64 protein-coding genes and 1 pseudogene (1 of these 65 cut by a window edge) are annotated in these 53177 nt (G+C 62.6%); 24 read left to right on the top strand and 41 right to left on the bottom strand.

What is annotated here, in order from left to right; genetic code table 11:
- The 3 genes from murD to AC3YMN_RS02885 form a co-directional block, all read right to left on the bottom strand.
- A protein-coding gene (gene murD, locus AC3YMN_RS02875; RefSeq protein ID WP_489888858.1) for a UDP-N-acetylmuramoyl-L-alanine--D-glutamate ligase crosses the window boundary here: on the bottom strand, positions 1 to 93 show its beginning. 1203 nt of this gene lie to the left of the window's left edge; only the first 93 of its 1296 coding nucleotides appear in the window; its start codon is at positions 91 to 93; its stop codon lies off the left edge, out of view.
- Positions 83 to 1417, bottom strand: a complete 1335-nt coding sequence (locus AC3YMN_RS02880; protein ID WP_489888859.1) for a MurL-like N-terminal domain-containing — start codon at positions 1415 to 1417, stop codon at positions 83 to 85. The genes murD and AC3YMN_RS02880 overlap by 11 nt, the downstream gene beginning before the upstream one ends.
- An 80-nt stretch (positions 1418 to 1497) precedes the next feature.
- Complete coding sequence (locus tag AC3YMN_RS02885; protein ID WP_489888860.1) at positions 1498 to 2388, bottom strand: metallophosphoesterase family protein; 891 nt, start codon at positions 2386 to 2388, stop codon at positions 1498 to 1500.
- Between the two features lie 108 nt (positions 2389 to 2496).
- On the opposite strand from AC3YMN_RS02885, the gene AC3YMN_RS02890 reads away from it, so the two are divergent.
- The gene (locus tag AC3YMN_RS02890) at positions 2497 to 2973 is read left to right on the top strand and encodes an NUDIX domain-containing protein (RefSeq protein ID WP_489888861.1); all 477 of its coding nucleotides are present in this window, start codon (positions 2497 to 2499) and stop codon (positions 2971 to 2973) included.
- Positions 2974 to 2976: 3 nt separating this feature from the next.
- On the opposite strand, the gene AC3YMN_RS02895 is transcribed toward AC3YMN_RS02890, so the two are convergent.
- Positions 2977 to 3936, bottom strand: coding sequence for a glutathione S-transferase family protein (locus AC3YMN_RS02895; protein ID WP_489888862.1), 960 nt, complete (start codon positions 3934 to 3936; stop codon positions 2977 to 2979).
- 353 nt (positions 3937 to 4289) lie between these two features.
- On the opposite strand from AC3YMN_RS02895, the gene AC3YMN_RS02900 reads away from it, so the two are divergent.
- From AC3YMN_RS02900 to AC3YMN_RS02910, 3 genes are all read left to right on the top strand, one after another.
- On the top strand, positions 4290 to 4832 hold the full coding sequence (locus AC3YMN_RS02900; RefSeq protein ID WP_489888863.1) for a GNAT family N-acetyltransferase: 543 nt from the start codon (positions 4290 to 4292) through the stop codon (positions 4830 to 4832).
- 89 nt (positions 4833 to 4921) lie between these two features.
- Positions 4922 to 5542 (top strand): CoA pyrophosphatase, encoded by a 621-nt coding sequence (locus tag AC3YMN_RS02905; protein ID WP_489888864.1) that lies wholly within the window; start codon positions 4922 to 4924, stop codon positions 5540 to 5542.
- The gene (locus AC3YMN_RS02910; protein WP_489888865.1) at positions 5539 to 6726 is read left to right on the top strand and encodes a CCA tRNA nucleotidyltransferase; all 1188 of its coding nucleotides are present in this window, start codon (positions 5539 to 5541) and stop codon (positions 6724 to 6726) included. Before AC3YMN_RS02905 ends, AC3YMN_RS02910 begins: the two co-directional genes overlap by 4 nt.
- Positions 6727 to 6759: 33 nt before the next feature.
- On the opposite strand, the gene hemF is transcribed toward AC3YMN_RS02910, so the two are convergent.
- Positions 6760 to 7653, bottom strand: coding sequence for an oxygen-dependent coproporphyrinogen oxidase (gene hemF, locus AC3YMN_RS02915; protein WP_489888866.1), 894 nt, complete (start codon positions 7651 to 7653; stop codon positions 6760 to 6762).
- Positions 7650 to 8153, bottom strand: a complete 504-nt coding sequence (locus AC3YMN_RS02920; RefSeq protein ID WP_248305104.1) for a tRNA (cytidine(34)-2'-O)-methyltransferase — start codon at positions 8151 to 8153, stop codon at positions 7650 to 7652. The genes hemF and AC3YMN_RS02920 overlap by 4 nt, the downstream gene beginning before the upstream one ends.
- A gap of 198 nt (positions 8154 to 8351) precedes the next feature.
- Between AC3YMN_RS02920 and petA the strand changes: the two genes are divergently transcribed.
- The 5 genes from petA to AC3YMN_RS02945 all read left to right on the top strand — a co-directional run bounded on the left by petA (position 8352) and on the right by AC3YMN_RS02945 (position 11908).
- Positions 8352 to 8882 (top strand): ubiquinol-cytochrome c reductase iron-sulfur subunit, encoded by a 531-nt coding sequence (gene petA / locus AC3YMN_RS02925; RefSeq protein ID WP_489888867.1) that lies wholly within the window; start codon positions 8352 to 8354, stop codon positions 8880 to 8882.
- A 14-nt stretch (positions 8883 to 8896) separates the two neighbouring features.
- Positions 8897 to 10147: a cytochrome b gene (locus AC3YMN_RS02930; RefSeq protein ID WP_127753737.1), complete on the top strand. Its 1251-nt coding sequence runs from the start codon at positions 8897 to 8899 to the stop codon at positions 10145 to 10147.
- A gap of 17 nt (positions 10148 to 10164) precedes the next feature.
- Positions 10165 to 11016, top strand: coding sequence for a cytochrome c1 (locus AC3YMN_RS02935; RefSeq protein WP_489888868.1), 852 nt, complete (start codon positions 10165 to 10167; stop codon positions 11014 to 11016).
- A 139-nt stretch (positions 11017 to 11155) separates the two neighbouring features.
- Complete coding sequence (locus AC3YMN_RS02940) at positions 11156 to 11350, top strand: hypothetical protein (protein ID WP_489888869.1); 195 nt, start codon at positions 11156 to 11158, stop codon at positions 11348 to 11350.
- Between the two features lie 24 nt (positions 11351 to 11374).
- Positions 11375 to 11908 carry an adenine phosphoribosyltransferase gene (locus tag AC3YMN_RS02945; RefSeq protein ID WP_172123832.1) on the top strand — a complete coding sequence of 178 codons (534 nt, stop codon included), beginning with the start codon at positions 11375 to 11377 and terminating at the stop codon, positions 11906 to 11908.
- Here the strand turns inward: AC3YMN_RS02945 and AC3YMN_RS02950 are convergent, their stop codons facing one another.
- The 7 genes from AC3YMN_RS02950 to ychF all read right to left on the bottom strand — a co-directional run bounded on the left by AC3YMN_RS02950 (position 11909) and on the right by ychF (position 16657).
- The gene (locus AC3YMN_RS02950) at positions 11909 to 12307 is read right to left on the bottom strand and encodes a GFA family protein (protein WP_489888870.1); all 399 of its coding nucleotides are present in this window, start codon (positions 12305 to 12307) and stop codon (positions 11909 to 11911) included.
- 67 nt (positions 12308 to 12374) lie between these two features.
- On the bottom strand, positions 12375 to 12767 hold the full coding sequence (locus AC3YMN_RS02955) for a VOC family protein (protein WP_489888871.1): 393 nt from the start codon (positions 12765 to 12767) through the stop codon (positions 12375 to 12377).
- Positions 12768 to 12859: 92 nt separating this feature from the next.
- Positions 12860 to 13879 (bottom strand): TerC family protein, encoded by a 1020-nt coding sequence (locus tag AC3YMN_RS02960; RefSeq protein WP_127753731.1) that lies wholly within the window; start codon positions 13877 to 13879, stop codon positions 12860 to 12862.
- 145 nt (positions 13880 to 14024) lie between these two features.
- The gene (locus tag AC3YMN_RS02965; protein WP_489888872.1) at positions 14025 to 14369 is read right to left on the bottom strand and encodes a hypothetical protein; all 345 of its coding nucleotides are present in this window, start codon (positions 14367 to 14369) and stop codon (positions 14025 to 14027) included.
- A 31-nt stretch (positions 14370 to 14400) separates the two neighbouring features.
- Positions 14401 to 14958, bottom strand: a complete 558-nt coding sequence (locus AC3YMN_RS02970) for a MaoC/PaaZ C-terminal domain-containing protein (RefSeq protein WP_489888873.1) — start codon at positions 14956 to 14958, stop codon at positions 14401 to 14403.
- Positions 14955 to 15434, bottom strand: a complete 480-nt coding sequence (locus AC3YMN_RS02975) for a MaoC/PaaZ C-terminal domain-containing protein (protein WP_489888874.1) — start codon at positions 15432 to 15434, stop codon at positions 14955 to 14957. The genes AC3YMN_RS02970 and AC3YMN_RS02975 overlap by 4 nt, the downstream gene beginning before the upstream one ends.
- Positions 15435 to 15559: 125 nt before the next feature.
- On the bottom strand, positions 15560 to 16657 hold the full coding sequence (ychF, locus tag AC3YMN_RS02980) for a redox-regulated ATPase YchF (protein WP_489888875.1): 1098 nt from the start codon (positions 16655 to 16657) through the stop codon (positions 15560 to 15562).
- Between the two features lie 148 nt (positions 16658 to 16805).
- Here ychF and AC3YMN_RS02985 point away from each other — a divergent pair, with 148 nt between their 5' ends.
- A complete protein-coding gene (locus AC3YMN_RS02985; protein ID WP_489888876.1) occupies positions 16806 to 17498 on the top strand; it encodes an alpha/beta fold hydrolase in 693 nt (230 codons plus the stop codon).
- A gap of 13 nt (positions 17499 to 17511) precedes the next feature.
- Here AC3YMN_RS02985 and pth read toward each other — a convergent pair whose 3' ends face one another.
- The 6 genes from pth to lgt form a co-directional block, all read right to left on the bottom strand.
- Entirely contained in the window at positions 17512 to 18225 is a 714-nt protein-coding gene (gene pth / locus AC3YMN_RS02990; protein ID WP_127753726.1) for an aminoacyl-tRNA hydrolase, read from the bottom strand.
- A 71-nt stretch (positions 18226 to 18296) separates the two neighbouring features.
- Positions 18297 to 18917, bottom strand: coding sequence for a 50S ribosomal protein L25/general stress protein Ctc (locus AC3YMN_RS02995; RefSeq protein WP_489888877.1), 621 nt, complete (start codon positions 18915 to 18917; stop codon positions 18297 to 18299).
- Between the two features lie 299 nt (positions 18918 to 19216).
- Complete coding sequence (locus AC3YMN_RS03000) at positions 19217 to 20149, bottom strand: ribose-phosphate pyrophosphokinase (RefSeq protein WP_489888878.1); 933 nt, start codon at positions 20147 to 20149, stop codon at positions 19217 to 19219.
- Between the two features lie 116 nt (positions 20150 to 20265).
- Positions 20266 to 21033, bottom strand: a complete 768-nt coding sequence (gene pgeF, locus AC3YMN_RS03005; RefSeq protein WP_489888879.1) for a peptidoglycan editing factor PgeF — start codon at positions 21031 to 21033, stop codon at positions 20266 to 20268.
- Complete coding sequence (locus tag AC3YMN_RS03010) at positions 21030 to 22112, bottom strand: class I SAM-dependent methyltransferase (protein WP_489888880.1); 1083 nt, start codon at positions 22110 to 22112, stop codon at positions 21030 to 21032. Before AC3YMN_RS03010 ends, pgeF begins: the two co-directional genes overlap by 4 nt.
- Entirely contained in the window at positions 22102 to 22971 is an 870-nt protein-coding gene (gene lgt, locus AC3YMN_RS03015) for a prolipoprotein diacylglyceryl transferase (RefSeq protein ID WP_489888881.1), read from the bottom strand. The genes AC3YMN_RS03010 and lgt overlap by 11 nt, the downstream gene beginning before the upstream one ends.
- A gap of 51 nt (positions 22972 to 23022) precedes the next feature.
- Here lgt and AC3YMN_RS03020 point away from each other — a divergent pair, with 51 nt between their 5' ends.
- The 3 genes from AC3YMN_RS03020 (at position 23023) to proC (ending at position 24894) form a co-directional block, all read left to right on the top strand.
- Positions 23023 to 23283, top strand: a complete 261-nt coding sequence (locus AC3YMN_RS03020) for an accessory factor UbiK family protein (RefSeq protein WP_172123812.1) — start codon at positions 23023 to 23025, stop codon at positions 23281 to 23283.
- A 289-nt stretch (positions 23284 to 23572) separates the two neighbouring features.
- On the top strand, positions 23573 to 24073 hold the full coding sequence (locus AC3YMN_RS03025) for a type III secretion system chaperone family protein (protein WP_127753720.1): 501 nt from the start codon (positions 23573 to 23575) through the stop codon (positions 24071 to 24073).
- Positions 24070 to 24894 (top strand): pyrroline-5-carboxylate reductase, encoded by an 825-nt coding sequence (gene proC / locus AC3YMN_RS03030; protein WP_489888882.1) that lies wholly within the window; start codon positions 24070 to 24072, stop codon positions 24892 to 24894. Before AC3YMN_RS03025 ends, proC begins: the two co-directional genes overlap by 4 nt.
- A 22-nt stretch (positions 24895 to 24916) precedes the next feature.
- Here proC and AC3YMN_RS03035 read toward each other — a convergent pair whose 3' ends face one another.
- Positions 24917 to 25354: a MarR family winged helix-turn-helix transcriptional regulator gene (locus AC3YMN_RS03035; protein ID WP_489889190.1), complete on the bottom strand. Its 438-nt coding sequence runs from the start codon at positions 25352 to 25354 to the stop codon at positions 24917 to 24919.
- 220 nt (positions 25355 to 25574) lie between these two features.
- Here AC3YMN_RS03035 and AC3YMN_RS03040 point away from each other — a divergent pair, with 220 nt between their 5' ends.
- A complete protein-coding gene (locus tag AC3YMN_RS03040; protein WP_489888883.1) occupies positions 25575 to 26465 on the top strand; it encodes a branched-chain amino acid aminotransferase in 891 nt (296 codons plus the stop codon).
- A 42-nt stretch (positions 26466 to 26507) separates the two neighbouring features.
- On the opposite strand, the gene AC3YMN_RS03045 is transcribed toward AC3YMN_RS03040, so the two are convergent.
- From AC3YMN_RS03045 to AC3YMN_RS03070, 6 genes are all read right to left on the bottom strand, one after another.
- Positions 26508 to 26963: a molybdenum cofactor biosynthesis protein MoaE gene (locus AC3YMN_RS03045; protein ID WP_489888884.1), complete on the bottom strand. Its 456-nt coding sequence runs from the start codon at positions 26961 to 26963 to the stop codon at positions 26508 to 26510.
- Between the two features lies 1 nt (position 26964).
- Complete coding sequence (locus AC3YMN_RS03050; RefSeq protein WP_489888885.1) at positions 26965 to 27216, bottom strand: MoaD/ThiS family protein; 252 nt, start codon at positions 27214 to 27216, stop codon at positions 26965 to 26967.
- Positions 27213 to 27779 (bottom strand): CDP-diacylglycerol--glycerol-3-phosphate 3-phosphatidyltransferase, encoded by a 567-nt coding sequence (gene pgsA, locus AC3YMN_RS03055; protein WP_489888886.1) that lies wholly within the window; start codon positions 27777 to 27779, stop codon positions 27213 to 27215. The genes AC3YMN_RS03050 and pgsA overlap by 4 nt, the downstream gene beginning before the upstream one ends.
- Before the next feature lie 100 nt (positions 27780 to 27879).
- Entirely contained in the window at positions 27880 to 28953 is a 1074-nt protein-coding gene (locus AC3YMN_RS03060) for a 3-deoxy-7-phosphoheptulonate synthase (protein ID WP_489888887.1), read from the bottom strand.
- A 246-nt stretch (positions 28954 to 29199) separates the two neighbouring features.
- The gene (uvrC, locus tag AC3YMN_RS03065; RefSeq protein ID WP_489888888.1) at positions 29200 to 31095 is read right to left on the bottom strand and encodes an excinuclease ABC subunit UvrC; all 1896 of its coding nucleotides are present in this window, start codon (positions 31093 to 31095) and stop codon (positions 29200 to 29202) included.
- The gene (locus AC3YMN_RS03070) at positions 31092 to 31871 is read right to left on the bottom strand and encodes an SDR family oxidoreductase (protein ID WP_489888889.1); all 780 of its coding nucleotides are present in this window, start codon (positions 31869 to 31871) and stop codon (positions 31092 to 31094) included. Before AC3YMN_RS03070 ends, uvrC begins: the two co-directional genes overlap by 4 nt.
- Before the next feature lie 212 nt (positions 31872 to 32083).
- On the opposite strand from AC3YMN_RS03070, the gene AC3YMN_RS03075 reads away from it, so the two are divergent.
- Genes AC3YMN_RS03075 through AC3YMN_RS03085 form a run of 3 tightly spaced genes read left to right on the top strand, consistent with a single transcriptional unit; the run spans position 32084 to position 33463 of the window.
- On the top strand, positions 32084 to 33004 hold the full coding sequence (locus AC3YMN_RS03075; protein WP_164854850.1) for a DMT family transporter: 921 nt from the start codon (positions 32084 to 32086) through the stop codon (positions 33002 to 33004).
- 19 nt (positions 33005 to 33023) lie between these two features.
- On the top strand, positions 33024 to 33293 hold the full coding sequence (locus AC3YMN_RS03080) for a hypothetical protein (protein ID WP_489888890.1): 270 nt from the start codon (positions 33024 to 33026) through the stop codon (positions 33291 to 33293).
- Positions 33281 to 33463 carry a hypothetical protein gene (locus tag AC3YMN_RS03085; RefSeq protein ID WP_489888891.1) on the top strand — a complete coding sequence of 61 codons (183 nt, stop codon included), beginning with the start codon at positions 33281 to 33283 and terminating at the stop codon, positions 33461 to 33463. The genes AC3YMN_RS03080 and AC3YMN_RS03085 overlap by 13 nt, the downstream gene beginning before the upstream one ends.
- Positions 33464 to 33498: 35 nt before the next feature.
- On the opposite strand, the gene AC3YMN_RS03090 is transcribed toward AC3YMN_RS03085, so the two are convergent.
- Positions 33499 to 33954 (bottom strand): SH3 domain-containing protein, encoded by a 456-nt coding sequence (locus tag AC3YMN_RS03090; protein ID WP_489888892.1) that lies wholly within the window; start codon positions 33952 to 33954, stop codon positions 33499 to 33501.
- A gap of 99 nt (positions 33955 to 34053) precedes the next feature.
- Entirely contained in the window at positions 34054 to 34476 is a 423-nt protein-coding gene (locus AC3YMN_RS03095) for a MarR family winged helix-turn-helix transcriptional regulator (protein ID WP_489888893.1), read from the bottom strand.
- A 146-nt stretch (positions 34477 to 34622) separates the two neighbouring features.
- Here AC3YMN_RS03095 and AC3YMN_RS03100 point away from each other — a divergent pair, with 146 nt between their 5' ends.
- The 3 genes from AC3YMN_RS03100 to hemH all read left to right on the top strand — a co-directional run bounded on the left by AC3YMN_RS03100 (position 34623) and on the right by hemH (position 38247).
- Positions 34623 to 35522, top strand: coding sequence for a LysR family transcriptional regulator (locus AC3YMN_RS03100; RefSeq protein ID WP_489888894.1), 900 nt, complete (start codon positions 34623 to 34625; stop codon positions 35520 to 35522).
- Positions 35515 to 37146, top strand: coding sequence for a HoxN/HupN/NixA family nickel/cobalt transporter (locus AC3YMN_RS03105; protein WP_489888895.1), 1632 nt, complete (start codon positions 35515 to 35517; stop codon positions 37144 to 37146). The genes AC3YMN_RS03100 and AC3YMN_RS03105 overlap by 8 nt, the downstream gene beginning before the upstream one ends.
- 78 nt (positions 37147 to 37224) lie before the next feature.
- A complete protein-coding gene (gene hemH / locus AC3YMN_RS03110) occupies positions 37225 to 38247 on the top strand; it encodes a ferrochelatase (RefSeq protein WP_172123784.1) in 1023 nt (340 codons plus the stop codon).
- Positions 38248 to 38269: 22 nt separating this feature from the next.
- Here the strand turns inward: hemH and AC3YMN_RS03115 are convergent, their stop codons facing one another.
- On the bottom strand, positions 38270 to 38776 hold the full coding sequence (locus tag AC3YMN_RS03115) for a pyridoxamine 5'-phosphate oxidase family protein (protein ID WP_489888896.1): 507 nt from the start codon (positions 38774 to 38776) through the stop codon (positions 38270 to 38272).
- 508 nt (positions 38777 to 39284) lie between these two features.
- On the bottom strand, positions 39285 to 39632 hold the full coding sequence (locus AC3YMN_RS03120) for a hypothetical protein (RefSeq protein ID WP_173088057.1): 348 nt from the start codon (positions 39630 to 39632) through the stop codon (positions 39285 to 39287).
- A gap of 187 nt (positions 39633 to 39819) precedes the next feature.
- On the opposite strand from AC3YMN_RS03120, the gene AC3YMN_RS03125 reads away from it, so the two are divergent.
- Both AC3YMN_RS03125 and AC3YMN_RS03130 read left to right on the top strand, forming a co-directional pair.
- A complete protein-coding gene (locus tag AC3YMN_RS03125) occupies positions 39820 to 40512 on the top strand; it encodes a JAB domain-containing protein (protein WP_489888897.1) in 693 nt (230 codons plus the stop codon).
- Positions 40513 to 40675: 163 nt separating this feature from the next.
- Positions 40676 to 41272 (top strand): JAB domain-containing protein, encoded by a 597-nt coding sequence (locus AC3YMN_RS03130; RefSeq protein WP_172123776.1) that lies wholly within the window; start codon positions 40676 to 40678, stop codon positions 41270 to 41272.
- Between the two features lie 21 nt (positions 41273 to 41293).
- Here the strand turns inward: AC3YMN_RS03130 and AC3YMN_RS03135 are convergent, their stop codons facing one another.
- Together AC3YMN_RS03135 and uvrB are read right to left on the bottom strand one after the other, a co-directional pair.
- Positions 41294 to 41626 carry an iron chaperone gene (locus tag AC3YMN_RS03135; protein WP_172123774.1) on the bottom strand — a complete coding sequence of 111 codons (333 nt, stop codon included), beginning with the start codon at positions 41624 to 41626 and terminating at the stop codon, positions 41294 to 41296.
- 676 nt (positions 41627 to 42302) lie between these two features.
- Positions 42303 to 44285 (bottom strand): annotated as a pseudogene (gene uvrB / locus AC3YMN_RS03140) (excinuclease ABC subunit UvrB); the annotation flags it as partial.
- An 861-nt stretch (positions 44286 to 45146) separates the two neighbouring features.
- On the opposite strand from uvrB, the gene AC3YMN_RS03145 reads away from it, so the two are divergent.
- A complete protein-coding gene (locus AC3YMN_RS03145; RefSeq protein ID WP_489888898.1) occupies positions 45147 to 45704 on the top strand; it encodes a DUF1003 domain-containing protein in 558 nt (185 codons plus the stop codon).
- Between the two features lie 349 nt (positions 45705 to 46053).
- Here the strand turns inward: AC3YMN_RS03145 and AC3YMN_RS03150 are convergent, their stop codons facing one another.
- The 9 genes from AC3YMN_RS03150 to AC3YMN_RS03190 form a co-directional block, all read right to left on the bottom strand.
- Positions 46054 to 46635, bottom strand: coding sequence for an SH3 domain-containing protein (locus tag AC3YMN_RS03150; RefSeq protein ID WP_489888899.1), 582 nt, complete (start codon positions 46633 to 46635; stop codon positions 46054 to 46056).
- A 134-nt stretch (positions 46636 to 46769) separates the two neighbouring features.
- Complete coding sequence (locus AC3YMN_RS03155) at positions 46770 to 47441, bottom strand: SH3 domain-containing protein (protein WP_489888900.1); 672 nt, start codon at positions 47439 to 47441, stop codon at positions 46770 to 46772.
- Positions 47442 to 47577: 136 nt separating this feature from the next.
- Positions 47578 to 48216: an SH3 domain-containing protein gene (locus tag AC3YMN_RS03160; protein ID WP_489888901.1), complete on the bottom strand. Its 639-nt coding sequence runs from the start codon at positions 48214 to 48216 to the stop codon at positions 47578 to 47580.
- A gap of 96 nt (positions 48217 to 48312) precedes the next feature.
- On the bottom strand, positions 48313 to 48708 hold the full coding sequence (locus AC3YMN_RS03165) for an acyl-CoA thioesterase (protein WP_489888902.1): 396 nt from the start codon (positions 48706 to 48708) through the stop codon (positions 48313 to 48315).
- Positions 48705 to 49304, bottom strand: coding sequence for a thymidine kinase (locus tag AC3YMN_RS03170; RefSeq protein ID WP_489889191.1), 600 nt, complete (start codon positions 49302 to 49304; stop codon positions 48705 to 48707). The genes AC3YMN_RS03165 and AC3YMN_RS03170 overlap by 4 nt, the downstream gene beginning before the upstream one ends.
- A gap of 112 nt (positions 49305 to 49416) precedes the next feature.
- On the bottom strand, positions 49417 to 50322 hold the full coding sequence (locus AC3YMN_RS03175) for a DMT family transporter (protein ID WP_489888903.1): 906 nt from the start codon (positions 50320 to 50322) through the stop codon (positions 49417 to 49419).
- Positions 50323 to 50451: 129 nt separating this feature from the next.
- Complete coding sequence (locus AC3YMN_RS03180) at positions 50452 to 51312, bottom strand: Spy/CpxP family protein refolding chaperone (RefSeq protein ID WP_489888904.1); 861 nt, start codon at positions 51310 to 51312, stop codon at positions 50452 to 50454.
- A gap of 176 nt (positions 51313 to 51488) precedes the next feature.
- Entirely contained in the window at positions 51489 to 51785 is a 297-nt protein-coding gene (locus AC3YMN_RS03185) for a hypothetical protein (RefSeq protein ID WP_489888905.1), read from the bottom strand.
- 138 nt (positions 51786 to 51923) lie between these two features.
- Complete coding sequence (locus tag AC3YMN_RS03190) at positions 51924 to 52298, bottom strand: winged helix-turn-helix transcriptional regulator (RefSeq protein WP_127753689.1); 375 nt, start codon at positions 52296 to 52298, stop codon at positions 51924 to 51926.
- 188 nt (positions 52299 to 52486) lie between these two features.
- Here AC3YMN_RS03190 and AC3YMN_RS03195 point away from each other — a divergent pair, with 188 nt between their 5' ends.
- Entirely contained in the window at positions 52487 to 53068 is a 582-nt protein-coding gene (locus AC3YMN_RS03195; RefSeq protein WP_489888906.1) for an NADPH-dependent FMN reductase, read from the top strand.
- Positions 53069 to 53177: the final 109 nt, after the last annotated feature.

The raw sequence follows: 53177 nt of genomic DNA on the forward strand, positions 1-53177 counted from the left end.
GGGCAGGTCGGGGTGACGGGCGGCGAGAAAGGCGCGGGTAGAGAGCGCTTCGCGGCCAGCACCGTAGAGCAGCACGGGAGCATCAAACGGCATGGGGGGACACTGCGGCAAGAACCGGGGCGGGGATCAGGTGATCGGGACTGTCGGCCATCAGGTCGTCGAGGGCAGCAGCCAGGGCCGGAGCGCCATACTGGGCTTCGAGATCGGGCTTGAGGCGCGCGACAATGGTGTCGCCTGACCATTCGGGGCGCTGGGCCAACGCGTAAAGGCAGGCGGCAGCTTCCAGAATCTCGCCGACGCATTCCCATGGCTTTTGGCCGGCAAGGCCGGTCAGTTCGCGGAAGGAGGCTTCGTTTTCGCCATTGTCGAGCAGGTTCTGGCCAAAGATGGACAGCAGGCGCGCCTTGTCCATGACCGGGGCGAAGATCAGGAAGACGAAGTGGCATTTGGGGCAGTGGCCGCACCAGAGCGGGCCATCATGGCCGGCCAGCTTGAAGTTCTGGTTGCAGCTGGAAAAGACTCGGTCATAGCGGGTTTCGCGGGCAAAGAGCGCGGCGATGCGCGCTTCCGAATAGGGGCGCAGAAGCGAGAAATATTCGAGTGCGCCACCGGTGGCTTCGGCGAGGATGGTGGCGATGGTGCGCTCGAAGCCGAGCGACTTGGAATATTGGTGATTGGCCTCGCGGCCATCGAAGACCACATTGCCCTCGCTGGCAGAGCGCTCGTTGGACAGGACGATGCGGTTGAAGCCAAAGAGCAGCGCGCAGAGCGAGGCGATCATGGAATTGATGGCAGTCGAGGGGACGTGGCCATTGTAAAAGCCTGGCTCCTTGCCCAGCCGGATCATTTCCTTGTCGAGGATGCGCCGGACATAGATCGGGGGTACGCCGATCTTGTCGACCGAGGTCAGGATGGGGCCCTTGGGGTTGACGGCAAAGGGCGTGAAGGGGATGGCGGCGGCGGACAGGAGTTCGACGCTGACCAGCGAATCCTTGCCGCCCCCGATGGGCAGAAGGGCGCGGTTGGGTAGTTCAAGCTTGCGGTCCGCTGATGTGGTCACGTCATGGGGCGTTGAGACCACGAGCTTGCCGAAGCGCGACAGGTTGTTGCGCGCGTAGAACTCGCCCAGCCCGTTCTCGTAGACATCGAGGACGAAAGCGGTTTCGCTCTGGGTCAGCGCGATGTTGGGCGCGCAGATTTCGAGCGGGGCCTTGAGCTTGAAATAGCTGACGCCGAGGACGATCGCGGTCAGGTCGAGCAGCTTGAGGAAGGCTGGCAAGGTGAGTGCCGCCGGGTCGGTGATGGCGGGGAATTCCAGCACTTCAATGAAGTGGCGGCCATCCAGCCCATAGCTGAAGCGGGCGGTGGCATTGGCGGCATCAAAGATCGGGCGCTCGATAAGGAATTGGGACTGCACGGCCTATCGCATCTCCGTGCCGGCGTGGTCGCCGGCTTTGCCCTGATATAGTTGATTTCTGCCCGATGCGGGAGAGGCGCTTAGTACAGCCGCATCTGCAGGCGCATGACGATGTCGTTGCCCAAGCGCTGGAAGCCAAATTCGCGCATGGTGCAGGACCAGGTATCCCCGTTCTTTTCGATGCGGAAGAGGTTGTAACGTGCCGGATCATCGAGCGTGCCACCCTGGGCGGCGCTGGCGGCGGCAACGCCGACAACGGGCACTTCGCGGCCAACACCGGGGATGGTGTGGATGGAGGAGCGATGGGTGTGACCGTGCAGGATCAGCTCGGCCCCGCATTCGGCGATGACCTGACGGAAGAGGCGATGGCCCTTGAGCCCGAAGGAGGGGTGCTGCAGTTCCTGGCAGGGGGGGTGATGGATCAGCACGGCGCGGTAATAGCCGCCTTCGCCCAGAACCTTGAGAATGCGCGCGAGGCGGCTGGCCTGCTTTTCATCAAAGCGGCCGAGAGCCACGAAGGGGCGGGTCGGCACGGCGCTGGAGCAGGACACCACGGCCAGTTCACCCTGGCGGCGCACAAAGGGATAGATCGCGTCATCGACGGTCTCGCCCTTCATGTAGTCGCCCCAGATTTCCTCGGCGGCTTCGAGGGCGCCCGGAACATAGGCGTCGTGATTGCCCGGGCAAACACAGATCTTTTCCGGGCTGCCCAAGGCTTGCAGCCATTCGCCAGCCCGGGTGATTTCGGATTTCAGCGCCAGATTGGTGAGGTCCCCCGTGACTGCGGTGAAATCGGCATTTTGGCCCTGGAGATGGGCAACAAGGCTGGCCAGCGTGCCGCTGTTGAGCTCGCCATGGCGGCGCAGCTTCCAGTTGAGGTAGCCCGTGAGCCGTTTGCCGACCAGGTCGCGGACGGCAACCTGAGGCATGGGGGACAGGTGAATGTCGGAAATGTGGGCGAGGGTGATCATTGTCGCTGTAATGCCAGAAGCACTGCCGCAAGAAAATGACGAACTCACTCAAGGCACGATTTTGTGGTCGGCAACACTCTGCTAGGCCTAAGTGAACGGAGTGAAGCCATGCAGATGAATCGGTTTCAGCGCATTCGAGCCAAGGTGTTCCTCAACGTCATGGGGCTGACGCACCGCATGACCATCGGGGCGCGGGTGATGCTGGTGGACGGGAACAAGGTGCTGTTGATTCGGCACACCTATGTGCCGGGCTGGCAGTTTCCCGGCGGTGGGGTGAAGCCAGGGGAAACCGCCGAACTGGCCGCGCAGCGCGAACTGGTCGAGGAAACCGGGTATCGCAGCACGGGTCGGCTCGAGCTGTTCGGGCTTTACCACAATACGGGCCCAGTGACGAACCGGGACCATGTGGCATTCTTCGTTGGGCGCGAGTTCGAGCAGGCGTTCGAGTTCAAGCCTAACTACGAGATCGCCGAGGTGGGCTGGTTCGATCGCACGCAACTGCCCGAAAAGGTTACCCCCGCGACCTCGCAGCGCGTCGACGAAGTGTTCGACGGGGCGCCACGCCGCGAGACCTGGGGCTACTGAGCCTTAGCTCAGAAAGGGCAGTTCGGGGCCGATGGGAATGATCCGCGTCGGATTAATGGTGACGTGGCTCCAGTAGTAGTGGGTGCGAATATGGTCGAGGTCGACCGTTTCCTTGACGCCGGGCACCTCGTAGAGCGCCTTGAGATAATGCGAGAGGTTGGGATAATCGGCAATGCGGCGGCGGTTGCACTTGAAGTGGCCGACATATACCGCGTCGAACCGCACCAGCGTGGTAAAGAGACGCCAATCGGCTTCGGTGATGTTCTCGCCGGTGAGGTAAGCGGTCTGGCCGAGCAGGTCCTCCACCCAGTCGAGGGCTGAAAAGAGCTTGACCACGGCTTCGTCATAGGCGGCCTGGGTCGTGGCAAAGCCGGCCTTGTAGACCCCGTTGTTGATGTCGTCATAGATGCGTGGGTTGAGCTCATCGATGCGCTCGCGCAGCTCGGCGGGATAGAAGTCCTCGGTGTTGCCGGTCAGCTCGTTGAAGGCCGAGTTGAACATGCGGATGATCTCGGCACTTTCATTGGACACGATGGTGCCGCGCTGCTTGTCCCAGAGCACCGGCACGGTGACGCGGCCGGTATAATGCGGGTCGGCCTCGGTATAGACCTGCCAGAGCATGTCCTTGCCAAAGAGGGCGTCGCCAGTGGAGCCTTCATCCGTGCGGAAGGTCCAGCCGGTCTCGTCGGGCATTTTGGGGGAAACGACCGAAACCGAGATCAGATCATCGAGCTCCTTGAGGCGCCGGAAGATTAAGGTGCGATGCGCCCAGGGGCAGGCGAGGGACACATAAAGGTGGTAGCGGCCCGCTTCGGCCTTGAAGCCGCCTTCGCCAGAGGGGCCGGGGCTGCCATCGGCGGTGATCCAGTTGCGAAAGCCCGATTGGGAGCGCTCGAACTTTCCGCCGGTCTTCTTGGTATCATACCATTGGTCGGACCATTTTCCGTCGATCAGCTGTCCCATGATGAGGCTCTTTCACGAGTTTGTTGCGCATGCGAGGTAAAGTCCCGCAAGCGTCGGGTTGTTGCAGGATTGAACGGGGAAATAGGGGAGAATGCCCGCCCGGATAAGCAGCCAAATCGGCAACAAATCGTTGTGCAAAAGAAACACGGACCGCTCGCTCTTGTTTTTGCCGGCACCCGGTACGACCTTTTTGTTTACGCAGGGCCATGGTGGTGCTAATGCGGATTTCAGGCGTGGAGGCGCCCAGGATGGTAAAGGTTTTGCTGGCAACACGACGACCCTAGAGGGTTTTTGAGCGGCGCGCTTTTTGTGGCGCCGGGTTTCTGCCTGCTGCTTCCATGTTGGATTTTGCCATGACCATTGCCGCGTCCACAGCCGTTTCGGCTGCTCCTCATGCCGGTGTGCTTTCCGTTCGCCCAGCAACTCCTGCCGATGACGCGTTCATCGATGAGTTGCAGGCCATTGCCTTTGGCCCAGGCCGGTTTGCGCGCACGGCCTTTCGCATCCGCGAGCGCTTTCCGATCGACAAGAGGCTGAGCCTTGTTGCCGAGGTCGATGGCGTGCCGTGCGGTTCGGTGTGGATGACCCCGATCAGCGTGGGCGGCAGCAATGGCTATCTGCTGGGCCCGCTGGCAACGCACCCCAATTTCCGCAAGCGCGGCGCCGGCAAGCTGCTGGCGCTGGAAGTCAGCAAGCGCGCGCTGGCCCGCAACGAGGGCAAATTCGTGCTGCTGGTGGGTGACCAGGATTATTATTGCCCGCTGGGGTGGGTCCCGACCGTGCCTGGTGCCATCCAGTTCCCCGGGCCGGTCGACCCCAACCGCGTGCTGCTGCTGGCCGAAGATCCGGCGCTGGCCAAGTCGCTGAGCGGCGTGATCGGCGCCTTCGGGGCCTGAAGGCTACCCGCACGCTGCTTGCAGAAGGGGCGTGCAGGGGACGGCGCTGTGTCATAGATAGGGGCGATGATTGTTCGCGCCGGTGACGCTTGATTGCAGAACTAGACCTTGATGGGCTGGCAGCACGGCTGCTGGCGCAGCCCCCAGCTTTGCCCGAACGCCACCTGTTGGTGCCCGACTGGGCGCCAACACGGCCGTTCGACCGGGCGCCCGTACCGGCGGCGGTTTTGATCGCGCTGATCAAGCGGCCGGAGGGACATACGGTGCTTTACACCGAGCGCTCGCCCGATTTGCGCTCGCATTCGGGGCAGGTGGCGTTTCCCGGCGGCAAGGTTGACCCCGAAGACGAGGATGTCGCCGCGGCGGCGCTGCGCGAGGCTTATGAGGAAGTGGGGATGGTGCGCAGCGATGCGCAGGTGCTGGGTTTCATGCCCACTTATTTTACCGGTACCAACTACCTCATTACCCCTGTGGTGGCGCTGGTGGAGCCGAGCGGCCCGTTCGTGCCTAATCCGGGGGAAGTGCATTCGGTCTTCGAGGTGCCGCTGAGCCGGGTGCTCGATCCGCAAAGCTATGGCGAGGTCAAGGTGGAGCGGGGTGGAACGGTGCACCGCACCTGGCAGATCGACCATGACGGGCACCGGATCTGGGGCATCACCGCCAATCTGACGCGGCGCTTTCGCGACGTGGTGATGGGGGCAGGGCCATGACGGGGGCAGCCGAAGCGCAGCAGCGCTTGCGCGATGCCGAATGGCGGCAGCGCGCCGAAACCCAGGCAATCTTTGCGGTACTCGATGGCGCGGAGGGACGGACGCGGGCTGTGGGCGGCGTCGTGCGCGACACCATCCTTGGGCGCAGCGATGTCGATATCGACATGGCTACGCAATTGTTGCCCGAGGCCGTGATGCAGCGCGCGCAAGAGGCCGGGATCGCGGCTTACCCGACGGGCATTGCGCATGGCACGGTGACGTTGCGGCTGGGGGAAACGCTGGTCGAGGTCACGACCTTGCGGCGCGATGTGGAAACCGATGGCCGCCATGCGGTGGTGGCGTTCGGGACTGACTGGGCCGAGGATGCGGCCCGGCGCGATTTCACCCTTAATGCGCTTTATGCCTGTGCCGACGGCACGCTGTTCGATCCTTTAGGCGGGTTGGACGATGCGCTCAATCGCAGGGTGCGGTTCATTGGCGATCCGGCACGGCGAATCGCCGAAGACGGCTTGCGGGTTTATCGGTTCTTCCGATTTTCGGCGCGGTTTGCCGGGCAGAGCCTAGATGCCGCAGCCCTTGCGGCCTGTGCCGCGGCGGTTGGTGCGCTCGATCATCTTTCCGCCGAGAGGGTGGGCGGAGAAATGCTGCGGATGCTGGCCTTGCCGCAGATCGCGGCGACCTTGCGGGTGATGGCCGGTATCGGGTTGCTCGACCTAGAGGCGCCGACCCTGGCGGCGCTGGAGCGGTATGAAGAACTCGGTGGGGTGGCGGTGAGTGGGCGGCTGGCGCTGCTGTTGGGAGAGAACAATCCAGAACAGCTGCAGCACAGCTGGCGATTGGCCAATGAAACCGTCCGCGAAGCCGTAGAGGTGCGCGCGGCGGCAAGGCTGCTGTTGCAAGGCCAGTTGAGTGAAGCGCTTTATCGCTTTGAGGCAGGGTGCGGGGAAGGGGTCCTCGTCGCGGCGGCATCGGGTGACTGGAGTGCCGAAGCAACCGTCGAGCTGCAGCGGCGGGTCGAGGAAATCGTCGTGCCGCCCTTGCCCATTGGTGGCGCCGATCTGCTTAAGCTGGGCATGAAGCCAGGCCCGGCATTGGGCCAGGAGCTGGGGCGACTGGAAGCGTTGTGGCTGGCCAGCGATTTTGCGCTGGACCGGCAGGCGCTGCTGGCAGCCGCCCAGGTATGAGCGGAGCCGAGCGCCTGCAGCAGTCCAGATGGGTCAGGGGAAGCGCACTTCGGGCGGCATGGACGACAGAATCGAATTCACATTGCCGCCGGTCTTGAGGCCGAAGGTGGTGCCGCGGTCGTAAAGCAGGTTGAACTCGACATAGCGGCCGCGACGCACCAGCTGCTCATGGCGGTCGGCTTCGGTCCAGGCCTGTTCGAAATTGCGGCGCACCAGACGGGGGTAGATGTCGAGGAAGGCCTCGCCCACGGCCTGGGTGAAGGCGAAGTCGGCTTCCCAGTCACCGGTATTGTGGTGGTCATAGAAAATGCCGCCAACGCCGCGATGCTCGTTACGGTGGGGCAGGAAGAAGTACTCGTCGCACCATTGCTTGAAGCGCTCGTAGTCGACGCCCGGGCGGTTCTCGCAGGCGGCGCGCATGGCGGCGTGGAAATCAACGCTGTCTGGATCGGTCTGGGTGCGCCGGCGGTCGAGCACCGGGGTGAGGTCAGCACCGCCGCCGAACCACTGCTTGCCGGTGACGATCATGCGCGTGTTCATGTGCACGGCCGGCACATGCGGGCTCCAGGGATGCACGATGAGGGAAATGCCCGAACTCCAAAAGCTCGCGCCTTCCTCGGTGCCGGCGATCTGCTTGGCGAAGTCGCCCGAGAAATTGCCGTGTACGGTCGAGATATGCACGCCGGCCTTTTCAAAGACCCGGCCATGAAGCATCGACATTTCGCCGCCACCGCCCGCCGCACGATCCCAAGGCGAACGCTCGAACTGACCGGCGGTCAGATGGGCATGGCTGCCTTGATGTTCACGCTCGATGGCCTCGAACTCGGCGCAAATGCGATCCCGCAGCTGCCGGAACCAGGTGGTGGCGCGGGTTTTCTTGGTCTCGATATCGTCTGGGATATTCATGCTTGGGATATGTACCGTCATTGCAGGCTCGTCCACCCGTCAGTTTGTCGTTTGGCTTCCCCCAGAATAAGCGCTGCCGCGACGGCGACATTGATCGAGCGCAAACCGGGCTGCATCGGAATGCGAATCTTGAGATCCGCGATTTCGGCGACCGCATCAGGTACGCCAGCGCTTTCGCGGCCCATCAGCAGAATGTCGTTCTCTTGGTAGCTCGCAGCATAGGCGGAAGTCGTGGCCTTGGTCGTAAGCAGCACCAAGCGGCGCCCGGCCGATTGCCGCCAGGCATCGAACTGGCTGAACCCGGTATGCTCCACTACGCTGGCGCGATCCACATAGTCGAGCCCCGCACGGGCCAGGTTCTTTGGTGAAAAGGGGAAGCCGGTGGGATGGATGATGTGGATGGTCGTGCCCACGCAGGCGCAGAGCCGGATCAGGGTGCCGGTGTTGTTGGCGATATCGGGTTGATAAAGGGCGAGATCGACCGGCATGAGCTTGATCGTGGCAAGGGAGCGCGCAGGCATAGTCCAATAGCTGGCGAAAGGCGCCGGGTATAGTGTCGCAGCCAGCCTCGTTCATTCCCGCGCGCTCTGGACAAGCGCCGGGGACAGTGCAAAAAGAGCGCACCTGACGGGCCGCTTGAGGGCGGACGGCGGCCGATTCTGCGTAGGTGGGAGCTGGCTGCGCTTGCCGGCCGCGTCGAAGTGTATTGTACGGGGATCGTGACCTTGGCTACGCAAGCTGAACATTCATCCACGCGACGGGATTTCCTGTTTGTGGCAACCGGGGCCGTAGGGGCTGTAGGCGCCGCTGCCGTGGCCTGGCCGCTGATCAATCAGCTGAACCCGGATGCGTCTACGTTGGCGCTGGCCAGCATCGAATTCAACCTTACCGGCATCGAAGAAGGCCAGGCGGTCACCATCATGTGGCGCGGCCTGCCGGTGTTTGTGCGTCATCGCACTCCGGCCGAGATCGAGGAAGCCCGCGCTGTGCCGCTGGCAGACCTCAAGGATCCCGAGACGGACGAGCAGCGCACCCAGGAAGGCCACGAGCAGTGGCTGATCATGATCGCGAACTGCACTCATCTCGGTTGCGTGCCGGTGGGTCAGTCCGGCGACTTCGATGGCTGGTTCTGCCCGTGCCATGGCTCGCACTACGATACGGCCGGACGTATTCGCAAAGGTCCCGCACCAAAGAACCTGGTGCTGCCGCCTTATAATTTCGTCAGCGATACGCTGGTCCAGATCGGTTAGTGGGGGCTTCGCCGATGTCAGAACATTCAACTTACCAGCCGGGTACCGGTGTAGAAAAGTGGCTCGACGAGCGGTTGCCCGTTGTCAGGTTTGCCAAAGAGCACCTGATGGACTTTCCGACGCCCAAGAATCTCAACTATTTCTGGACCTTCGGGGCCATTCTGGCGATCATGCTGGTGGTGCAGATCGTCACCGGCATCATTCTGGCGATGCACTACACCCCAAACATCGCCATGGCATTCAACTCGGTTGAGCATATCCGCCGTGACGTGAATGGCGGGCGCATCATCCAGGCCACCCACGCCGTAGGCGCCTCGATGTTCTTTGCCGCCCTCTACATCCATATGGGCCGCAACCTGTATTTCGGGTCCTACAAGGCTCCGCGCGAGATCCTGTACATCATCGGCGTGCTGATCTTCATCATGGTGATGGCAACGGCCTTCATGGGCTATGTGCTGCCATGGGGCCAGATGAGCTTCTGGGCCGCTACCGTTATCACCAATATCTTTGCGGCGATTCCGATTGTCGGTAACCCGATCCTGGAGCTGCTGCGTGGCGGCTTTGCTGTCGACAATCCGACGCTGAACCGCTTCTTCTCCTTGCATTACCTGCTGCCATTCGTGGTCGCAGCACTCGTGGCGCTCCATATCTGGGCGCTGCACGTGCCCGGCAACAACAACCCGACCGGCGTTGACGTGAAGTCGAGCCGCGATACCGTGCCCTTCCATCCGTACTATACGATGAAGGACCTGTTCGCGGTCGTGGTCTTCGCCATTCCCTTCGCGTGGTTCGTGTTCTTCATTCCCGATATCCTTGGCCACCCCGACAACTATGTCATGGCCAACAGCCAGGTGACGCCGGCGCATATCGTTCCCGAATGGTACTTCCTGCCCTTCTACGCGATCCTGCGCGCCATCGACTTCAACATCCTGTTCATCGACTCGCGTCTTGGCGGCGTCATCTTCTTTGCCGGCTCCATCGTGATCCTGCTGTTCGTGCCGTGGCTCGATCGGTCGCCGGTTCGCTCGGGCACCTTCCGCCCGCTGTTCAAGTGGTTCTACTGGCTGTTCATCATCAACTTCCTGGCTCTGGCCTATCTGGGCGCGGCGCCGGCTGAAGGCATCTATGTGGTGCTCGCCAAGATCACGACGTTCTACTACTTCTTCTACTTCCTTGTTGTTCTGCCCTTCCTGCCGATGTTCGAGAAGCCCCGGCCCTTGCCGACCAGCATCTCGGAAAGCGTACTGGGCAAGGCACTGCCGTGACGGTTGGGATCAGGTCAATGTTCAATATCAAGACACTCATCTCCGCCGCAGCAGTGTCGGCCGCTCTGATCGCAGTCCCGACTGTCGCCCAGGAAGCCGATACCCACGCCACTCCGCATATCGAGCGGCAGGACTGGAGCTTTGCCGGCATTTTCGGCACCTATGACCAGAACCAGCTGCAGCGCGGCTTCCAGGTGTACCGGGAAGTTTGTGCCAACTGCCACAGCGCCAATCTGCTTGCTTTCCGCAATCTGGCCGAGCCCGGTGGCCCGCACTTCTCGGAAGAACAGGTCAAGGCCCTGGCGGCCGAATATGAGGTTGCCGATCCGGCAGCCGAGGGCGGCGTTCGGCCGGCCGTACCAGCAGACCGCTGGCCGGCGCCTTTTGCCTCCGATCAGGAAGCTCGCGACGCCAATGGCGGCTCCGTGCCGCCGGACTTCTCCGTGCTGGCCAAGGCACGTGGCGTCAGCGATCCGTTCCCCACCTGGATCTTCAACTACTTTACCGGTTACGCTGAAGGCGGCCCGGATTATATCCACGCGCTGCTCAACGGCTATGTCGAACCACCTGAAGGCTTCGAGCTACCGGAAGGCAAGTACTACAACGAGTACTTCCCAGGGCACGCCATCGGCATGGCACCGCCCCTGGCGGACGACCAGATCACCTATGAACCCGGTGAAGACGGCCAGACTGTTCCACAGACAGTCGAGCAGTACTCGCAGGATGTGAGTGCGTTCATGATGTGGCTGGCCGAACCTGGCCTTGTGGCGCGCAAGCAGACCGGCTTTGTGGTTCTGCTGTTCCTGTTCGTGTTCGCGGGCCTGCTGTGGTTCACCAAGAACCGCATCTGGAAGAGCGTCGAGCACTGAGTGCTCGCCGCCGAACTGCGTTGAGTTGAAGGGTCCTACGGGACCCTTTTTTCACGCCATGCCCCAGTTCGGGCCTATCCCCTTGTTATTCTCGCGCGAGACCGCATTATGGGTCTCGAATCTTCGCCGAGGAGCCGTCATGTCCGCGATCCGCATTGCTGTTACCGTGGTGAGTGCAGCCGTGGCCGCCAGCCGCCATCCCGTGGTGCGGGCGGGCATGCGGGCGGTGGCCAACAATCCCAAGGCGCGCGATGCAGCCGTGACCGTTACCCGAGGTGCCGCCTACCAGGCCGGAGTGGTGGCACGGATAATCGTTCGGCGCCGGCTGCGCTAAGCTTCCCAATATTGCGAGTGTTTCATGCCGCTTGACCTGCAATCGCTGGTTCGCACCATTCCGGACTACCCCAAGAAGGGGATCCTGTTCCGCGATATCACAACGCTGATCGAGCACCCCGAAGGGTTCAGAGAAAGCATCGAGCGTATTGCTGCGGCCCATCGCGACCTCGGCATTACCCATGTGGCGGGAATAGAGGCGCGCGGCTTTATATTCGGGGCAGGGGTGGCGATCGCGCTCGGCGTGGGTTTCGTGCCGATTCGAAAGCGCGGCAAGCTGCCGGGCCAGACCATCGGCCAGAACTATGTGCTGGAATATGGCGTCGACACGATCGAGATCCACGCCGACGTGCTGACCGACGTGCACAAGGTGCTGCTGGTGGACGACTTGATCGCCACCGGTGGGACGGCCTTGGCGGCTGTGGGGCTGCTGCGGCGCACGGGTGCCATCTGCGACCATGCGGCCTTTGCCATCGACCTGCCCGACCTTGGCGGCGCCGAAAAGCTGCGTCACGAGCAGGTCGAGATTTATTCGCTGATGGCGTTCAGCGGCCACTGACTACCAGTTATTGCGGCCATCCACCTGGGAAACGGGCAGGGAGCTCGGGTCGAAGTCGGGAATCATGCGCAAGTTGACGGTGATGATCCGGTTGGCAGGGATGGCGTCGGTCATGCCGGGCTTGAGCGTGCCGTCAAGGTTGTAGAGTGAGCCCCAGTCCGGGCAGTCGCTGTGCGTGTTGCTGCCGCACGTGGCGCAGAAATGATGCAGGTTCACCCCTTCGCTGGCCGAGTAGACCTGATCGTTAGTCGCGGTGATGCGAACCTCTTCAGGGGCAAAGCTGGCCCAGACGGCGCCCACGCGATTGCACAAGGTGCAATTGCACTCATGGGCTTCGGTGGGGGCTTGCAGCATCTCGATCCGGGTGGAGCCGCAGTGGCAGGTTGCAACAAGTGTCATCGTGGTTCTCCCTGAGGGTTGTGGGAGCAACCTGCCAGAAAGGGATGACAGAGCCTGTCAGCAGTCCTCAGGCGGCAATGGATTCCTGGTTGTCGAGGAGGCAGAACTGGTTGCCCTCGGGGTCGCGCAGAATGGTGCAAGTGGGTAGCACGCGCACAATCTCAGCGCCGGCCTGGGTCAGCTTGTCCACTTCGCTAGGGCGATCTGAGGCGACGATATCGAAGTGAACGCGGTTGTTGTCGGGCCGGCGGCCGTCGATGTTTTGAAAGCAGATGCTGGGTCCGGGGCCGTCGAGCATCACCATCTGGCCGGCTTCGTGAGCCAGGCCCAAAGCGGCCAGGCGGGCAAGTTCCGCCTCGTCCTGTTGGCGCAGTGCATAGCCGTCCAGCAGATTGACCCAGAACTGGGCGAGCTCGGTTGGCTGTTCGCAGTCAAAGACGATCTCGTGGATGGCACCCATGCCCGATCTCCTGTTCCAATTCCCGCATTGCTTAGAAAGGAATTGCGGCAAGACTAGGCAGGGGTGCTCCAAGGGGCGTCACGCGGGGCCGGTTAGGGCTCCAGCTGACCGGTTTTGGGGGCCTCTTCAGCGCTGATATCGGGCTCGTTGCGGGTCTTCCACAAGGAGAAGAGCACGCCACCGGCCAGGATACCAACGGTCACGACCAGCGAGAGCAGGGTGTCGATCTTGATCTCGAGGGGGACGAGGAAGATCTTGATACCCACCAGCACCAGCACGATGGCAAGAGCCGTTTGCAGGTAGCGGAACCGGTTCATGGCGGCAGCCAGGGCGAAGTAGAGCGCGCGCAGGCCAAGGATGGCGAAGATGTTGGAGGTGTAGACGATGAAGGTGTCCTGGGTCACGGCAAAGACCGCCGGCACGGAGTCCACCGCAAAGATCAGATCGACGGCTTCCACCATGATCAGCGCCACCGCCAGCGGGGTCAGGAACATCACCACCTTACCCGTCTTGGGGTCTGGCTCACGCACGGTGAAGGCGCGGCCATGCAGGCGATCGGTGATGCGGAAGTGCTTGCGCAGGAAGCGGAAGATCGGGTTGTGCTCGATATCGGGCGTTTCATCCTGATGCTTGAACATCCGGAAGCCGGTGAAGATCAGGAAGGCGCCGAAGCCGAACAGAATCCAACTAAAGGAGTGCACCAAAGCAGCGCCAAGGCCGATCAGAATGGCGCGGAAGGCGATCACGCCCAGAATGCCCCAGAATAGCACGCGGTGCTGGTAGAGGCGGGGGATGCCAAGGAAACCAAAGATCGTGGCGATGACGAACATGTTGTCCATCGCCAGGCTCTGCTCGATCAAATAGCCGGTGTAGAATTCCAGCCCGGCTTCGGCGCCGCGCGCCCACCAGACCCAGCCGCCAAAGGCCAGAGCAATGGCGACGTAAAAGCCATAAAGCGTCAGGCTTTCGCGCGCCGAAATTTCGTGTTCGTCCTTGTGCAGAATGCCAAGGTCAAACACCAGCAATGCGATAACGACCGTGATAAACGCGGCCCAAAAATAAACGGGGGTACCCAAAAAATCGCCCGAAAGGGCGGCAAGAAGCGATTCCATCGCCGGACCATCTCCATGTGAACATTGGAGCAGCTCCGACATCGCCATAGTGAACTATGACCAGAGGGGCCCGGCGCCGCACAGCAAGAATGCGCAAATGCGGCGAAAAGTTCAACCCGGTGCGGCAGGATGCCGCCCAGTTAATTCAGCGGGGAGCGCAGAGCATGACGACAGCGTCGTTTGTTTCGAGCTGGATCACAGTGCCACGGGTAGGGTCGGGCACGATCCGACCGGCCTGAATGCCGCGCGCTGACTTGAGGCCTCCGTCGTTGAAGCCCACTCCATCCTGGTAGCCGGTGATGCTTCCGGTTCCCGAAGCGGCATCCGCAAGGGCTGTGGAAGCAAAGCCATAGACCGCACCATAGATGGTCAGAATGCCCGCCTTGCCGCCGGTCTCGTCGCGGCAGCTCCAGTTGCCCTCAAAGCTTTGCGCTGAAGCGGGCAGAACCAGCAGGGCGATGAAGGCGTAGGAAAGGGTGATTCGGCGCATGGCGTTAGTGTGAATCGCCTCCGTGCGCTGTTCAACTGCGTCGGGCGATGAGCGGGCCGATGAGCGGGAGGTTGGTGAGTGCCTGCAACAGTTTTTGCCACCAGGGCATCCGGTAATCGCGTAATTTCGAGAAGCCGACCAATTCGGCGCTATAAACAAGATCGCCGTGCTGATTGGTGCCGGTCAGCCGGTTGAACAGCAAGCCCCAACCCGGCAGGGAATTGGAGGGGCGCTTGCCGGTGACGACAAGCTGAAAGCTCACCACATCGTCGGGCCGGACTGGCGTGGGGAAATCCATGCTGTTGACACCGGGGGAGGGGCCGGACACGCCAGGCTCACGGCCAAGGGCGCGCAGGCGTTCTTCCTCGGCAAACAGCGCGTCGACCATCTTGCGGTGACCGACGCTGGCGATGTGCCAGCCGCTGGCAACCAGCCCGCCTAGATAGCTTGCTTGAGCCATTTCTGGATTGGTGTGCACGGGCTGGGGATCATAGAGGCTGGCGAAGCGGACCATGTCTTCGGTCGCAAAGCCATGGGCACCCAGATCGAACACTTCATCGATGACGATGTCTTCAAACCAACGGGTCATACGGACACTCCCGATGCTTGGGTGGGTATCCGCAGGGACAGGCGCATCTGCAGCACCGGCTGGCGCTTCTGATTGCCGACATCAAAGTTTAGAGCCACGATGCCGAGTTCGGGTTGGCTCGGCAGACTCGTCAATTCCGCAATGGTAGCGGTGCCGCCGATATCGTCACCAACCATGACCGGATTTTTCCACTTCAGATCCCGAACGCTGGCGATTCCTGCGGAGTTGGTGGTGGCAAGGAAGCTATCGCCCAGCATGCGCAGGCACAGCGCGCCAGTCTGCCAGCCGCTGGCGGCCAGGCCGCCAAGCAGCGAGGCTTGGGCTGCACTTTCATCGAGGTGAAACGGGAAGGGGTCGAACTCACGGGCAAAGCTCGTGATCATGTCCCGCGTTACGGTGGTGCGACCAAGCTCGATCACTTCGCCGAGCTGCAGATCCTCCCAGAAGCGGGGAGAGGTAATTACCGGTTCGGTCATGCAGTTGCCCCTTACGTCAAGGCGGTTGTGCACGCTTCAGACGTGGCGGGCAAGATGGATGCGAGCGGGGAGGGCAGGCGGACGGGCGAGTGGTACTCGTCCGATCCGGTGCCGTTCAGACGAGGTCAGGTGTTGAACTTGAACAGCATCACGTCGCCGTCCTTGACCACATATTCCTTGCCTTCGTCGCGTGCCTTGCCGGCTTCCTTGGCGGGAACTTCGCCGCCGAGGGTGACGAAGTCGTCGTAGCCAATGGTCTGGGCGCGGATGAAGCCGCGCTCAAAATCGGAGTGGATGACGCCGGCCGCCGCCGGGGCCTTGTCGCCCTTGTGGATGGTCCAGGCGCGCGTTTCCTTGGGGCCGACGGTGAAATAGGTTTGGAGGCCTAACAGGTCATAGGCTTCACGGATCAGCCGGTTGAGGCCGGGCTCGTGCAGGCCGAGCGATTCCAAATATTCGGCCTGTTCCTCATCGGGCAGCTGGGCCAGCTGGCTTTCGATCTCGGCCGAGATGATGACGACGCCCGCGCCATTGGCATGGGCGTAATCCTCGACGGCCTTGCTCATGGCGTTGCCGCTTTCAGCCGAGCTTTCGTCCACATTGCACACATAGAGCACGGGCTTGGAGGTGAGGAGCTGCAGTTCCCCGAACGCCTTTTCTTCCTCGGGGGAGCGCTCGACAAAGCGGGCCGACTTGCCCTCGCGCAGCAGCACCAGCGCGCGGTCGATCAGATCGAGCGTGGTCTTGGCTTCCTTGTCATTGCCCTTGGCCTTCTTCTCAACGCCGGCACGGCGCTTTTCGAGGCTTTCGAGATCGGCCAGCATCAGCTCGGTTTCCACCACTTCGGCATCGGCGAGCGGATCGACCTTGTTGGCGACGTGGATGATGTTGCCGTCTTCAAAGCAGCGCAGCACATAGGCGATGGCGTCGCATTCGCGGATATTGGCCAGGAACTGGTTGCCCAAGCCTTCGCCCTTGGAGGCACCCTTCACGAGGCCGGCAATATCGACAAAGCTCATGCGCGCGGGCAGGACGTTGACGGACTTGCCGATGGCGGCAAGCTTTTGCAGGCGTTCATCGGGCACCGGGACGTCGCCCACATTGGGCTCGATGGTGCAGAACGGGAAATTGGCGGCGGCAGCCGCGGCGGTGCGCGTGAGCGCATTGAAAAGGGTCGACTTGCCGACATTGGGCAGGCCGACAATGCCCATCTTGAAACCCATGGGAAACTCCGGAAATTTGTTGGCCCCCACTTGGGTCGGAATGGCGGGGAAGTCAATGCAGGCGTGCCCATCTGAGCGGGAAGCAGCCTTGCCCGGGCCGGGAAGGGGGATGTAGCGTGCCCTCGATTGAAGGCGCAAAGGAAGTGAAATGACCCCAATCGTGCTCGTGCCGGGACTGCTGTGTTCGGCGGAGATCTTTGCCGCGCAGGCCACTGCCTTGTGGCCTTATGGACCGGTAACGATCGCGTCGACGCTGGAGGGCAGCACGATGGCGGAAATGGCGGCGGCAATCCTTGCCGCAGCGCCGCCGCGCTTTGCCTTGGCCGGTATCTCGATGGGCGGCTATATCTGCCTCGAGATCATGCGGCAGGCGCCCGATAGGGTGGTCAAGCTCGCCCTGCTCGACACGTCGGCCCGGCCGGATACCCCGGAACAGACCGCGGTGCGGCGGGAACGGCTGGCGCGGGCCCAGGCCGGCGAGTTCGAAGCAGTGGTGGTTGAAGCCACCGGCGCAACACTGCATCCGGACCGGCAGGACGATCCGGAGCTGCGGGCCGTGAACCTGCGCATGGCGCTCGCGGTTGGCCTCGAGGGCATGGTGCGCCAGCAGGAGGCAATCATTGCCCGGATTGACTCACGGCCAAGCCTTGGCGCCATCGCGGTGCCGACGCTTGTGCTAGTGGGGGATAGCGATCCACTGACGCCACCCGAGCGGGCGCGCGAAATTGCCGAAGGGATCGCGGGGGCCGAGCTCGTGGTGGTGCCCGATTGCGGACATGCGTCCACGATCGAGCAGCCCGAAGCGGTCAATGCGGCGCTGATCCGGTGGATCACGGCCTGAAGCTGAGCGCGGCCTAGTCCTTGTTGCCGAGCAGGCGCTTGAGCATGTCGGCCATTGGGCCAGTGGCGGGCAGCTTGGCTTGTGGCTCGGCGGGGCGAGCCTGGCGGATATGGGACTGGGCCTTGGCGGCTGGCTTGGGCGCAGCCAAGGCGGCTCCCTCGCTCTTCGTGGCCAAGGCGAGCTTGTTCATGAAACCGCTGTCGTCGCCCGCAAGCAGCATGCCGATATTGGCCGCGATGGCATCGAGCAGGGGCTCGAGCCAGGTAGCATCGGCCTTGCTGAAATCGCCGAGCACATGGTGGGTGACGAGGTCCTTGGAGCCGGGATGGCCGATGCCGAGGCGAACGCGCTTGTAGTTGAGGCCAATCTGCGGGTCGATTGAGCGGAGCCCGTTATGGCCACCATTGCCGCCACCGATCTTGACCCGGACCTTGCCGGGGGCGAGGTCGAGTTCGTCATAGAGCACGATGATCTCGGCGGGGTCGATCTTGTAGAAGCGGGCGACCTGCTGCACGCTGTCGCCGGATTTGTTCATGAAGGTCTGCGGCTTGAGCAGCAACACGCGCTCGCCATTTATCGTGGCTTCCGAAATCAGGCCGGCATGCTTGCTTTTCCAGGGACCGGCATTGTGGCGCCGCGCGATGGCGTCGATGGCCATGAAGCCGATATTGTGGCGGTTGCCGGCATATTGGTTGCCAGGATTGCCGAGGCCGACCAGCAGGTACATGAGGAACTCCCGAAACAAAACGAGGCGACCCGGAGGCCGCCTCGAAATTCAGCAACAGAACACCAGGCCGATCAGGCGGTGGCTTCTTCGCCGGGCTCGGCCTCGCCGCCTTCAGACGACTTGAGCGCCGAAGGAGCAACGATGGTCGCAATGGTGAAATCGCGATCGGTGATGGTCGGGGTCACGCCGGCTGGCAGCTGGACAGCCGAAATGTGGATCGAATCGCCGATTTCCGAACCGGTGAGATCGACAACGATCTCTTCGGGGATGGCATCGTTGGGAGCCAGCACTTCAACAGTGTGACGCACCACATTGAGGGTGCCGCCGCGCTTGAGACCGGGGCTCTGCTCTTCGTTGATGAAGGTGACATGCACTTCCACCTGGAGCTTGGAATTGGCGCCGACGCGGAGGAAATCCACGTGCAGGGCGAAGTCCTTGACCGGATCGAGCTGGTAGTCGCGCGGGATCACGCGGTGGACGGTGCCGTCGACGTCCAGATCGATGACGTGGCTCAGAAAGCCGCCGGCATAGATGTTCTTCATCGCGTCCTTGTAGGCGAGCGAGATGGTGACTGGGGGTTGTTTGTCACCGTAGATAACAGCGGGAACGAGTCCCTGACGACGCAGTTCACGAGCGGCCCCCTTGCCCACTCCCTCACGCGCCTGTGCCTTGAGCACCTTGGTCTCAGCCATGGAATTTCCATTCATGGTGTTGGTGTATGCGTCCTTACAACAGCATACGCGCCCGTCCTCCAGGGGTGACGAGCGCTTCATGGGCGGGCTATAGCCCAAAGCCGGGGGAGGAGCAAGGGAATGCTCGGCGTCGGGCAACTGTGGCGCAGGTTCCGGCAAGATTTCGGGATCGCGGTAGCGCTGGCCAAGGCGGGCCCTCGGTCGGACTGCGAATCATCCCAAGGGCTTGGACTGCCTTGTTCTTGTGGAGCATTGACGCCCCCGACGCGCGGGGACGCCGCCCGCAGCGCCGGACTGGATTAATCGAATAGGCTCGAAACGCTTTGTTCGCTCGCGGTGCGGGCGATGGCCTCGCCAATGAGCGGGGCAATGGAAACGCGGCGGATATTGCCGGCGTTGCGCTGGGCTTCGGTCTGCTCGATGGAGTCGGTGATCACCAGTTCCTTGAGCTTGGAGCCGGCGATGCGCTCGGAAGCGCCCTCGGACAGCACGCCATGGGTAATATAGGCGGAGACTTCCTTGGCCCCGGCCTTGATCAGGGCTTCGGCGGCGTTGACCAGGGTGCCGCCGCTATCGACGATGTCGTCGATCAAGAGGCACGAATGGCCCGAGACATCGCCGATGATGTTCATTACTTCCGACACGCCAGCCCGGGGGCGGCGCTTGTCAACAATGGCGAGATCGGCGCCGATGCGCTGGGCGATGGCGCGGGCCCGGGCCACGCCGCCAACGTCGGGCGACACGATCATCAGGTTCTTGGTGTCGTAATTCTCGTCGATATCCCGCGTTATTACGGGGGCTGAATACAGGTTATCGGTCGGGATATCGAAAAAGCCCTGGATCTGGGCGGCGTGCAGATCAAGCGTGATGACGCGATTGACGCCCGCGCCCGCAATGAGGTTGGCCACGAGCTTGGCCGAGATGGGTGTGCGGGGTGCCGATTTTCGGTCCTGGCGGGCATAGCCGAAATAGGGGAGAACCGCGGTGATGCGGCGGGCCGAGGAGCGGCGCAGCGCATCGGTCAGGATCAGCAATTCCATCAAGTTGTCATTGGCCGGGAAGCTGGTCGACTGGAGGATGAAGGCATCCTCCCCGCGCACGTTCTCATGCACCTCGACATAGACTTCCTTGTCGGCGAACCGCTTGACCGTGCAATCGGTCAAGGGGAGTTCAAGATAGGAGGCGACGGCTTCAGCGAGGGCACGGTTGGAGTTGCCGGTGACCAGCTTCATATGGGGTGATCCTGTCTCAACGACCCCGGGGAAGGCGGGGCTATCAGTTTCGGGCGGAGCATTAACGGCTGAAGCCCTGACTAGCAACGCTCCTAACACAGGATAGATAAGAAGATTTATCCCAGACCGATAATGGCGATCTGCCGGCCCGTCGTGGTGCCGGCATGCGTGGCGTAGCGGTGCGAGAAATAGCGGGCGGGATCGGCATAGGTGCAGCCCCCGACCTTATCGACGGTGCTGACCCCGGCGGCGGCCAACTGATCGGCGACAAAGCCGGGAAGGTCAAAATGCGCCTGGCCTTCGGGTGGCTGGTTGAAGCGGTGCTCGCTGCCGGGGTGAAGCGCAAGGAAATCGGCCTTGAACTGTTCGCCGACCTCGTAGTTGGCCCCGCTGATGGTGGGGCCGATGGCGGCGATGATGCGGGCAGGTTCGGCGCCCTGTTCCGCCATGGCCTCGACGGTAGCGCCGATGATGTTATCGGCTGCGCCACGCCAGCCAGCATGGGCAGCGCCAACGACGCCGGTCACAGGATCGGCCAGGAGAATTGGGGTGCAATCGGCGGTGAGGATACCCAGCGCGATGCCGTTGCGCGCGCTCACCATTGCGTCGGCCTCGACCCGCGGGCCGGTATGGGGACCGGTGATGGTGACAACGCGAGCGGAATGGGTCTGCTTGAGCAGCGCCAGGCGGTGGGGGTCAAAGCCCAAGGCTGCCGTCACCAGCTTGCGGTTATCAGCCACCACAGCGGGATCGTCGCCATTGGTGTCGGAGAGATTGAGACTGGCGAACGGCCCTTCCGATAGACCACCCTCGCGGCCGAAAAAGGCGTGCCGGACATTGGGAATGGCGATGAGGCCGGGGCTTTGTTCGTGGGGAACGTTCATGCGCTCAATCCTGGCGGCTGCAGGCCGGGGCTGGCGGCGCAAAAGACCTTGAAGAGATCACCCATCTGATCGGGGGCGACGAGGCGGTTACGGGCCGCTTCCAGATTCTTGGCCGAGCCCGGATTGGCGGCGCTGAGCGCGCGGGTGCGCTCGTTGATGCCGAGGCGGGAGAGGAATTCGCCCTGCGTTGCCAGAGGTTGAACCGCAAGGCCGGCATTGCGCGCGACATTGCCCAGGGCTTCGAAATCCACATGGGCGGAAAGATCGGTTTCCCCGGGCGCTTCGAGCACATCGGCAAAGGCATGGCGGCGCACACCTTGCAGGGTTTCGCCGGTCTGGGTGCGCCCATAGCCATAGTCGATGGCGAGGATGGCGCCGCCTTGCGCCGCAACGAGGCGGGACAGGCGCGACATCACCTCGCCGGCAGCAAAGCCGACCTCGAACACGGCATTGGGCGGCGCATCGGCGATGGCCGTTGGCATGGTGCTGGCGGGAATGGGAGTGGGCGAAAGGCCAAAGGCCAGCTTGTCGTCGGAAAGTCCGACCAGGCGTTCGTTCCAGCCCTGTTCGGTGCGCACGAATTGCCGGATCGGCATGGCGTCAAAGAACTCGTTGGCAACGACGAGGAGCGGCCCGGGCCCGACCTTGTCGAAGCCATTGATCCATTGCGGCTCATAGGGCTCAAGCCGGCGGTGCTGTTCGGCAATGAGGCCGGGACTGGTTTCAAACAGGCGCAACTGGAGCGCGTCGCGGAAGCCTTCAGCGCGGCAGGCGACGCGCAGCATATCGGCCATCAGTGTGCCGCGGCCGGGACCGAGCTCAAGCAGGGTGAAGCTCTTGGGCTGGCCAAGTTGCTGCCAGAGATTGACGAAGAAGAACCCGATCAGCTCGCCGAACATCTGGCTGATCTCGGGGGCGGTAATGAAATCGCCGGCGGCGCCCAGTGGATCGGCGCCCTTGTAATAGCCTTCGCGCGGATGGGTGAGGCACAGGCCCATATAGGTCGCGACCGACATGGGGCCGGTTTCGCGAATCTGCATGGCGATGACTTCGGACAGGCTCGGCTTGTCAGCGGACATGGCGGCCTCGCGAAGCGTATACAACAAGGATGATGCCGCCGATCAGCATCGGCAGGCTGAGCACCTGGCCCATGGTGAGCCAGCCGCCATAGAGATAGCCGATCTGCTCGTCGGGCAGGCGCACGAATTCCACGGCAATTCGCGCCAGGGAGTAGCCAATCGCAAAGATGCCAGCGGTAAGGCCAGGGCGGCGCAGGCCATAGGCGATGTGGGTGACGAAGCGGATCACGAGGAAGAGGAGCAGGCCCTCGAGCGCCGCTTCATAAAGCTGGCTTGGATGGCGCGGGGTTTGCAGTGGATCAGTGGGAAAGATGACGCCCCAGGGCAGGGTAGTGGGTGCGCCATACAGTTCGGCATTGATGAAGTTGGCGATGCGCCCGAGCATAATGCCGATGGTGGCAACCGCGCCCAGGAGATCGAGCGCCGACAGCCAGTTGCCGCCCTTGGAGCGCGTGAAGAGGATGCCGGCAAGCATCAGGCCCAGCATGCCCCCGTGATAGGACATGCCGCCATCAAGCGTGTTGAAGGCCTGCAGCGGATTTTGCAGATAGAAGGGCAGGTTATAGAACAGGACGTAACCGACACGTCCGCCCACCACGATGGCGAGCATGGTCCAGAAGGCGAAGTCCCAGATCTCCTCGGCCTTGAAGGGCGGGCGTCCATTGGGCCAGAGCCGCGTATTGCGCAGCAAAAGATAGCCATAGGCGGCGCCGAGGCCGACGCCAAACAGGTATGCGAGGGCATACCAGCGAATGGCCAAGGGGCCGATGGCAAAGGCGATGGGGTCGATATCTGGGAAGGGCAATGAGCGCTCCATGGAGGTCGCGTGGACCATTGCCGCTTCGCCCGCTCTGGTCAAGTCGGCAGCGCTCCCCTACATTTGGGGCAAATGAACCCAACAGGTGTCCTGATGAGCCAAGGCAAAAGAATTTTCGACGATCTGGGTCGCGTGATGAACGAAGCTGCCGGCGTTGCCGATGGCGTGCGCCGGGAAGTGGAAACGGTGGTTCGCGGCCAAGCCCAGCGTTTTGTGACGGACATGGACTTGGTCAAGCGCGAAGATTTCGACGCGCTGCGCGAGCTGGTTCAGGTGCAGGGCGAAGAGATCGACGCCTTGCGCAAGGAAATCGCGGCCTTGCGGGAAACCGATACGGGCCCGATCGTGATCTAACGAGGCTCATCGCAACAACAACCTTGAAGAGGCGCTGCAGTTTGCAGCGCCTCTTTTGTTTCCGCCCGGGCCAGAGGCGTTGTTAACGCCGTCTTAATGCGGGCTCACCAATCTTCCACAAGAGATTGCCGTTCTGAGGCCCCGCCTCGTCCCCGGAATCGCCGATGGCGTGTAGGGTTCTCGTTAAGAACGATTCGTAGGCAATCCCGCGTGCGGCCAGTTCCCTTGCGTACCCGAACCTGCGGCCTTTTGGCCGTGGCATCGATCATCGTTGCAGGACCAAGCTGCCATGTCGCTTTTTCAGGTCGAAGCTGACCGTACCATCCACCCCGTTGATATCATCGAGCAGATCGCGGCGATCAACGACTGGAATTTCGAGCGGCAGGATGCCGACGAGATTTCGATTTCGGTGCGCGGCGGGTGGTGCGACTATCACGTTTCCTTCAACTGGATGGAAGACCTCGAGTCGCTCCATGTCGCGAGCGCGTTCGATCTCAAAGTGCCCGAAGGGCGGCGCAACGAAATCAAGCAGCTGATTGCGCTCATCAATGAGCAGCTCTGGATTGGGCATTTCGACAGCTGGAACCGGGAAGGGGTGGTGCTGTTTCGCAATTCGCACCTCCTGACCGGGGGCGCCGAGGTGTCACCCCAGCAGTGCGAGGCGCTGCTGCGTTCGGCAACCGATGCCTGCGATCTGTATTATCAGGCTTTCCAGTTCGTGGTTTGGGCCGGCAAAACCGCTGCCGATGCCCTGAGCCATGTGATGTTCGAAACGGTAGGTGAAGCATGAGTGCAGCCCTTCAGACTATCGGTCCGGTGATGTTGATCGGGGCAGGCAAGATGGGCCTGGCCCTGGCGCGGGGGTGGCTCGAGGCTGGGCTGCCGGCCCATAATCTGGTGTTGGTGGACCCGTCGCCCAGCCAAGCTGCGCAGGAGCTGGCGCAGGATTATGAATTGCCGATCAACGCCGAGGCGGTCGGGCTGCAACCCAATGTGCTGGTGCTGGCCGTCAAGCCGCAGGTTGTAGGTCCCGTGATGGAAAGCCTGCAGCCCGTGGTGGGTTCGCATACGGTGGTACTTTCGATCGTGGCCGGTATCCAGCTGGCGCAGCTGACGGCAGCTCTGCAGACTGGTCGCGTGGTTCGCTGCATGCCGAATACCCCGGCGCAGGTTGGCAAAGGCATCACCGGTGCCGTTGCGGGCCCCGAGGTCAGTGCATCGGACAAGGCTTCGGTCGATGCGCTGCTGCGCGCTTCGGGCAAGGTGGTCTGGCTCGAGAGGGAGGGCGATATTGATGCCCTGACGGCAGTGTCAGGGTCCGGTCCCGCTTATGTGTTCAACCTGGTTGAAGCCTTGGCCCTAGCTGGTGAACAGCAGGGCTTGCCCGCAGCCATCGCGATGCAGCTAGCGCGCCAGACAGTAATCGGTGCTGCGGCGCTGCTGGAGGCGGATCCGGCGCCGGCCAGCGTCTTGCGCGAGAATGTGACCTCACCCAAAGGGGTGACTGCTGAGGCCCTTGCCGTGCTGATGGCGGCCGATGGCTTGACCCCGCTTGTGGCTCGGGCCGTGGCCGCGGCGCGGCAGCGCTCGGAAGAACTCGGGCGAACCTAATCTGGCTCGTTCAGGTAGCGGATTACAGCTTTTCAGTCAGCTTCAAGCCATCGAGGACGGGCCGGTCGCCGGGTTCGACCATACCGGCGAGGAATTGGCGTACGATGTGACCGGCTTCTTCAGGCAGGCCGCTGATGGCCGCTTCGATGCGGCTGGCCTGGCTGGCTGAGAGACTGGCGAAGAGTGCGCGCCCCTTATCCGTCGCAAACAGCAGGCGCTGGCGGCGATCAGCCTGCCCGGTTTCCTGTTCGATATAGCCATTGTCGATTAACTGGCGCAGCACGCGGGCAAGGCTTTGCTTGGTAATCTTGAGGATATCGAGCAGGTCGGCGACCGGCATGCCGGGCTTGAGATTAACGAAATACAGCACCCGGTGGTGGGCACGGCCAAAGCCCTGGCGTTCAAGCAAGGCGTCGGCGTCGCCGGTGAAATCCCGGTAGGCGAAGAAGAACAGGCCCATGATGTCGAGGGGCAGATCAGGGGGGCCTTGGTCGCCCAATTTTATGTCAGCTATGTTGACATTTCTCTGCTGCGCTGACATTGTCTTCCTTATCGACCGCCGATCATTCTTATCCCAAAGCCTTTGCCGTTTGCCAAGGGTATGGGCCTCGGGCATGATCCCCGGCCAGGCGGGTCTGCCAGGATGCAGCACCGATCAATAAACGATTTTGGAGAGGATCATGGCAGGCTTGCCCATGGACCAGCGCGATGGCTGGATTTGGTTTGATGGTGAAATGGTGCCGTGGAAGGACGCGAAGATCCACGTCCTGACCCATGGCTTGCATTACGCCAGCTCGGTATTTGAGGGCGAGCGCGCTTATGGCGGCGAGATCTTCAAGTCGCGCGAGCATACAGAGCGCTTGATCCGCTCCGGCAAGACGCTGGACTTCACCATTCCTTATTCTGCCGACCAGATCGAGGCAGCCAAGCGCCTCGTGCTCGAGCGCAATGGCCTGATCGACGCCTATGTCCGTCCCGTCGCCTGGCGCGGCTCGGAAGAGCTGAGCGTGCCGGCGCGTAACAACACTGTGCATCTAGCGATCGCTGCCTGGGTGTGGCCGAGCTATTTTTCGGTGGAAGAAAAGCTTAAGGGCATTCGCCTCGAGTGGAGCAAGTGGAAGCGCCCATCGCCAGAGACCATCCCTTCTTCGGCCAAGGCCGCAGGTCTTTACATGATCTGCACGCTGTCGAAGGACGCGGCGATGGCTAATGGCTATGCCGATGCGCTGATGCTGGATTATCGCGGCTATGTGGCCGAGGCGACCGGCGCCAATGTGTTCTTCATCAAGGGTCAGGAAATCACCACTCCAGCGCCCGACTGCTTCCTCAACGGCATCACCCGCCAGACCCTGATCGATCTGGCCAAGCGCAATGGCTACACCGTGACCGAGCGGCACATCATGCCCGAGGAGCTGAGCCAGTTCGACGAGTGCTTCCTCACTGGCACGGCCGCGGAAGTGACGCCCGTGTCGCAGATCGGCGAGTTCCGGTTTACGCCGGGGCAGGGCTGCCGCACCTTGATCGACGCTTATGGCGCCGAAGTGCAGCCCAAGCGGGCTGCAGCCGAATAAATAATGAGAATTGGAGGCCGGGTATTATGCCCGGCCTTTTTGTTACCGGTGTGCCAGCCAGCGCTCGCGCGCGGCGTCGTCCGCAGGCTTGGCCTGGACCCAGCGGGTGCCCGCAGGCGTTTCTTCCTGCTTCCAGAAGGGCGCATCGGTCTTGAGATAATCCATCAGATATTGCGCGCCATCGAAGGCGGCCTGCCGATGCGGCGCCAGCGTCATCACCTGCATGATCGGCTCTCCCGGCACGAGGCGGCCATAGCGGTGCAGCACGGACGCGGCGTTGAGGGCGAAGCGCTGTTTGGCCCGCTGAAGGATAACGCCGATCTCGTTTTCCGCCAGCTCGGGATAGCATTCGAGAATGAGCGCTGTGATGGGGTGCTCGGGGGTGGAGCGGACAATGCCCGTAAAGGTCACCGCGGCTCCAGCGCCATTGTCACCGGCCAAAAAGGCATTGCTGAGCAAGCCGGGATCAAAAGGCTGGTCGGTGATGCGAACGGACATTTCAGCCGCCGGTCATGGGCGGCAGGATCGCCACTGTGCTGGCGCCGATGATGGACGCATCATGGGCGATGATATGGGCGTCGCGTGAAACCTTGAACTGCTCGGGTTTTTCAAGAGCGAGTGCCAGCGCCTCGTCCTGCTGGGCCAGCCAGGCCAGCAGATCGGCGGCGGTCTCAACCTCAGGCGGCAAGGTGACGTCGTCTTCGCTGCGGTTGAGGCGCTCGCGCAGCCAGGCGAAATAAAGGATTTTCACGGCGCTTCGCCCGACAGGTGCGGCCAGCTGGCCCGGAAATATTGCAGGCCAGTCCAGAGGGTCAGGATGCCGGCGAGCCAGAGCAGGAGGTCGCTGATCAGGCCAAGGCCAGGCACGAGACGCTCCAGCAGCACCAGGGTCAGGGCGACCAGTTGCACGGTGGTTTTCCACTTGGCGAGCTGGCTGACGGGGAGGAGGACCTTCACATTACCGAGAAACTCGCGCAGCCCCGAGATGAAGAACTCGCGAAAGAGGATGGCGATCACCGGGATCATGTCCCACCCCGAAAAGCTGCCATCCCAGGCGAGCACGGCGATCATGATGCCGACCAGCATCTTGTCGGCGATGGGATCGAGCATGCGCCCGAGGGGCGAGACCTGCTGCCACTTGCGGGCGAGATAGCCATCCACCCAGTCGCTGGCCGCCGCAACGATGAATAGCACCAGTGCCACGGCATGCAAGTTTTGGTCGCCGGTCATCACCAGCCAGGCGATCGGCACGATCGCAAAGATGCGCGCGATGGTGATGAGGTTCGGGATGGAGGTGATCTGGGACTTGGCCATGGGGCGAACAAGACAGGAAGGCGCCCGACCGGTCAAGGGTCGAGGCGCGTGCCAGTTGATGCAGCTGCGGCCCGGTGACGCCGGGCGCAGCCCGCCAGGTTCAGGCGACCTGCTGGTTGGTCGCCTGGCGGCGAGCGGTGACAGCATCGGCCAGATGGTTTAGGGCGGAGACCGTGGTGTCCCAATCGATGCAGCCATCAGTGATCGACTGGCCATAAACGAGGTCTTGGCCGGGCACGAGGTCCTGACGGCCGGCAACCAGGTTGGATTCGAGCATGACGCCAATGATGCGGCGATCACCGCTGGCGACTTGCAGGCCGACATCGCGCAGCACTTCGGGCTGCTTTTCGGGCTTCTTGGACGAGTTGGCGTGACTGGCATCGATCATGATGATCGCCGGCAGGCCGGATTTGCCGGCCTGGTCGGCGGCGAGCGCCACGCTGGCGGCGTCATAGTTCGGCGCTTTGCCGCCACGAAGGATGATGTGGCAGTCCGGATTGCCGGTGGTGGTGGCGACGGCGGAGCGACCCGATTTAGTGACAGCGAGGAAGTGGTGGGGTTCGCGGGCGGAACTGACCGCGTCGAAGGCGATCTTGGTGTTGCCATCGGTGCCATTCTTGAACCCCACGGGGCAGGACAGGCCAGAGGCGAGTTCGCGATGGATCTGCGACTCGGTGGTGCGGGCGCCGATGGCCGCCCAGGACACAAGGTCAGCGATGTATTGCGGGGTGGTCATGTCGAGGAATTCGCAGGCCGCCGGTAGGCCCAGATTGTTGATCTCGAGCAACAGGTTGCGGGCGGTGCGCAGGCCAGTATCGATGTCGAAGGAGCCATCGAGATTGGGATCGTTGATGAGACCCTTCCAGCCCACGGTGGTGCGGGGCTTTTCGAAGTAGACGCGCATGATCAGCTGCAGGCGATCGCCGAGCTGGTCCCGCAGCGCCGCCAGCCTGCGCGCGTAGTCCATGGCGGCCAGAGGATCGTGGATGGAGCAGGGGCCAACGACAACGGCGAGGCGGTCATCGCTGCCCTTGAGGATGTTGCTGAATTGGTGGCGGGCGCTCAGCACGGTGCGGGTGGCGGCATCGGTACGGGGATGCTGGCGCATCACCTCGATGGGGGTCGCAATTTCGGCGATGGCAGTGATGCGCAGGTCGTCAGTTGATTTGAGCAATTGTTGGTCCTCGGTAGGGGAAGGCGGCCAACAAAAAAGCCGCCTGTTGGGGGCGGCTGGCTTCGGGTTTGACTGGATCGTGTCGGGATCAGTGCAAGCGCGCGGTAGCCTCCGCCGGGAGCGGATAGCTAAAATACCAAAACGAAAAGGTGGCGGCGCTGATCATGACCGAAAGCTTAGCGCGGGTGTCGGGAGGAGTCGAGGGCCTTGAGATCAGTCTTATGGCTAAGGCTGCGCACAAGGGTTTCACTCCACGCGGTTGAAATGGTCGTAGATCATCTGCGCCATCTGATCGGAGATTCCCGGCACTGCTGCCAAGTCCTGCAAGGAAGCCCGGCCGACCGCCTTGGCTGAGCCGAAATGATTGAGCAGGGCCCGCTTGCGGGTGGGCCCGATGCCATCGATCTCGTCGAGCGGGTTCCTGACCACATCCTTTTTGCGGCGGGCGCGGTGGGTGCCGATGGCGAACCGGTGCGCCTCGTCGCGCAGGCGCTGCACGTAATAGAGCACCGGGTCGCGGTGCGGGAGCATGAAGGCGTCGCGCCCTTCCATGAAGAACTTTTCGCGGCCGGCATCGCGTTCCTCGCCCTTGGCAATGCCGATAAAGGTCACGTCCTTGGGCAGGTTCAGCTTGGCGATGACCTCGCGCACCGCATTAAGCTGGCCGGCACCACCGTCAATGAATACGACATCGGGCCAATCGGGCATGCCGGTCGCTTCGTCCTCCGCGTCGTCGGGGCTTTCGGCGGCAAGCCGGCTGAAGCGGCGGGTAAGAACTTCGCGCATCATGCCGAAATCGTCGCCAGGGGTGATGTCCGTCGAGCGAATGTTGTAGGTGCGGTAGTGCTTTTTGGAAAAGCCCTCTTCGCCCGCCACGATCATGGCGCCTACGGCATTGGTGCCCGAGATGTGGGAGTTGTCATAGACCTCAATGCGGCGGGGCACCTCCTGCAGACCAAAGATCTCGCCGACGCCTTCAAGGAGGGTCCGGTTGGTGGCGCCCTCCGCCAGTTGGCGACCAAGTGCCTCCCGGGCATTGTTGAGGGCGTGATTGACGAGGTCGCGTTTTTCGCCGCGCTGTGGCGTCTGCACGCGGACCCGGTAGTCGGCGCGAGAGGACAGGGCCTCTTCCATGAGCTGGGGTTCGCTGAGCTCGTGGCTCAGCAGCACCAGCTTGGGCGGCGTCCGCGACTCGTAGAACTGGCTGACAAAAGCTTCGAGCACCTCGGCATCGGACATGCTGGCGTCGGCCCGGGGGCGGAATGCGTGATTGCCCCAGTTCTGGAAGGCGCGGAAAAAGAACACCTGAACACAGAACTGGCCACCTTCATGGTGGATGGCAAACACGTCGGCTTCCTCGACGCTCTTGGCGGTGGCATCGCCCTGCGACTGGATCAGCGCCAAAGCCGAGAGGCGATCGCGCAGCAATGCAGCCCGTTCGAAATCAAGCGCTTCGGCCGCCTCGTTCATGTCCTTTTGCAAATGGTCGCGGACGCTTTGGGATCGGCCGCTGAGGAATTCCTTGGCCTCGTGCACGAGCTCGCCATAGTCGGCTAGGGAGATCTCACGCGTGCATGGCCCCGAGCAGCGCTTGATCTGGTGCATGAGGCATGGGCGAGTCCGGGCGGCATAGAAGCTGTCCGAGCAGTTGCGCAGCAGAAAGGCCTTTTGCAGGCTGGCGATGGTGCGATTGACCGCTGTAACGGAGGCGAAGGGGCCGAAATAGTGCCCCTGGCGCCGCCGGGTGCCGCGGTGCTTCATCAGCTCGGGCGCTTCGTGGTCGGTGGCAATGAGAATATAGGGGAAGCTCTTGTCGTCGCGCAGCAGCACGTTGAACCGGGGCTTGAGCCGCTTGATGAGGTTGGCCTCAAGCAGCAGGGCCTCGCTCTCAGTCTCGGTGCGCACGAACTCCATCGAGCAGGTTGCCGCCACCATGCGCTGGATGCGCACGGGCAGGGCCTCAGGTCGGGTATAGTTAGAGACGCGTGCCTTGAGGCTGCGCGCCTTGCCGACATAGATCACCTCGCCGCTCGAATCGAGCATGCGGTAAACGCCAGGCGCGGCCGGGAGCGTGCGCACAAAGGCTCGGATCACTTCGGGGCCGCAAGCCTGCGGGGCGCCGGTTGGGGTATCGTCGGTCATCTTCGGGGCGTAGCAGCGTTTCGGGGCAGAAATTGGAGATGCTCGCCACCATCGAGCAACAGCATCTGGCCGGTCATGGACGGGTTGTTGAGCAGGGTCAACACACCGTCGGCAATGCCCTGTGTGCCGGCATGCACCTGGAGCGGCAAATCCTCGATCTCCTGCTCGAAGTCCCGGGCGCTTTGGCTGGCATGGGGCATGACGGGGCCGGGGCCGATGGCGTTGACACGGATGGCCGGTGCAAAAGTTTGCGCCATGGTGCGGGTCGCGGTCCACAGCACGGATTTGGAGAGGGTGTAACTGAAATAAGCCGGCGAGGGGTGCAGCACGCGCTCATCGATGATGTTGACGATGTTGCCCGCCACTCCCTCGGGCAGTTGCGCCGCGAAATCGCGGGCGAGGAACACGGGCGCTTCCGCATGAATAGCGAAGTGGGTGTCCCACAGCGCTTCATCGACGTCCCAAGCGCTATCCGGCTCGAACACGGATGCATTGTTGACGAGCACGGTCACTGGCCCGAAGGCAGCGCTTGCCTCCATCACCAGCTTCGCGCGTTCGGCACGGACTGTTAGGTCCGCCTGCACGGCAATGGCCGAGCCAACGCGGTTAAGCTCGCGGCAGAGTTGCTCGGCTTTTTCCGCGCCGGTGCGATAGTGTACCACTACCTTGTAGTTCGCCTGCACCAGCGTGCGCGCTATGGCGGCGCCAATGCGATCGCTGGCGCCCGTCACCAGAGCGACAGGATGGGAGTGCGGCAGAACGGGGTGATTCGTCATCGGTGCGGGGCTAGGGGAGACGGGAAGGGACCATAGGCCGCTTCCGCTGCCTGCTTCAACCTCCCAACAAGATGGTGAGCCGTCCTGATTTTGCAAGCTGTCGTGGCGGGCTGAATCGGCGCTGGCAGGTGGCGTGCAGGCACTGCTTGCGCTATGGCTCAGCCCGGCCGGCGCCGGCCGGTGGTGCTTTCATCCATGCGCGAGCCGTCTTCATGTCCGCTGTAATAGCCCAGTCCAAGCCTGACCAGATCGGCCGGGCGATGATGCTGACGCTGATCACCATTTCGGTGTTCGGGGTGCAGGATGCCATTTCCAAGGTGCTGGTGCAGAACTACTCGCCGTTCCAGACGACGATGCTGCGCTTCTGGGGCTTTGCTGCGTTCTCACTCGTGCTGGTACTGCGTCAGGCGCCGTTGAGGCAGGCGCTGTCGTCCAAGGTCCCGGGGTGGCAGCTGCTGCGCGGCACCTTGCTGATCGTGGAGATCTGGTTCTTTGCCCTGGCCCTGCGTACGGTGCCGCTCGCCGAACTGCAGGCTATATCGCTGGTTTACCCGCTGCTCGTAACCCTGTTTGCCATACCGATCCTGGGTGAAAAGGTCGGAGTGTTCCGATTGGTCGCGGTTGGCGTTGGTTTTGCGGGAGCGATGATCATTGTGCGCCCGGGCGGACTGCCGCTCGATTGGGGCGTGTTCCATGCCATGGCTTCGGCGTCGCTGTACTCGCTCTACATCGTCATCACTCGCAAGGTGAGCCGCCACGATACCCCGGCGACCAGCATGGCCTATGCCAGCTTTGTCGGGCTCGTGTTGTCGACCGTGGTCGGCGTGTTTTTCTGGCAGCCCATGGCCTGGCCTGATGTTGCGCTAATCCTCGTCATCATTGCAACGACCTGCATCGGGCATGGGCTGATGGTCCAGGCGCTGAGCCTTGCTCCTGCCAGCGTCTTGCAGCCGTTCAACTATTTTGCGCTGCCCTGGGCCATTGTGCTTTCGGTGCTTGTGTTCGGGCACATGATTGACTTCATCTCGCTGCTGGGCGCCGCCATCATTGTTGCCGCGGGCTTGGTGGTGATGGCGCGTGAAAGCTGGCGCAAGCGAACGGCAGTCGCGCCTATCTTGCCGGGCAAAGACTAAGGGCTGAGGAGAACAGATGATGATCTGGTTGATTGTGCTGGCGCTGATATTGTTGCTGGTCGGCGGCGGCTTCAAGCTCCTGGCGCGCGGCAAAGGCACCGACAAGCGCGAAGCGCTGACGCTGCGGCGAGTAGAAGGCTATCTCGAGATCATACGGCGCGAACGCAGCAATCCGGCGCTGGCAGCGATGAGCGACAGCGAGTTGCGCGATCTGCTGCACTCCGGGGCGCGCAATCTGGGGATTGCCGTGAGCGCAAGGGTTGGACGCTGCTGGGTGTGGCGGCGGTAGCGCTGTTTTGCGCCATCGTTGCGGCGAGCCAGGACGGACTGCGCGGCTTTGCCATCGCCATCGTCGTCGGCGCGCTCGCCGTCTATGGTCTCAACGAGTTCCTGTCGCGACGCATGCGCGAGCCGCTGCAGCGGCATGGGATCGATGTGGAGCGCTTGCGAGTCGAGTAAAAGGAGCGCCGCCTAGGGGCGGCGCTCCAGCCGGGCTAGCTGCCGGCGCAGAAGTAACCGTTGGGGCCGTTGAAGCAGAAGCTTGCGTCCGGCTCGGCTGGGTACACCCGATAGGGCCGATAGTCGTCATAGTGACGCGGCGGACGGGGCGGGTGCCAGCGCGGCGGCGGGGGAGGATTCCACCCGCGCGGGCGGTCCCAGCCACGATCATCCCAGCGAGGGCCCCGATCGCGGCCGCGTTCCAGGTAGCTGGCGGAAACCCAGCCATCTGGACCGGGCTTGGTTACATAGCACCAGCTACCCCGGCAGTAATCGATATCCACGGCTTGACCGCGCTGCAGGCTGTCTACTGCGGCATAGCCGGTGCCAGGGCCCGAGCGCACATTCACATTGGCGCTGGCAAATGCGGGGGCTGCGGAAGCTGCTACCGTGGTTCCCAGCAGCGCCAAAGCAGCGAAACCGCTAGCCAAGAGCTTTTTGTTTAAGGCCATTTGCTCCACTCCTCTTATCGTCCGGCATCACCTGCCGATGGCGGCAGAGAACACCATTGCCGATGAACCCAAGCTGAATACCGCAGTCATCTTGGTAGCTTAGAGGGTCAGTAGTTCAACGAAGCGCTTAAGTGTGTTGGCCAGCTTCTTGCGCTGCTTGGGCTTGAGCTCACCGATCAGCGCTTCCTCGAGCTGGGCCCAGTGGTCGGAGAGATTGTTGCGGATCCGGATCCCACGCTCGGTCAGGGCGACCCCGACTGCCAGCTCCGGCCCGACCGCCTGCTGGCCGACAAGCTCTCGCTCGATCAACCGGCGCAGGCGAGGAGCCAGGCTGGCTTCGTCCAACCCTAGTTCGTTGGCAAGATCGCTTTCAAGCGTCGCTGCCCGTCCGAGAATAAAGAGCACGGCGTCATCCCCCGGCTCCAATCCGCGTTCCAGCAAGGGAGTCAGCAAGGCTTTATGCGCCAACTGACCCGCTTCGATGAGCCGGTACAGCGTGGAACTGGATGTAGGTTTGGCCATGAGTGGGAAAATAGTTCGAACTCCTTGGATACGTCGAACAAGCAAGCATCCTATCGTTAATCGTGCAACGGCCAAGACGGCTTGTTGTTCGCTTGTACCGGATAGTTTATGCCGACATCCGAGCCTGCTGTGTGCGTTCGGAGCCCATGACCCAAGATCTCGCCCGCATTCGTGCCTTCGTGCAGGTGTTCGACGCCGGCGGCTTCTCTTCGGCAGCGCGAGAGCATGGACGCTCCAAGGCACTGCTCTCCAAATATGTCACTGATCTTGAGGATTATCTGGGCGTCCGGCTGATGAACCGGACCACCCGCAAGCTCAGCCTCACGGAAGCCGGCGAAGCCTATTATCGGGAAGCCAGCGCGCTGCTGCAACAGCTGGACGAGCTCGACGCAACCATCACCGACCAGACCTCTGAGCCACGCGGGATGCTGCGCGTGTCGGCGCCGCGCAACTTCGGCGAAGATACGCTGGCGCCGGCGATATTTTCCTATCTCCTCAAGTTCCCCAAGGTGACGCTCGATTTGCGGCTGGAGGACCGCTATGTCGACCTTGTTGACGAAGGCATCGACGTTGCACTGCGCATCTCAACTATGGCCGATAGTTCACTGATCGCCCGCAAGATTGCTGACATGCATGTGGTGGTGGGCGCCGCTCCGGCGCTGCTCGAGAGCCACGGCACGCCACAACATCCTGAGGATCTGCGCAAGCTGCCCTGCATCGTTGACGTAAACCTGCAAGGGCAATCGAACTGGCGCTTCACCGAAGAGGGGCGAACCATATCGGTGCCAGTGACCGGGCCGTTGCGGGTCAATTCGCCCCTGGCGGCCCGGCAGGCCGCAACTATGGGCCTCGGCTTCGTTGTGCTGCCTTCTTATCTCGCAGACCCGGTGGTCGCCAAAGGGGAATTGACGCCCGTGCTGACTGAATTTCTGCCCACCGGGCAAACACTGCAAGCCGTATACCCGCATCGCCGGCATTTGGCGGGTAAGGTGCGTGCCCTTATCGACCACTTGGTGGACTGGTTTGCGGTTCACCCCATTGCCTGATCTTATGAACCTGCTCACCATTCGCCGCACCGTCAAACGCCTTCTGGCCTCAGCCAGCGTGGTGCTGATCGGCGCAATACCGGCGGTCGCGCATCCCCATATTTTCATCGACGCCCAAGTCACCATTGTCTTTGATGTCAATGGCGCCGTGTCGGGTTTGCGCCACGACTGGACCTTTGATGCCGCTTTCTCCAGCTGGGTGGTTCAGGGCCTCGACACCGATGGTGATGGGATTACCAGTCCGGAGGAGTTGCAGGACCTTGCCGACGAGAACCTGGCTGGGCTCGCGGAATTCGGCTTTTACACCTTTGCCGGTGCGCAGGATGCGCCCATGGCCTGGGAGGCAGCGGGCGACCAGCGCATGGTTTATGCGGACGGAAAGACGACCCTCAGCTATTCCGTCCTGGCGGAAACCCCAGAGGAGGTCCGCGACGGATTTGAACTGGGCATCTATGATCCAGAATATTACGTCGCGATCAGCGTCCCCGATGCCGGCAGTGTGCACCTGGAGAACGCTCCAGCCGGTTGTAGTGCCGTGGTGGAGCCGCCTCGGCCGATGGATCGGGCAGTCGAGGAGCGCCTCTATGCCCTTGGGCCCGATGTGCTCGAACTGCCACCGGATCTCGCGGCCGCGATGCGCGGCACGCAAGGGTTGATCCGGATCACCTGCCCAGCAGGTGACGCGGGGGGTGAGCCCGCCAATGCTGCCGAAGCGGCTGAGGCCATGGCGCAGGCCCGGCCCGCCACACCGTTTGGAGGCCCACCCGCAGAGCCGAGCTTGTCGCTGCCGCGGTCCGGCTTTTTCGGCTGGCTGCAGGAGCAGCAAAGGAACTTCTACCAGGCCATGACGGCCTCGCTTGCTGCTGTGCGCAGCGACTGGACGGCATTCTGGCTGCTAGGTGGTCTCAGTTTCCTTTATGGAGTGTTTCATGCGGCCGGTCCGGGGCATGGCAAGGTGGTGATCTCATCCTATATGCTGGCTAACGAGACCCAACTGCGCCGCGGCATCCGCTTGAGCGTGGTTTCGGCAATGCTGCAATCCGTTGTCGCCGTCGCATTGGTGCTCGTGGCTGCCGGTGCGCTGGGGATGACGAGCCTCGCCATGGGCAATGCCGCCAACTGGATCGGCATCGGCTCCTATGGGCTGATTGCCCTGTTGGGCTTGTGGTTGGTGTTGCGCAAGCTGCTGGGCTGGGGGCACGATCACGATCAGGATCATCATCATGATCATGCGCACGAGCACGGGCATGCACACGCGCACAGCAATGTTGCTCACGGGCACGCGCATATCGTAGCGCCGCAGGCAACGAGCGGTGGCTGGCGTGAACAGCTTGCCGTGGTGCTGGCGGTAGGGTTGCGGCCCTGTTCGGGGGCGCTGGTGGTGATGGTGTTTGCCCTGTCGCAGGGCGTGCTGGCGGCCGGTATTGTGGCTGTGTTCCTGATGGGGCTGGGTACGGCGATCACGGTTGCGGCATTGGCCAGCGTCGCGGTAGGCGCAAAAGGCCTCGCCAGACGCCTCAGTGCTGATAATCCCGTTACTGTGAGTGTGGTGTGGTGGGCCGAGCTGCTCGGCGCCTTTGCGGTGCTGGGATTTGGGGTGGTTTTGTTGCTGGCGAGCCTCTAGCGCGACCCATCGCCGCCTTGCGCGCGCGGCAGGAAGAACTATGGTGCGCCAGCCTAGAATCCTTCCAAACTGGCTGACATGTCCGATCACCTGCCGCCCAACCATCCGCCTGTGCCAGAGCAAAAGATCGGCGTCCTGCTGCTCAATCTCGGCACGCCCGACGCGACCGATTACTGGAGCGTGCGGCGCTATCTCAAGGAATTCTTGAGCGACCCCCGGGTGATCGAGACGCCGAAGTGGTTGTGGTGGCCGATCCTCAACCTCGTGATCCTTTCATTCCGGCCGCAGAAAAGCGGGCATGCCTATGCCCAGATCTGGGACCAGCGCACCAATGAAAGCCCGCTGCGGGTGATCACGCGCAACCAGACCGAGGCGCTGGCCGACCGGATGTCGGGCGAGGGCGTGGTGGTGGATTATGCCATGCGCTATGGCAATCCTTCCACCAAGAGCGTGCTCGAAAAACTGCAGGCGCAGGGCTGCACCAAGATCTTGCTGGTGCCGCTTTATCCGCAATATTCGGCGACCACCACGGCGACCGCCAATGACAAGGCGTTCGATGCGCTGGGCGAGATGCGCTGGCAGCCGGCCGTGCGCACGGCTCCGGCCTATTTCGAAGACGCTAAGTACATAGAAACATTGGGAAATTCGATCCGCGACGGCGTTGCCGCCTTGCCGTTCGAGCCGGACCTGGTGATCACCTCCTACCACGGCATGCCGGTGGAGTATCTGGAGCGCGGCGACCCCTATCACTGCCAGTGCTACAAGACGACGCGGCTGGTGCGCGAATATCTGGGTTGGCCCAAAGAAAAGCTGATGGTCACCTTTCAAAGCCGGTTCGGGCCGACCAAGTGGCTCGAGCCCTATACGGATGTGACCTTAGCGGCGCTGCCGGGCAAGGGGATTAAAAAAATCGCCATCCTCGCGCCGGCGTTTTCGGCGGACTGCATCGAAACGCTGGAAGAAATCAGCATGCAGGGGCGCGAAACCTTCATGGAGGCGGGGGGCGAGGAATTTGCCTATATCCCGTGCCTTAATGACTCGCCGGGTGGCATGGACATGATCGAGGCCATGGTGCGGCGGGAATTGTCGGGCTGGTTGTAAGCCAGCCCGAACGGCCGCGGGACTAAAGATCCACCTTGGCGTTGTCGCCAAAGCTGGGTTTGGCGCCGGTGACGGCGGCGGTGAGCATTTTGGCGGTGGCGACCAGCTGGTTGGGGCTGTCCCAGAGCTCGGCGCCGTCCGGGCGCACGGTCAGCAGGCGGATATCGGGATCGTTTTCGTCGTCCCACCAGGCCTTGTCCATGTCGCTCCAGAGGTCCTTGATCTTGGCGCGGTCATTGCTGAGCGAGGCAAGGCCATTCATCGCCACATATTTGTGGCCGGAGTTATCGGCAAAGGCGCAGGACACCTGCGGATATTGCTCGATCTCGATATTCTTGTGCCCATTGGCATCCACGAGGAAATACACGGCATGCTCGTCGCGGAACACGCGCGCCGACAGGGGCCGCGAGCGCTGTTCGGTGCCGTTCCAGGTGGTGAACATGCAAAAATCGATCTTTTTCATCAGCTCCCAGATGCGATCTTCAACTTCGTCCGGGGTTTTGTCGGTGTGCTGCTGGTCGTTGGCCATATTTGGCTCCCTTGTTGCGTTGCCAACCGAACGGGGCGGAGGGGGCTTGGGTTGCAGGCAAGCGGGGACGCCGCCCGGCCGGACGCCGCGCGGGATTTTGGGAGCGGGGCAGGCACGGCACGGTGCGGCTTTCGCCTCATCGGGGTGGTCAAAAGAGTGAGGCCAAAACCGCACTGCACGCGTGGATTTTTGGACCGTAGCGCCTCGAGCGGCTTCCCTGGAGGGAGGGGTTTGCCGGCCCGCCGCTCCCGATCTTTTGGGGGCAAACGGGCCAGGAACCGGCCGGTAGTCGGCACAACCACGGCTGTCCGGGCGACCCCGAACAGTCCACACCTCCCGCCCGGCGCTTCGTCGGCGCCGCGTGTTTTCGGCGGGAATGGAGACACTATCGCATGGCCTTGCAGGGGCGGGGATAAGTGAACGACCGGGGTCCCAAACTGAACGGGTTCTGAACGCGTTGTGAACGCGTTTCCCCGCGCCCTGAACGACCCTCCAAAGGCCAAAAAAATCAGGGGTCGAGCCGCCAGCGCGGCGCGTCCTCGCCCTCGCCCCGGCAATAAAGAGCCGCAAAGCCCCCGAGCGCTGTTTCCGCTTCCGCCAGCTTTTCGAGCAGCGCCGCCCGGGTGTGCGGTGCGCCGGGCTGCAGCAGGGGCAGGGCGCGGCCAAAGCCGTCGCGCGAGGTGGTTCGACGGGTTTCCCGGATCAGCTCGGCCGCGAGGGCTTTTTCGACTGGAGAGGCGGGCTGGTCGGGTTCACCCAGGGTTTTGAGCCGCGCGACGAAGTTCTGCAGGCGCGGGCGCACGGCCTCGTAGCGGGCCAGATTGGCAAAGGGGATGGTTTTGTCGGGAATGGGCATGGGCGGCTCCGGAGTGATGGAGCCACGAGTGTGAGCGAAGGGGTAGTAGGCGGGGATAAGCTCCCCGCCGAGCTGTGGGCCAATATGTCTTCCTGGGCGGCGTTAACGAAGAACATTGTTAAAGCGAGGTTATACTTGCTCGGGTGAGTTATACGTAATAACTTGTGCTTAGTTTTGGAGGTGACGAATGCATTCACCGACTGAGAAACTAAGTCATCATTACTACCCGCGAAGTTTGATGTCCCATAAAGAACTTCTTGAGCAGCTCATGCAAGGGGTAGGGGTGAGTGACGCAAGTAGTGTTGCATCAAGCATAATAGAACGATTTGGCTCGCTCCCGCTCGCGCTGTCCGCTTCTGCCTTGCGCCTAAGTGAGGTGAACGGCGTAACTGGTGACCTCGCTTCCTTGCTCAAGACCGTCAAGAAAGTGGCTGCGGGAATGGCTCGCAATCGTATTGAACTCAATAGTCCTCGGCTGAGTTCGATCAGCGAGCTTTTAGATTATCTACAAAGAACGATGACAGTGGGGGATACGAGGGGAACGAGAGTTCTGTTCTCCGACAGGAGGCAGAGGTTGATCGCTGATGAAATCCTGCACGCAGAAGTCGCTACTCGTTCATCGTTCTCCCCTGTACAACTTATAAGGCGTGCACTCGAGCTTTCGGCGAGTAGCATGATCCTGATTCAGATAACTAATTCAGAAGTAGACTACCCATCAGAAGCAGAAATTCGGCTGACTAAGAAGTTGGTAGCCATTGCCGGGCTGCTCAACATCTTTGTCATTGAGAGAATGATTATCGGTAGTTCGGAACATCTCTCGTTTCGGAAAATGGGGATTCTTAGTTCGGAACCGTCGTCTTCTAGTCCAATATCATTCTAGAACTCTTAGCTTGAAGGGTCGTAGTCCAGGTTTAGTGTCCTGCGGCAAGTCATACGCGCGGGTTGTGAGATTGTTTTTTAGCCGTTTTGGAGGCAAGATGCCGCGATCAGCTAGGGCCAGTTATTGTTCATTCTGGAGCGGGGCTCAGCAAGAGAGACTGCTTTTGGAAATACTGATGCATGTTGTGCCAGATGTGAACGCTTCGGCCCTGGTGTCCCGACTAATGTCCAGGTTTGGTTCCCTCCCGGCCACCCTTTCAGCTTCTGCAAACAGACTCACGGAAGTGGATGGTGTCACCGATGACGTTCTAGCCTTACTGAGAGCAGTCAGGGACATCGCTCTTTGCACGGCACAGGGTAGGATCAACTTCGACAAGCGCCTTGTACCGAACCAAAGCCAGCTTCTTCGCGATTACCTGCACGTAACCATGGCTTTTGAGGAGGTTGAACATTTTCGAGTGTTCTTTATCGACCCCTGGGGCAAGCTTATCGCCGATGAACTATTGCACAAGGGGACCGTGGACCATGCGCCAGTGTACCCTCGCGAGGTGGTTAGGCGTGCTCTAGACCTTTCCGCCCGCAGCATGATTCTAGTCCATAACCACCCGTCCGGCGATCCTTCTCCCTCGTCGGCGGATGTCACGCGTACCCAGGAGCTTGTTGCTGCGGCAGCTGCCTTCGACATTAGGGTGGATGACCACATCATTGTTGGAAAAGCTGGTGAGATGTCACTCGGCCAACTTGGTCTACTTGATCCATAACCAATAGATTTCTTCTGTGAGTTAGTTTCCAACCAACCGCTCAAACACCTCATATGGCACCGGCTCCGTGTACCTGAACTGCACCGTGTCCTTGTGGGCGCGGAAGGGGGCGAGGGCGGGTTCCAGCTCCGGGGGGAGGGGCGGGATCGGGTAGAGGCCGATATGGTGCTTCCAGGCGCCCAGATAGAGATAGCGCTCGTTCCACCGAAACAGCGGCATGCCGTATTTGATCGACTCCGCCACTTCAGGCGCGGCGCGGTGGATGATCGCGCGCAGGCGCTCGAGGATGGCGCGCGCCTCGGGCGGCTGGGCGGCGAGATAGAGATCGACGCTGGCGGGGGCGGGTTGGGGCATAAACCTGGCTCCGGGTTCGGCAGCATAGGACGCGCGGGGGTGTTGGGGGCCGACAGTTTTGGGTGGGTTTTTGGGGGAGGGATCGGGGCCAGCGAGGGCCCCGACCCTTCGCCATTCGAGGGTCTGGGGCTCTCGTTGTTGGCAGGAGCGGATGAGTTGGGGCTTCCCTCCCCCTTGAGGGGAGGGATTGAGGGAGGGGGTCGTGGAGGAGGGCACGGTGGTGCCGAGGAATGTGGGCTCTTTGGCAGTGGCTGCTCGGAGTCTGGTGAAGGCGCCGACGGACCCCCACCCCTTGGCCATTCGAGCATAGCTCTCATGGCCTTCTCACCTCGGATCGCTCCACTGGAGCGATCCGCCGCTTTGGCGGACGGCTCGAAGCCCCTCAAGGGGGAGGGAGGGCAAGGGCCGACGGGTTTGGGGCTCTCGTTGCGGGCAGGAGCGGATGAGTTGGGGCTTCCTCCCCCTTGAGGGGAGGGATTGAGGGAGGGGGTCGTGGAGGAGGGCAGGGTGGTGCCGGGGGCTGTGGGCTCTTTGGCGGTGGCTGCTCGGAGTTTGGTGAAGGCGCCGACGGACCCCCACCCCGGCCCTCCCCTCAAGGGGGAGGGAGGCCAGGAGCCGAGGGGCTGGAGCTAGACCGCGCGGTAGGCGACTAAGAAACCTCGCCGGATAAAGTATCCAGTTCCATTTCCTTGAGGCGCTTGATCTCGTCCCTGAGCCTTGCGGCTTTTTCGAATTCGAGGTTGGTGGCGGCTTCGCGCATGGCGCGTTCGAGGTCCTTGAGGACGGCGGCGAGGTTTTCGCCGACGGCCAGTTGTTCCTTGCCGTCGCGGCCCTTGCCGATCGAAACGGTGACGTGGTCGCGCTCGTAGACGCTGTCGACGATGTCGTGGATGTTGGAGCGCACCGACTGCGGCGTGATGCCGTGTTCCTCGTTATAGGCGATCTGCTTTTCGCGGCGGCGATTGGTTTCGGCGAGCGCGCGTTCCATGGAGCCGGTGATGTTGTCGGCATACAGGATCACCCGCCCGTCGACATTGCGCGCGGCGCGGCCGATGGTCTGGATCAAGGAGGTTTCCGAGCGCAAGAAGCCTTCCTTGTCCGCGTCGAGAATGGCGACAAGGCCGCATTCGGGAATGTCGAGGCCTTCGCGCAGGAGGTTGATGCCCACCAGCACGTCGAAGGCGCCGAGCCGCAGGTCGCGGATGATCTCGATGCGCTCGATGGTGTCGATGTCCGAGTGCATGTAGCGCACGCGGATGCCCTGTTCGTGCATATATTCGGTGAGGTCCTCGGCCATTTTCTTGGTGAGGACGGTGCAGAGCGTGCGGTAGCCCGTTTTTGCCACCTGGCGGATCTCGTCGATGACGTCATCGACCTGGGTCTTGGCCGGGCGGATTTCGACGGGCGGATCGATGAGGCCGGTGGGGCGGATCACCTGTTCGGCAAAGACGCCCCCGGTCTGGTCCATCTCCCAGGAGCCCGGCGTGGCCGAGACATAGACCGATTGCGGGCGCATGGCGTTCCATTCCTCAAAGCGCAGCGGACGATTGTCCATGCAGGAGGGCAGGCGGAAGCCGTATTCGGCCAGCGTCGCCTTGCGCCGGAGGTCGCCGCGATACATGGCGCCGAGCTGGCCGATGGTGACGTGCGATTCGTCGACAAAAACGAGGGCGTTGTCGGGGAGATATTCGAAGAGGGTCGGGGGCGGCTCGCCGGGCTTGCGGCCCGAGAAGTAGCGCGAATAGTTCTCGATGCCGGCGCAGGAGCCGGTGGCTTCCATCATTTCGAGATCAAAGAGCGTGCGCTGCTCGAGGCGCTGGGCTTCGAGGAACCGACCGGCGCCGTTGAGCTCCTGCAGGCGCGCATTGAGCTCGGCGCGGATCAGCTTGATCGCCTGGTTCATGGTGGTGCGCGGCGTCACGTGGTGGGAATTGGCGAAGACGCGGATGAAGGTGAGGTCGGCCGACTTCTTGCCCGTGAGGGGATCGAATTCGGTGATGGATTCGATCTCGTTGCCAAAGAGGGTGATGCGCCAGGCGGCGGCTTCATAGTGGGCGGGGAAGAGTTCCACGGTATCGCCGCGCACCCGGAAGGTGCCGCGCACAAAGCCGGTGTCGCCGCGCTTGTATTGCAGGGCGACGAGCTTGGCGAGCAGCTCGCGCTGGTCGATCTTTTCGCCCTTTTGCACATCGATGGTCATGGCGGTGTAGTCTTCCACCGAGCCGATGCCGTAGATGCACGAGACCGAGGAGATGATGATGACGTCGTCGCGCTCGAGGATCGCCCGGGTCGCCGAGTGGCGCATGCGGTCGATCTGCTCGTTGATGGTGGATTCCTTTTCGATATAGGTGTCCGTGCGCGGCACATAGGCCTCGGGCTGGTAGTAGTCGTAATAGGACACGAAATATTCGACGGCGTTGTCGGGGAAGAAGCTCTTGAACTCGCCGTAAAGCTGGGCGGCAAGGGTCTTGTTGGGCGCAAGGATCAGCGCGGGGCGATTGGTGCGCGCGATCACCTGGGCGGCGGTGAAGGTCTTGCCCGAACCGGTGACGCCGAGGAGGACCTGGTCGGTTTCGCCATTCTCGATGCCTTCCACCAGTTCGGCAATGGCCGTGGGCTGGTCGCCGGCGGGCTGGTAGTCGGTGACCATGCGGAAGGGGCGGCGGGGCGCGCGTTTTTCGAGGCGGTTCTGCGCCTTGTGGGGCATCCAGGGGGAGGAGCCTTCCACTTCCTTGCGGCCATGCAGGATGATCTGTTCGAGCGCCTTGACGGTGGCGGTGACGCCCACGGTCTGGGCGTTGGAGACGTCCTCGTGCTTTTTGGCCTTGGCCTTCTTGGTGGCGGCGGTCAGGGCCGCGCGGATTTCGGCGGTGGCCTCGGGATCCGCGTCCTTCGAGACGGCGCTTTGCGCCTCCTCAGGATGAGGGGCGCCGGTGATCTTGCGGGCGCTCAGCGCCTTGGCGGAGGGGACGTGGCCAAAGCCGGCCTGGGGGGCTTCGCCCATGCCGGAGAAATCGGGACGGACGACGGAATTGATCTTGGTCTTGCCCGTCTTGGGCGACATGCCGGTGACGGTGTCGTGCGAGGACTTGGTGGTGCGGCGCTTTTCCAGGGCCGTCTTGGGCTTGGCGGCTTCCTTGGCAGCCTCGTCGGCGGCAGCGGCGGCGGCCTGATCGGCGCGATCCAGCGCGCGCTTGTTGCGCATGCGCTCGGCGTAAAGGGGTTTGCTGGCGGCGAGGTCCTCGGCCTTTTCGATCTCGCCCAGGAAATCGTCGATGGAAAACTCGGCTTTGCCGGGACGTGCGGACTTGTCGGCCATAAGACACCAATGCTCGGGAAGGCACCTGATGTGGGAAACGGTGCCGCAAATTGCAACGTGCTTTACCTTAGCAGGTGGTGAACGGAGACGGAACAGGGGTGCTGACAGGCTTTGTCAGGAGCACGCAGTGTTGATGCCGGTTGCCCCGATGAACAAAGGGCAGGGCTGGCCGTTGTGGGGGCGACAACGGAGTTCGAGCAGATGAGCCAAAACCAGCCCGAGGCGAATAGCCCGACCAAAAAGGCCGCCGAGGGATTAAACCCCGCGCTGACGCGCAATATCGATGCCATCATGGAGCGGCGGCGCGAAAGCGCGCGCTCGGCCTCGCTCGAGGAACGGGCCGCGGCGGCGATCAGCAAATTCGCCGGCTCCATGATGTTTGTTTATATCCATATCGTGTTTTTCGGGCTCTGGATCGGCATCAATGTGGGATGGTTGCCGATCATCCCGCCCTGGGACCCATCGTTGGTGGTGCTGGCGATGGAAGCGTCGGTCGAGGCGATTTTCCTCAGCACCTTTGTGCTGATCAACCAGAACCGGATGGCGGCGGAGGACAATATCCGGGCCGATCTCGACCTGCAGGTTAGTCTGCTCAACGAGCATGAAACCACCCGGCTGATCGAGCTGGTGAGTGCGATTGCCCGCAAGCTCGATATCCATACGGAGGCCGATGAGGAATTGGGTGAACTCGAGCGGGATGTGTCCCCCGAAGCGGTGATGGATCGGATCGCGGATGCGGAGGAGAAGGCGGAGGTGTGAGGGGTTTTGGCGCTGGAACTTTGCCGGCAGGGGCCAATGAATCGGGGCTCACATCCCCCAGCCCTGACCCCTCCCCACGGAGGGGGAGGGGGAGGGTGAGGCAGGGGCCGAGGGTTTGGAATGTTCGGTTGGTGCTGAGGGTGAGGTTGGTGCTTCCCTCCCCCTTGAGGGGAGGGATTGAGGGAGGGGGTCGTGGGGTGAGGCTCGGTTGGACCGGTGCGCTGAGACTTCTAGTGGAGGGTCGGACGTCGGTGATAGGACCGAACGACCCCCACCCCAGCCCTCCCCTCAAGGGGGAGGGAGGGCAGAGCCCGATGTATCGGACTTGGAGCCAGCGCGGCTCGCGCCGTTAGTAGACTTCGATCGAGGAGAGGGCCTTGTTGAGGTATTGGTCAAGGCGGGGCTGGCTGTGGGTGATGCGTTCGCAATAGCTCTGGAAGAAGCGGTCGCGGCAGGCGGCGACGGCGACTTTGCCTTCGATGCGCACGGAGGAATAACGGTTGTCGGCGCCAATCAGCAGCAGGTCTTCGATCTTGGTGCCGGGGTCGAGGCAGAGCGCGCCGCCGGTATAATTCTCGCCCTCGTAAAAGCAGACCTGCTTGGGCGCGGGGCGCTCAAAGGTCCATTCGTTCCACTCGATGCCGCGGGGATCCTTGCCGAAATCGACAGCGTGGATCGAGGTCCAGCCGCGCCCGCCTGGGCCATCGATCATGCACCAGACCCGCTGGCAGCGCAGCACCTTGATGCGCTGTTCGGCCGGAATCTGGCCCAGGATGGGATATTCGCGGCCGGGGCCCTGGTGGAGGGTCGCGGGCTTGGTAGTCCAGGCAAGGCTGCCCGATTCGGACGCTGCGAGCGTAGGCAAAGCGCCCGCGACCAGCGAGAAGCCAGCAATGGCGAGGAAAACGAGAGTGCGAAGAAGATAAGGCATGACGCTGTTCCACAACAAGGCTGGGCCCGGGGACACTAGCGCGGCACCGGGCCAAGGCCAAGGTTTATCGGAATCCTGGATGTGAAAAAGGGCGCCATCGTAGGATGGCGCCCGGGAGTGGCTGCAGCCTGGGATCAGCGGACGCGGATCGAGGCGATGTAGTCGTCGTAGTCACCGAGCGAAGAAGCGCTGGTGGTATAGGTGCGGCAATTGCGGAAGTTCACTTCGGCGCAAACCTGAACCCGCAGGCCATCGGGATTGTCGATCGAAGAGATGCGGTCGGCAAAGCCGCCCAGATTGCGCACGCTTTCGCCTTCCTCAAGGCACTGGCTTTCGCCGCGGAAGCGGGTGCGGTCATAGAAGCAGACCTCGGCGATCTCTTCATCATAAACGGGCGGGGCAGGTGGGCGCGGACGGCCGGGAGGATTGCGGCCTTCATTGCCAACGCCGATATTGATCTGCGGGCCACCGGGGCCGGTGGAGAAGCCGAAGGACAGGCCGGGCTGGCCGGAATTGACGGGACGACCACCTGCGCTCAGATACTGAGCCGAGACCCAGCCATCCGGGCCGGGCTTAGCGATATAGCACCACGAGCCTTCGCACTGCTGCACATCCACATTGGTGCCAGAGCGCACAGTGTCCACTACCCCGTAATTGCCGCCAGGGCCGGAGCGCACATTGATGTTGCTCGTCACCGTACCGGGAGCTGCCTGGGCAGCTGCGGGCAGGAACACGATCACGGCGGTGGCTGCGACGGCAATACCCGTAGCCGCGGTTTTCAGCAGCTTGCGGTTGTAGCGGTTCATCCTTGAACTCCTGTTATATTCTTGGCCGACAACCGTATTAGGCCGATCGGCAGTGACGCTGTTGTTGTTGTTGATCAAACGATGATGGAAACAAACGGTTCCGGCCCAGCACGAAGACTCTGTTGCTCTTTAGACCTTAGTAAACGTCCAGAGAGGAGATGCGGCGGTCGAGTTCGCGCGGCAGCCGGGCAGTGTCGCGCCGCAGGGTGGCGCAAGCGCCTGAAAGCTCTTCGTCACGGCACACATCCACCCGGGCGCCGCCATAGATTTCGACCGAGCGGAAGCTGTCGTCCCACAGGCCCGGCAGGTAGTCATAGGTTTCGCCTTCGGTGACGCAGAACTGCTCACCGCGGAAATCGGGGCGGGTATAAAAGCAGGCGCCGGCTTCCTCATCATCGTAGACCGGGGGTGCCGGCGGTGGAGGCGGGAAGGGACGTCCAGGACCCCCGAAGTTGAATTCGAGGTCAAGGCCGGGTTCGCCAAAGCCATTGCCACGGGGCGCGACCTGCGCCTGGGCCTGCCGGCCAATAACGACGAAGTCGCTCGAGACCCAGCCGGCAACATGCCCGGCCGAGATCTGGCACCAGCCGGCGCTGCACTGGCCGGCATCTACGGTGTTGTTGGCAAAGAGCGAACCGACAACGGGATGCTGCGTGCTGGGGCCAGAGCGCACATTGACATTGGTTGAAACGCTGGCCGGGGCGGCAGCAGCGGCAATAGTGCCGGCCAGCACGGCGGCGAAGGTGGTGATCAATCCGAGGCGAACAGACTTCATCGAGGGCTCCCCTTGCTTGCCGGCGCTTGGGGCCGGCGTGGTCCATAAGACCCGATGGCAACTGAATGCTGGCTGAACGATCCGGTTCGAAAAAAGTCAGGTAATGGTGCGCTTGCGGCCGTCTTCGCCCATGGCGACGTAAACAAAGTGGCCCTGGGTGACCTTGACGCGATCATCGCGCCGCTCGCGCCGGGCCCAGGCTTCGATGGCGATCGTGACCGAAGTGGTGCCGACGCGGTCGACGGCGGTGTAGACGCAAAGGATATCCCCGACCTTGACCGGGGCGATAAAGGTCATGGCCTCGACGGCCACGGTAACGACGCGGCCGCCAACGCGCTCGACGGCGGCGATCGCGCCGGCAATATCCATCTGGCTCATTACCCAGCCGCCGAAAATGTCGCCAGCGGGATTGGCGTCGGCGGGCATGGCCAGGGTGCGGATGGTGAGCGCGCCCGAAGGTTCAGTGGAGGGTGTGGTTTGGACGGGGATCATGAGGACGGTCCTTTCACGGGCCAGCGGCCAACGGCTTCTTCCCAGTGCATGCGGCAGAGGGAGAGATAAACGGACTTTTCGATGGCGACCTGGTCGCCGGCGGTGAGGACCCGGCCGGAGGGGTCCTGACGCACCACCATGGTGGCCTTGCGGCCGCAGGAGCAGATGGTGCGGATTTCGCGCAGGATATCGGCAATCGCCAGCAGTTCGGCCGAGCCGGGAAAGAGCTTGCCCTGGAAATCAGTGCGCAGGCCAAAGCACATCACCGGAATGCGCAGGCGATCGGCGACGCGGGCGAGCTGCCAGACCTGTTCGGGGGACAGGAACTGGGCTTCATCGGCAAAGACGCAATCGACCTTGGCGCTTTCAGTGGCGTCGTGAATGGCAAGGTAGAGATCGTCCGCCTCGCTATAAAGCGCGGCAGCTTCGGAGATGCCGATGCGCGAACTGATCCTGCCTTCGCCATCACTGGCGTAAAGGCCCGAGGTGAACAGCAGCGCATTCATGCCGCGCTCGCGATAGTTATAGGCCGCCTGAAGCAGGAGCGTGGATTTGCCCGCATTCATTGCGGAATAGGAGAAATAAAGCTTGGCCATGGGCTGGTTGTGCCGGAGCGGGCCCGGGGGTGCGAGGGGAAACACCGGGTGGTCCACAACAAACTGCTGGCAGGCGGGAGGGGTTGCGCGGGGCAGGTTGGGCGGGGGCGGGCTAGGTCGTCAGGGCCTCGGCGCGGGTGCGGCGGCGCAGGAGGATGGGCGGCAACACTTCGCCGAGGAGAATGGCGAGGAAGATGACGAGGGCGCCGAGATAGCCGATGGGCAGCAGGCGCTCGCCAAGGAGCAGCGCGGCGCCGAGGGCGGCGAACAGGGCTTCGGAGGACAGCACCAGCGCGGCATTGGTGGCGGGAACATATTGCTGGGCGACGGCCTGGAGGGTGAAGCCGATCGCGGTGGAGCCAATGCCGGCATAGGCGACGGCGAGCCACTGCTCGCTGATCTGGGCGAGGGTGGGCGCTTCGAAGACGAAGGCGAGGAGGATCGCGCCAAGGCCGGCAAGGATAAAGGTGCCGCAAGTGATGGCGAGGGGCAGGCCGGTGCGGCTGGCGATGGCGCCGAGCATGAGCACATGGATGGCCCAGAACACGGCGCAGAGCACGATCAATGCATCGCCGATATTGAGCCGGTCGAGGCGGGCGCCGTTGAGCAGGTAGATGCCGACAAGGGCGAGAGCGACGCCGATCAGCACCAGCGGATGGGGCTGAGTGCGAAAGACGAGGAAGGCGATGAGAGGCACAAAAAGTACGTAAAGGCCGGTGAGAAAGCCGCCATTGGTGACGGTGGTGCTGGCGAGGCCCACCTGCTGCAGCCAGCTGCCGATAAAGAACACCAGCGTCATGGCGCCGACAAAGAGCCAGTCACGGCGGGAGAGAGTGGCGGACTTGATGCGGCGTTCGCGCAGGGCCAGCGGCAGGAGGAGGGCGCCGCCGATGATGAAACGCACGCCGGTGAAGCTGAGCGGACCCATGGAGAGCATGGCGTGCTTTTGGGCGATGAAGCCAAAACCCCAAAGAGCAGTGGCGAGCAGAAGGCATAGGGTGGCGGTGGCGCGGGTCATGGTGGTTCCGGTCAGCTGCCAGCTATAGCTAGAGCAAGGCCGGTCGAAATTAAACCCCGGCCAATCGGGGCCGGGGCAAATGCGGTGCCGCGCCTCTCGGAGGAGAAAGGCGCGGCACCGCGGGTGTGGTTAGCCCCGGATGGCGGGAGCCGGGCTGGACGGTGGGGCGGGCGGCTGGCTGGGCGGGGCGGCGGGTGCGGCGCCCGGCTGATCGGCTGGGGGCGGTGCGGCGGGCTGATCAACGGGCGGCTGGGCTGGTTGATCAGCGGGCGGCTGCGAGTCCGACTGGTCCGGCTGATTGTTGCCGGGCCCGCCCCAATTGCCGCCGCCGCGCTGGCCGCGTTGGGGCGGCGTCAGCAGCGCTTGCTGCTCGGGGGTGAGGCTTTCGTAAAATGCTGTGACCGAAGGAACAACGCTGGTGAGCGCCTCGAGCTGGGCATTGTCGAGCACGATCCGGCGCTGCAGCAGGTCGGGGATGGTGAGGGGAGCCGTGGGGGTGGAGCGCTCGGCGCGAACCTGTGCAGTGTCGTCAACATATTTGCGGACGGCGTCCATGACCGCGGTGCGCATCTGCTCAAACAGCGGGCGCTGTTCGGCGGTGAGATCGAGCCGGTGGCTAATCCGCACAAGCGCCAGTTCGATGGCTTCGGCGCCCCTTTGGAAGTTGAACAGGCCCGTCATGCTGTTGCCCAACTGGCGGCCGTTCTGGCGCATGCCGGGGCCGTCGTTGCGGTCGGAAGGGCCGTTCATGTCGCCACCCATGCCGCCGCCGCGGCGACCGCCATGCTGACCCTCCCAGCCGCTGTTGCGCTGGCCATGCCAGCCGCCGCGGCGGTGCCCGTCGCCCCGCTGCCAGTTGCAGTCGTCATCGCCGCCGGACTGATAGCCCATAGGAGGCTTCCCAGGCTGGGCCAAGGCGGGGCCGGTGGCCGCAAGGCCCGTGGTCGCGGTGAGAAGGACCGCGAGAGCCGCGGCGGAAATCTTGTTCATCGGATTGCTCCCTGGTGTCTGGCCGGAGGTTTCGGCTGGCCAGATGATAGAGCAAGTGCCGTGGGCAGAACCTTGCGGGAAGGTGAAAGCTTGGCAAGGTTGGTAAGGTAGGCGGAGCCTGGGCAACAAAAAGCCGGCCCCTAGGGCCGGCAATTTGGCAGCAAATCTGAGGTGGTTCAGCGCCGGGGCGGCGCGGGAGGCAGGCGGCTGGGCTTGATCCTGGCCGGCGCTTCGGCGGGCAGGTTGCCCCGCAGGGCAACGCGGGTAACTTCAACCAGAATGGCGAGAACCAGGAGCGTCAGCGGCACCATAAAGACGGCAATCTGGGTGTCGGGTTCCTGGGCGAGAGTGGCGGCAGTGGCAGGGGTGATGCCGGCGAGGACCGCAGCGGCGCCTCCCAAAACCAGAAACATGCCGGAGGCGAAAGCGTAGAGCCTGAAGCGTTTGCGCGGGGCAGGTGTAGATTCACGCATGGGGTCGCATCTTCCTTGAAGCTATCGAGCAGCGCAGAAGTGTCACCCCAATGCGGTTCGATTGTGGCGGGCAGCGTCACGAAGCGCTGCCGACGGGATGCCGACAAGCCGGCTTGGCGAAACTGCAGGGCTGCGAGCTTAGGCGGCAGTGGGAGCTTCGTAGCGGGCGCGGGCGTGCAACACGGTTTCGTGATGCTCGGCCGCCCACAGTCCCAAGGCGCCGATCGGACCGAGCAAGGACTGACCCAATCGGGTCAGGCTGTAGTCAACCCGCGGGGGCACGGTGGGGGTCACGACGCGCTCGACGATGCCGTTCTTTTCCAGCTCGCGCAGCACCGAGGTAAGCGACTTCTGGGTGATGTCGCCGATCTCGCGCTTGAGTTCGGAAAAGCGCTTGGGCCGCTCCTGCAGCAGGGCCACGACGAGCACCGCCCATTTGCTGCCAATGATGGTGAGGATGTCGCGGGTGGCGGCGCAGTGGGGATGGCTGTGACTGAGGTAGGACGGTCTCATGGAAGTGACCTCGGTATCTTACAGGTGCCGTCTTGTGTCGGCTGCTCACTCTCATATACGACAGGTTGGTATCCCATGGAAACCTGGGTTTCCAAAAGATACATCCAATTGACCACAACAGCGGTCGGAGCCGGAACGCCAGCGTGGCGGGCCCGATCCTGCTTTTTGCTTCATGAAAGAAACTCCGAATGGCTCTCCAACTCAAGATCATAATTGCCAGCACCCGGCCCGGCCGCGTCGGCCCAACCGTTGCCCGCTGGGTGGAGGACTTTGCGAGGGAGCAGGGCAAGTTCGACATCGAACTGGTTGATCTGGCCGAGGTGGGACTGCCGCTGTTTGATGAACCCAAGCACCCCATGCTGCAGCAATACGAGCATGAGCACACCAAGCGCTGGAGCAAGACCGTCGGGGAGGGCGACGCCTTTGTGTTCGTGACCCCCGAATATGATTATTTCCCCCCAGCTTCGGTGGTCAATGCCATCCAGTATCTGTCAAAGGAATGGACGGGAAAGCCCGCAGGCATCGTCAGCTATGGCGGCGTTTCGGCCGGCCTGCGGGCCAGCCAGGTGCTGCGCCAGCTGTTGAGCAATCTCAATGTCGTGGCGCTCAGCCAGTCCGTGCCGATCCCGTTTACCGCCAATTTCCTGGGCGAGGACGGCGTGTTCCGACCCAATGAGCCCATGGTGCAAGGCGCCGGCCTGATGTTCAATGAGCTGCATAAATGGGCCGTGGGGCTCAAGAATATGCGCGAGGCACAGCCGCAGGCATAAGCCGGGGGCGCTGGGCCAAGGCATGGAGCTTGGGGGGTGGGTCGCTCCCCAAGCCTGTGGCTAGTGACCGAAGGCCGGCCCTTCGGGGCAGGGGCCGCCCCGCGTGACC

This window comes from Devosia sp. Z11_6 (genome assembly GCF_058133665.1).

Coding starts and splice junctions, on each gene's coding strand:
- AC3YMN_RS03190 (WP_127753689.1), bottom strand. CDS start 52,298: ATGAGACCGTCCTACCTCAGTCACAGCCATCCCCACTGCGCCGCCACC.
- proC (WP_489888882.1), top strand. CDS start 24,070: ATGAGTGCAGCCCTTCAGACTATCGGTCCGGTGATGTTGATCGGGGCA.
- AC3YMN_RS02895 (WP_489888862.1), bottom strand. CDS start 3,936: ATGGGACAGCTGATCGACGGAAAATGGTCCGACCAATGGTATGATACC.
- AC3YMN_RS03000 (WP_489888878.1), bottom strand. CDS start 20,149: ATGAAGCTGGTCACCGGCAACTCCAACCGTGCCCTCGCTGAAGCCGTC.
- AC3YMN_RS03115 (WP_489888896.1), bottom strand. CDS start 38,776: ATGGCCAACGACCAGCAGCACACCGACAAAACCCCGGACGAAGTTGAA.
- AC3YMN_RS03020 (WP_172123812.1), top strand. CDS start 23,023: ATGAGCCAAGGCAAAAGAATTTTCGACGATCTGGGTCGCGTGATGAAC.
- pgsA (WP_489888886.1), bottom strand. CDS start 27,779: ATGGCCAAGTCCCAGATCACCTCCATCCCGAACCTCATCACCATCGCG.
- AC3YMN_RS02885 (WP_489888860.1), bottom strand. CDS start 2,388: ATGATCACCCTCGCCCACATTTCCGACATTCACCTGTCCCCCATGCCT.
- AC3YMN_RS02955 (WP_489888871.1), bottom strand. CDS start 12,767: ATGGGTGCCATCCACGAGATCGTCTTTGACTGCGAACAGCCAACCGAG.
- AC3YMN_RS03045 (WP_489888884.1), bottom strand. CDS start 26,963: ATGTCCGTTCGCATCACCGACCAGCCTTTTGATCCCGGCTTGCTCAGC.
- uvrC (WP_489888888.1), bottom strand. CDS start 31,095: ATGACCGACGATACCCCAACCGGCGCCCCGCAGGCTTGCGGCCCCGAA.
- AC3YMN_RS02975 (WP_489888874.1), bottom strand. CDS start 15,434: ATGACCGAACCGGTAATTACCTCTCCCCGCTTCTGGGAGGATCTGCAG.
- AC3YMN_RS03035 (WP_489889190.1), bottom strand. CDS start 25,354: ATGGGCCTGTTCTTCTTCGCCTACCGGGATTTCACCGGCGACGCCGAC.
- AC3YMN_RS03165 (WP_489888902.1), bottom strand. CDS start 48,708: ATGATCCCCGTCCAAACCACACCCTCCACTGAACCTTCGGGCGCGCTC.
- AC3YMN_RS03080 (WP_489888890.1), top strand. CDS start 33,024: ATGATCTGGTTGATTGTGCTGGCGCTGATATTGTTGCTGGTCGGCGGC.
- AC3YMN_RS02920 (WP_248305104.1), bottom strand. CDS start 8,153: ATGCCTGCGCGCTCCCTTGCCACGATCAAGCTCATGCCGGTCGATCTC.
- AC3YMN_RS02940 (WP_489888869.1), top strand. CDS start 11,156: ATGTCCGCGATCCGCATTGCTGTTACCGTGGTGAGTGCAGCCGTGGCC.
- AC3YMN_RS03075 (WP_164854850.1), top strand. CDS start 32,084: ATGTCCGCTGTAATAGCCCAGTCCAAGCCTGACCAGATCGGCCGGGCG.
- AC3YMN_RS03070 (WP_489888889.1), bottom strand. CDS start 31,871: ATGACGAATCACCCCGTTCTGCCGCACTCCCATCCTGTCGCTCTGGTG.
- AC3YMN_RS03155 (WP_489888900.1), bottom strand. CDS start 47,441: ATGAACCGCTACAACCGCAAGCTGCTGAAAACCGCGGCTACGGGTATT.
- AC3YMN_RS02910 (WP_489888865.1), top strand. CDS start 5,539: ATGACGGGGGCAGCCGAAGCGCAGCAGCGCTTGCGCGATGCCGAATGG.
- AC3YMN_RS03010 (WP_489888880.1), bottom strand. CDS start 22,112: ATGTCCGCTGACAAGCCGAGCCTGTCCGAAGTCATCGCCATGCAGATT.
- AC3YMN_RS03095 (WP_489888893.1), bottom strand. CDS start 34,476: ATGGCCAAACCTACATCCAGTTCCACGCTGTACCGGCTCATCGAAGCG.
- AC3YMN_RS02945 (WP_172123832.1), top strand. CDS start 11,375: ATGCCGCTTGACCTGCAATCGCTGGTTCGCACCATTCCGGACTACCCC.
- AC3YMN_RS03135 (WP_172123774.1), bottom strand. CDS start 41,626: ATGCCCCAACCCGCCCCCGCCAGCGTCGATCTCTATCTCGCCGCCCAG.
- AC3YMN_RS03180 (WP_489888904.1), bottom strand. CDS start 51,312: ATGAACAAGATTTCCGCCGCGGCTCTCGCGGTCCTTCTCACCGCGACC.
- AC3YMN_RS02995 (WP_489888877.1), bottom strand. CDS start 18,917: ATGGCTGAGACCAAGGTGCTCAAGGCACAGGCGCGTGAGGGAGTGGGC.
- AC3YMN_RS03145 (WP_489888898.1), top strand. CDS start 45,147: ATGAGCCAAAACCAGCCCGAGGCGAATAGCCCGACCAAAAAGGCCGCC.
- AC3YMN_RS02970 (WP_489888873.1), bottom strand. CDS start 14,958: ATGACCCGTTGGTTTGAAGACATCGTCATCGATGAAGTGTTCGATCTG.
- hemH (WP_172123784.1), top strand. CDS start 37,225: ATGTCCGATCACCTGCCGCCCAACCATCCGCCTGTGCCAGAGCAAAAG.
- AC3YMN_RS03090 (WP_489888892.1), bottom strand. CDS start 33,954: ATGGCCTTAAACAAAAAGCTCTTGGCTAGCGGTTTCGCTGCTTTGGCG.
- AC3YMN_RS03150 (WP_489888899.1), bottom strand. CDS start 46,635: ATGCCTTATCTTCTTCGCACTCTCGTTTTCCTCGCCATTGCTGGCTTC.
- pgeF (WP_489888879.1), bottom strand. CDS start 21,033: ATGAACGTTCCCCACGAACAAAGCCCCGGCCTCATCGCCATTCCCAAT.
- AC3YMN_RS03185 (WP_489888905.1), bottom strand. CDS start 51,785: ATGCGTGAATCTACACCTGCCCCGCGCAAACGCTTCAGGCTCTACGCT.
- AC3YMN_RS02950 (WP_489888870.1), bottom strand. CDS start 12,307: ATGACACTTGTTGCAACCTGCCACTGCGGCTCCACCCGGATCGAGATG.
- hemF (WP_489888866.1), bottom strand. CDS start 7,653: ATGACGGTACATATCCCAAGCATGAATATCCCAGACGATATCGAGACC.
- AC3YMN_RS02960 (WP_127753731.1), bottom strand. CDS start 13,879: ATGGAATCGCTTCTTGCCGCCCTTTCGGGCGATTTTTTGGGTACCCCC.
- AC3YMN_RS03100 (WP_489888894.1), top strand. CDS start 34,623: ATGACCCAAGATCTCGCCCGCATTCGTGCCTTCGTGCAGGTGTTCGAC.
- AC3YMN_RS03195 (WP_489888906.1), top strand. CDS start 52,487: ATGGCTCTCCAACTCAAGATCATAATTGCCAGCACCCGGCCCGGCCGC.
- AC3YMN_RS03040 (WP_489888883.1), top strand. CDS start 25,575: ATGGCAGGCTTGCCCATGGACCAGCGCGATGGCTGGATTTGGTTTGAT.
- AC3YMN_RS02900 (WP_489888863.1), top strand. CDS start 4,290: ATGACCATTGCCGCGTCCACAGCCGTTTCGGCTGCTCCTCATGCCGGT.
- pth (WP_127753726.1), bottom strand. CDS start 18,225: ATGTACCTGCTGGTCGGCCTCGGCAATCCTGGCAACCAATATGCCGGC.
- AC3YMN_RS03120 (WP_173088057.1), bottom strand. CDS start 39,632: ATGCCCATTCCCGACAAAACCATCCCCTTTGCCAATCTGGCCCGCTAC.
- AC3YMN_RS03025 (WP_127753720.1), top strand. CDS start 23,573: ATGTCGCTTTTTCAGGTCGAAGCTGACCGTACCATCCACCCCGTTGAT.
- AC3YMN_RS02930 (WP_127753737.1), top strand. CDS start 8,897: ATGTCAGAACATTCAACTTACCAGCCGGGTACCGGTGTAGAAAAGTGG.
- AC3YMN_RS03175 (WP_489888903.1), bottom strand. CDS start 50,322: ATGACCCGCGCCACCGCCACCCTATGCCTTCTGCTCGCCACTGCTCTT.
- AC3YMN_RS02985 (WP_489888876.1), top strand. CDS start 16,806: ATGACCCCAATCGTGCTCGTGCCGGGACTGCTGTGTTCGGCGGAGATC.
- AC3YMN_RS03125 (WP_489888897.1), top strand. CDS start 39,820: ATGCATTCACCGACTGAGAAACTAAGTCATCATTACTACCCGCGAAGT.
- AC3YMN_RS02890 (WP_489888861.1), top strand. CDS start 2,497: ATGCAGATGAATCGGTTTCAGCGCATTCGAGCCAAGGTGTTCCTCAAC.
- AC3YMN_RS03170 (WP_489889191.1), bottom strand. CDS start 49,304: ATGGCCAAGCTTTATTTCTCCTATTCCGCAATGAATGCGGGCAAATCC.
- AC3YMN_RS02935 (WP_489888868.1), top strand. CDS start 10,165: ATGTTCAATATCAAGACACTCATCTCCGCCGCAGCAGTGTCGGCCGCT.
- AC3YMN_RS02965 (WP_489888872.1), bottom strand. CDS start 14,369: ATGCGCCGAATCACCCTTTCCTACGCCTTCATCGCCCTGCTGGTTCTG.
- AC3YMN_RS03160 (WP_489888901.1), bottom strand. CDS start 48,216: ATGAAGTCTGTTCGCCTCGGATTGATCACCACCTTCGCCGCCGTGCTG.
- ychF (WP_489888875.1), bottom strand. CDS start 16,657: ATGGGTTTCAAGATGGGCATTGTCGGCCTGCCCAATGTCGGCAAGTCG.